The organism is Phenylobacterium sp. (genome assembly GCF_030646615.1).
Classification (GTDB): domain Bacteria; phylum Pseudomonadota; class Alphaproteobacteria; order Caulobacterales; family Caulobacteraceae; genus Phenylobacterium.
The window spans coordinates 1-45,662 of sequence record NZ_JAUSLG010000075.1; the positions used below are offsets into that span (position 1 = coordinate 1).

At 68.9% G+C, this 45,662-nt stretch carries 50 protein-coding genes and 2 pseudogenes; 34 read left to right on the plus strand and 18 right to left on the minus strand.

The genetic code is table 11. From position 1 onward, the window contains the following. Positions 1 to 726: 726 nt before the first annotated feature. Positions 727 to 1,473, minus strand: a complete 747-nt coding sequence (locus Q7S93_RS14020; RefSeq protein ID WP_304714534.1) for a HesA/MoeB/ThiF family protein — start codon at positions 1,471 to 1,473, stop codon at positions 727 to 729. A gap of 41 nt (positions 1,474 to 1,514) precedes the next feature. Between Q7S93_RS14020 and hslV the strand changes: the two genes are divergently transcribed. Then, positions 1,515 to 2,066, plus strand: a complete 552-nt coding sequence (gene hslV, locus Q7S93_RS14025; protein WP_304714535.1) for an ATP-dependent protease subunit HslV — start codon at positions 1,515 to 1,517, stop codon at positions 2,064 to 2,066. 31 nt (positions 2,067 to 2,097) lie between these two features. Further along, positions 2,098 to 3,402 carry an ATP-dependent protease ATPase subunit HslU gene (hslU, locus tag Q7S93_RS14030; RefSeq protein WP_304714536.1) on the plus strand — a complete coding sequence of 435 codons (1,305 nt, stop codon included), beginning with the start codon at positions 2,098 to 2,100 and terminating at the stop codon, positions 3,400 to 3,402. A 3-nt stretch (positions 3,403 to 3,405) separates the two neighbouring features. On the opposite strand, the gene Q7S93_RS14035 is transcribed toward hslU, so the two are convergent. Together Q7S93_RS14035 and epmA are read right to left on the minus strand one after the other, a co-directional pair. After that, entirely contained in the window at positions 3,406 to 4,455 is a 1,050-nt protein-coding gene (locus Q7S93_RS14035) for a lysine-2,3-aminomutase-like protein (RefSeq protein ID WP_304714584.1), read from the minus strand. Between the two features lie 46 nt (positions 4,456 to 4,501). Beyond that, positions 4,502 to 5,548 carry an EF-P lysine aminoacylase EpmA gene (gene epmA, locus Q7S93_RS14040; protein ID WP_304714538.1) on the minus strand — a complete coding sequence of 349 codons (1,047 nt, stop codon included), beginning with the start codon at positions 5,546 to 5,548 and terminating at the stop codon, positions 4,502 to 4,504. A gap of 140 nt (positions 5,549 to 5,688) precedes the next feature. Here epmA and efp point away from each other — a divergent pair, with 140 nt between their 5' ends. Continuing rightward, positions 5,689 to 6,255 (plus strand): elongation factor P, encoded by a 567-nt coding sequence (efp, locus tag Q7S93_RS14045; RefSeq protein ID WP_304714539.1) that lies wholly within the window; start codon positions 5,689 to 5,691, stop codon positions 6,253 to 6,255. Between the two features lie 9 nt (positions 6,256 to 6,264). On the opposite strand, the gene ku is transcribed toward efp, so the two are convergent. Next, positions 6,265 to 7,122, minus strand: a complete 858-nt coding sequence (gene ku, locus Q7S93_RS14050; protein ID WP_304714540.1) for a non-homologous end joining protein Ku — start codon at positions 7,120 to 7,122, stop codon at positions 6,265 to 6,267. Positions 7,123 to 7,327: 205 nt separating this feature from the next. Continuing rightward, positions 7,328 to 8,863, minus strand: coding sequence for a carboxylesterase/lipase family protein (locus tag Q7S93_RS14055; RefSeq protein ID WP_304714541.1), 1,536 nt, complete (start codon positions 8,861 to 8,863; stop codon positions 7,328 to 7,330). A gap of 239 nt (positions 8,864 to 9,102) precedes the next feature. Here Q7S93_RS14055 and Q7S93_RS14060 point away from each other — a divergent pair, with 239 nt between their 5' ends. The 3 genes from Q7S93_RS14060 to Q7S93_RS14070 all read left to right on the plus strand — a co-directional run bounded on the left by Q7S93_RS14060 (position 9,103) and on the right by Q7S93_RS14070 (position 13,580). Further along, on the plus strand, positions 9,103 to 9,930 hold the full coding sequence (locus tag Q7S93_RS14060) for an outer membrane protein (RefSeq protein ID WP_304714543.1): 828 nt from the start codon (positions 9,103 to 9,105) through the stop codon (positions 9,928 to 9,930). A gap of 168 nt (positions 9,931 to 10,098) precedes the next feature. Continuing rightward, positions 10,099 to 12,915 carry a TonB-dependent receptor gene (locus tag Q7S93_RS14065; RefSeq protein WP_304714544.1) on the plus strand — a complete coding sequence of 939 codons (2,817 nt, stop codon included), beginning with the start codon at positions 10,099 to 10,101 and terminating at the stop codon, positions 12,913 to 12,915. Between the two features lie 98 nt (positions 12,916 to 13,013). Next, positions 13,014 to 13,580, plus strand: coding sequence for a shikimate kinase (locus Q7S93_RS14070; RefSeq protein ID WP_304714545.1), 567 nt, complete (start codon positions 13,014 to 13,016; stop codon positions 13,578 to 13,580). A gap of 120 nt (positions 13,581 to 13,700) precedes the next feature. Here the strand turns inward: Q7S93_RS14070 and Q7S93_RS14075 are convergent, their stop codons facing one another. The 3 genes from Q7S93_RS14075 to Q7S93_RS14085 form a co-directional block, all read right to left on the minus strand. After that, on the minus strand, positions 13,701 to 14,348 hold the full coding sequence (locus tag Q7S93_RS14075; protein WP_304714546.1) for a hypothetical protein: 648 nt from the start codon (positions 14,346 to 14,348) through the stop codon (positions 13,701 to 13,703). A 117-nt stretch (positions 14,349 to 14,465) separates the two neighbouring features. Further along, positions 14,466 to 16,292, minus strand: a complete 1,827-nt coding sequence (gene recQ, locus Q7S93_RS14080; RefSeq protein WP_304714547.1) for a DNA helicase RecQ — start codon at positions 16,290 to 16,292, stop codon at positions 14,466 to 14,468. A gap of 76 nt (positions 16,293 to 16,368) precedes the next feature. Continuing rightward, complete coding sequence (locus Q7S93_RS14085) at positions 16,369 to 18,108, minus strand: N-acyl-D-amino-acid deacylase family protein (protein WP_304714548.1); 1,740 nt, start codon at positions 18,106 to 18,108, stop codon at positions 16,369 to 16,371. 153 nt (positions 18,109 to 18,261) lie between these two features. Here Q7S93_RS14085 and modA point away from each other — a divergent pair, with 153 nt between their 5' ends. The 3 genes from modA to Q7S93_RS14100 are packed head-to-tail and all read left to right on the plus strand — an operon-like array spanning position 18,262 to position 20,475. Beyond that, positions 18,262 to 19,071 carry a molybdate ABC transporter substrate-binding protein gene (gene modA, locus Q7S93_RS14090; RefSeq protein WP_304714549.1) on the plus strand — a complete coding sequence of 270 codons (810 nt, stop codon included), beginning with the start codon at positions 18,262 to 18,264 and terminating at the stop codon, positions 19,069 to 19,071. Continuing rightward, entirely contained in the window at positions 19,071 to 19,739 is a 669-nt protein-coding gene (modB, locus tag Q7S93_RS14095) for a molybdate ABC transporter permease subunit (protein ID WP_304714550.1), read from the plus strand. The genes modA and modB overlap by 1 nt, the downstream gene beginning before the upstream one ends. Beyond that, a complete protein-coding gene (locus tag Q7S93_RS14100; protein ID WP_304714551.1) occupies positions 19,732 to 20,475 on the plus strand; it encodes an ABC transporter ATP-binding protein in 744 nt (247 codons plus the stop codon). Before modB ends, Q7S93_RS14100 begins: the two co-directional genes overlap by 8 nt. A 4-nt stretch (positions 20,476 to 20,479) precedes the next feature. On the opposite strand, the gene Q7S93_RS14105 is transcribed toward Q7S93_RS14100, so the two are convergent. Beyond that, a complete protein-coding gene (locus Q7S93_RS14105; protein ID WP_304714552.1) occupies positions 20,480 to 20,827 on the minus strand; it encodes a winged helix-turn-helix domain-containing protein in 348 nt (115 codons plus the stop codon). 152 nt (positions 20,828 to 20,979) lie between these two features. Between Q7S93_RS14105 and Q7S93_RS14110 the strand changes: the two genes are divergently transcribed. Next, complete coding sequence (locus tag Q7S93_RS14110; protein ID WP_304714553.1) at positions 20,980 to 21,111, plus strand: hypothetical protein; 132 nt, start codon at positions 20,980 to 20,982, stop codon at positions 21,109 to 21,111. A 33-nt stretch (positions 21,112 to 21,144) separates the two neighbouring features. Here Q7S93_RS14110 and Q7S93_RS14115 read toward each other — a convergent pair whose 3' ends face one another. Beyond that, positions 21,145 to 21,630 (minus strand): COG3650 family protein, encoded by a 486-nt coding sequence (locus tag Q7S93_RS14115; protein ID WP_304714554.1) that lies wholly within the window; start codon positions 21,628 to 21,630, stop codon positions 21,145 to 21,147. 49 nt (positions 21,631 to 21,679) lie between these two features. Here Q7S93_RS14115 and Q7S93_RS14120 point away from each other — a divergent pair, with 49 nt between their 5' ends. The 4 genes from Q7S93_RS14120 to Q7S93_RS14135 all read left to right on the plus strand — a co-directional run bounded on the left by Q7S93_RS14120 (position 21,680) and on the right by Q7S93_RS14135 (position 24,726). Continuing rightward, the gene (locus Q7S93_RS14120) at positions 21,680 to 22,822 is read left to right on the plus strand and encodes a DNA cytosine methyltransferase (RefSeq protein ID WP_304714555.1); all 1,143 of its coding nucleotides are present in this window, start codon (positions 21,680 to 21,682) and stop codon (positions 22,820 to 22,822) included. Between the two features lie 75 nt (positions 22,823 to 22,897). Continuing rightward, positions 22,898 to 23,887, plus strand: coding sequence for a cysteine synthase A (gene cysK / locus Q7S93_RS14125; RefSeq protein WP_304714556.1), 990 nt, complete (start codon positions 22,898 to 22,900; stop codon positions 23,885 to 23,887). Positions 23,888 to 23,927: 40 nt separating this feature from the next. Continuing rightward, a complete protein-coding gene (locus Q7S93_RS14130; protein ID WP_304714557.1) occupies positions 23,928 to 24,353 on the plus strand; it encodes a very short patch repair endonuclease in 426 nt (141 codons plus the stop codon). An 82-nt stretch (positions 24,354 to 24,435) separates the two neighbouring features. Beyond that, positions 24,436 to 24,726 (plus strand): hypothetical protein, encoded by a 291-nt coding sequence (locus tag Q7S93_RS14135; protein WP_304714558.1) that lies wholly within the window; start codon positions 24,436 to 24,438, stop codon positions 24,724 to 24,726. Here Q7S93_RS14135 and Q7S93_RS14140 read toward each other — a convergent pair. Beyond that, on the minus strand, positions 24,723 to 25,253 hold the full coding sequence (locus Q7S93_RS14140) for a DUF2244 domain-containing protein (RefSeq protein WP_304714559.1): 531 nt from the start codon (positions 25,251 to 25,253) through the stop codon (positions 24,723 to 24,725). The two genes, Q7S93_RS14135 and Q7S93_RS14140, sit on opposite strands and share 4 nt — an antisense overlap. 9 nt (positions 25,254 to 25,262) lie before the next feature. On the opposite strand from Q7S93_RS14140, the gene nth reads away from it, so the two are divergent. From nth to Q7S93_RS14190, 10 genes and pseudogenes are all read left to right on the plus strand, one after another. Next, a complete protein-coding gene (gene nth / locus Q7S93_RS14145; RefSeq protein WP_304714560.1) occupies positions 25,263 to 25,964 on the plus strand; it encodes an endonuclease III in 702 nt (233 codons plus the stop codon). 70 nt (positions 25,965 to 26,034) lie between these two features. Further along, on the plus strand, positions 26,035 to 27,735 hold the full coding sequence (locus tag Q7S93_RS14150) for a lysine--tRNA ligase (protein WP_304714561.1): 1,701 nt from the start codon (positions 26,035 to 26,037) through the stop codon (positions 27,733 to 27,735). Positions 27,736 to 27,780: 45 nt separating this feature from the next. Further along, positions 27,781 to 28,509 (plus strand): heme ABC transporter permease CcmC, encoded by a 729-nt coding sequence (gene ccmC, locus Q7S93_RS14155; protein ID WP_304714562.1) that lies wholly within the window; start codon positions 27,781 to 27,783, stop codon positions 28,507 to 28,509. Between the two features lie 2 nt (positions 28,510 to 28,511). Next, positions 28,512 to 28,727, plus strand: coding sequence for a heme exporter protein CcmD (ccmD, locus tag Q7S93_RS14160; RefSeq protein WP_370652169.1), 216 nt, complete (start codon positions 28,512 to 28,514; stop codon positions 28,725 to 28,727). Further along, the gene (locus Q7S93_RS14165; RefSeq protein WP_304714563.1) at positions 28,724 to 29,239 is read left to right on the plus strand and encodes a DsbE family thiol:disulfide interchange protein; all 516 of its coding nucleotides are present in this window, start codon (positions 28,724 to 28,726) and stop codon (positions 29,237 to 29,239) included. The genes ccmD and Q7S93_RS14165 overlap by 4 nt, the downstream gene beginning before the upstream one ends. A gap of 42 nt (positions 29,240 to 29,281) precedes the next feature. Further along, positions 29,282 to 29,493: pseudogene (locus tag Q7S93_RS14170) on the plus strand (hypothetical protein); the annotation flags it as partial. 206 nt (positions 29,494 to 29,699) lie between these two features. Then, a complete protein-coding gene (locus Q7S93_RS14175; RefSeq protein WP_304714564.1) occupies positions 29,700 to 29,969 on the plus strand; it encodes a hypothetical protein in 270 nt (89 codons plus the stop codon). A 209-nt stretch (positions 29,970 to 30,178) separates the two neighbouring features. Then, positions 30,179 to 30,961 carry a DUF3800 domain-containing protein gene (locus Q7S93_RS14180; RefSeq protein ID WP_304714565.1) on the plus strand — a complete coding sequence of 261 codons (783 nt, stop codon included), beginning with the start codon at positions 30,179 to 30,181 and terminating at the stop codon, positions 30,959 to 30,961. Positions 30,962 to 31,227: 266 nt separating this feature from the next. Continuing rightward, positions 31,228 to 31,617, plus strand: a complete 390-nt coding sequence (locus Q7S93_RS14185) for a hypothetical protein (RefSeq protein WP_304714566.1) — start codon at positions 31,228 to 31,230, stop codon at positions 31,615 to 31,617. Further along, positions 31,614 to 31,814 (plus strand): helix-turn-helix transcriptional regulator, encoded by a 201-nt coding sequence (locus Q7S93_RS14190; protein WP_304714567.1) that lies wholly within the window; start codon positions 31,614 to 31,616, stop codon positions 31,812 to 31,814. The genes Q7S93_RS14185 and Q7S93_RS14190 overlap by 4 nt, the downstream gene beginning before the upstream one ends. An 11-nt stretch (positions 31,815 to 31,825) precedes the next feature. On the opposite strand, the gene Q7S93_RS14195 is transcribed toward Q7S93_RS14190, so the two are convergent. Continuing rightward, a complete protein-coding gene (locus Q7S93_RS14195) occupies positions 31,826 to 32,494 on the minus strand; it encodes a COQ9 family protein (RefSeq protein ID WP_304714568.1) in 669 nt (222 codons plus the stop codon). Between the two features lie 178 nt (positions 32,495 to 32,672). On the opposite strand from Q7S93_RS14195, the gene rpsU reads away from it, so the two are divergent. After that, positions 32,673 to 32,906 carry a 30S ribosomal protein S21 gene (gene rpsU / locus Q7S93_RS14200; protein WP_300574753.1) on the plus strand — a complete coding sequence of 78 codons (234 nt, stop codon included), beginning with the start codon at positions 32,673 to 32,675 and terminating at the stop codon, positions 32,904 to 32,906. 297 nt (positions 32,907 to 33,203) lie between these two features. Continuing rightward, positions 33,204 to 35,087, plus strand: a complete 1,884-nt coding sequence (ftsH, locus tag Q7S93_RS14205) for an ATP-dependent zinc metalloprotease FtsH (protein ID WP_304714569.1) — start codon at positions 33,204 to 33,206, stop codon at positions 35,085 to 35,087. A 24-nt stretch (positions 35,088 to 35,111) separates the two neighbouring features. On the opposite strand, the gene Q7S93_RS14210 is transcribed toward ftsH, so the two are convergent. Continuing rightward, positions 35,112 to 35,306, minus strand: a complete 195-nt coding sequence (locus Q7S93_RS14210) for a hypothetical protein (RefSeq protein ID WP_304714570.1) — start codon at positions 35,304 to 35,306, stop codon at positions 35,112 to 35,114. Positions 35,307 to 35,542: 236 nt separating this feature from the next. Here Q7S93_RS14210 and folP point away from each other — a divergent pair, with 236 nt between their 5' ends. Then, complete coding sequence (gene folP / locus Q7S93_RS14215) at positions 35,543 to 36,337, plus strand: dihydropteroate synthase (protein WP_304714571.1); 795 nt, start codon at positions 35,543 to 35,545, stop codon at positions 36,335 to 36,337. Between the two features lie 12 nt (positions 36,338 to 36,349). On the opposite strand, the gene Q7S93_RS14220 is transcribed toward folP, so the two are convergent. Together Q7S93_RS14220 and Q7S93_RS14225 are read right to left on the minus strand one after the other, a co-directional pair. Next, positions 36,350 to 37,117, minus strand: a complete 768-nt coding sequence (locus Q7S93_RS14220) for a hypothetical protein (RefSeq protein ID WP_304714572.1) — start codon at positions 37,115 to 37,117, stop codon at positions 36,350 to 36,352. Further along, positions 37,110 to 37,862 (minus strand): SDR family oxidoreductase, encoded by a 753-nt coding sequence (locus Q7S93_RS14225; RefSeq protein WP_304714573.1) that lies wholly within the window; start codon positions 37,860 to 37,862, stop codon positions 37,110 to 37,112. The genes Q7S93_RS14220 and Q7S93_RS14225 overlap by 8 nt, the downstream gene beginning before the upstream one ends. An 83-nt stretch (positions 37,863 to 37,945) precedes the next feature. On the opposite strand from Q7S93_RS14225, the gene thiD reads away from it, so the two are divergent. The 3 genes from thiD (at position 37,946) to Q7S93_RS14240 (ending at position 40,224) form a co-directional block, all read left to right on the plus strand. Next, positions 37,946 to 38,755 (plus strand): bifunctional hydroxymethylpyrimidine kinase/phosphomethylpyrimidine kinase, encoded by an 810-nt coding sequence (gene thiD / locus Q7S93_RS14230; protein WP_304714574.1) that lies wholly within the window; start codon positions 37,946 to 37,948, stop codon positions 38,753 to 38,755. Next, positions 38,752 to 39,333, plus strand: coding sequence for a nucleotidyltransferase family protein (locus Q7S93_RS14235; protein WP_304714575.1), 582 nt, complete (start codon positions 38,752 to 38,754; stop codon positions 39,331 to 39,333). The genes thiD and Q7S93_RS14235 overlap by 4 nt, the downstream gene beginning before the upstream one ends. A gap of 78 nt (positions 39,334 to 39,411) precedes the next feature. After that, positions 39,412 to 40,224 carry a PhzF family phenazine biosynthesis protein gene (locus Q7S93_RS14240; RefSeq protein WP_304714576.1) on the plus strand — a complete coding sequence of 271 codons (813 nt, stop codon included), beginning with the start codon at positions 39,412 to 39,414 and terminating at the stop codon, positions 40,222 to 40,224. 123 nt (positions 40,225 to 40,347) lie between these two features. On the opposite strand, the gene Q7S93_RS14245 is transcribed toward Q7S93_RS14240, so the two are convergent. The 3 genes from Q7S93_RS14245 to Q7S93_RS14255 all read right to left on the minus strand — a co-directional run bounded on the left by Q7S93_RS14245 (position 40,348) and on the right by Q7S93_RS14255 (position 42,845). After that, positions 40,348 to 40,788: a hypothetical protein gene (locus Q7S93_RS14245; protein ID WP_304714577.1), complete on the minus strand. Its 441-nt coding sequence runs from the start codon at positions 40,786 to 40,788 to the stop codon at positions 40,348 to 40,350. A 122-nt stretch (positions 40,789 to 40,910) separates the two neighbouring features. Then, positions 40,911 to 41,831: an ATP-binding protein gene (locus Q7S93_RS14250; protein WP_304714578.1), complete on the minus strand. Its 921-nt coding sequence runs from the start codon at positions 41,829 to 41,831 to the stop codon at positions 40,911 to 40,913. Between the two features lie 78 nt (positions 41,832 to 41,909). Next, the gene (locus tag Q7S93_RS14255; RefSeq protein ID WP_304714579.1) at positions 41,910 to 42,845 is read right to left on the minus strand and encodes a histidine kinase dimerization/phospho-acceptor domain-containing protein; all 936 of its coding nucleotides are present in this window, start codon (positions 42,843 to 42,845) and stop codon (positions 41,910 to 41,912) included. A gap of 192 nt (positions 42,846 to 43,037) precedes the next feature. On the opposite strand from Q7S93_RS14255, the gene Q7S93_RS14260 reads away from it, so the two are divergent. The 4 genes and pseudogenes from Q7S93_RS14260 to Q7S93_RS14275 all read left to right on the plus strand — a co-directional run. Then, positions 43,038 to 43,370, plus strand: a complete 333-nt coding sequence (locus tag Q7S93_RS14260) for a hypothetical protein (RefSeq protein ID WP_304714580.1) — start codon at positions 43,038 to 43,040, stop codon at positions 43,368 to 43,370. 51 nt (positions 43,371 to 43,421) lie between these two features. Then, positions 43,422 to 43,907 (plus strand): hypothetical protein, encoded by a 486-nt coding sequence (locus Q7S93_RS14265; RefSeq protein ID WP_304714582.1) that lies wholly within the window; start codon positions 43,422 to 43,424, stop codon positions 43,905 to 43,907. Positions 43,908 to 44,005: 98 nt separating this feature from the next. Further along, positions 44,006 to 45,190, plus strand: coding sequence for a phosphoserine transaminase (locus Q7S93_RS14270; RefSeq protein ID WP_304714583.1), 1,185 nt, complete (start codon positions 44,006 to 44,008; stop codon positions 45,188 to 45,190). Between the two features lie 140 nt (positions 45,191 to 45,330). Next, positions 45,331 to 45,662 (plus strand): annotated as a pseudogene (locus tag Q7S93_RS14275) (phosphoglycerate dehydrogenase); the annotation flags it as partial.

The following is a 45,662-nucleotide window of genomic DNA, read 5'->3' on the forward strand; positions in this document are numbered from 1 at the left end:
CCTGCGGCGGCGCTCCGGACCGGTGATCAAACTGATATGGGCCATGCTGTGCAGCTACGAGCGCTCTGAAGGACGTCCTTACGAGCACAGCATCGCCATCCACCTCATCCCGACAAGGCGGCCCTCACCGGAGGCTCACGAAAAGGATGAATTGAAAAGGCGGACTCGATCTCCCGAAGCACTAGGCTCTTCCCGGAGTTATTCGGCCCGACGATGATCGTGATTCCCCGCGCGGGGAGGGTGAGATCAGCGTTTTCAGTGAACTTGAGGGTGATGCTTTTAAGCATTTTGCCTATTAGGTGAACTTGTCGCAGGGGGAGGGGTGCGTCTGGTTGCCGCTCATCTGATAATTGCATGCTTGCTGCGCCGCAATCCGAGCGCTGACTGCAGCGGGTCGAGAATCACACCCATCGCTGAGATGATCTAGGACTTTGCCGGTCTCGCATAACGATAGACAGGATGCATCAAATCCCACTTCCGATACGAGCCGGCCGAACACGCTACTCTCTTGGCGGCCTTTAGCGCACTAGCAGGACGATCAGAACGCGACGGTGCATTCACTCTCCTAAGCTACGCAGAAGGTCACGCTTCGCTCTTAGGAGGAGCGGATTTTCTGAGCCTGCGGTCGTTTCGCACCTCAGTGAAACAGTATGCGAAGCAGACGTGGCCAAGGTCAGAGCCCTCATCAGACATTTACTGTGTGGGCTTTCAGGGCACCGGCCAGTCTCAGCCGCGCTCCGCCCCACACACCGCACACCCCGGATCAGCCCCAATCCGCACCGTCCGCGTCTCCGCCGCCAGGCCGTCGTAGATCAGCAACCGCCCCTCCAACGCTTCGCCGGCCCCGGTGATCACCTTGATCGCCTCCAGGGCCATCATCGAGCCGATGACGCCGGCGAGGGCGCCGATGACGCCGACGGCGGCGCAGGTCTCGGCGTCGGGGGGGATGTCAGACACGAGGCAGCGGTAGCAGGGCTGGCCTTTGAACACGCCGACCTGGCCGGTCCAGCGACCGATGGCGCCGGAGACCAGGGGCTTGCCGTGCGCCACGCAGGCCGCGTTGACCGCAAAGCGGGTGGCGAAGTCGTCTGTGCCGTCCAGCACCAGGTCGGCGCCGGCCACCAAGTCCCCGGCGTTGGCGCTGTCGACGGCGAGGCGGACGGGGTTGATCTGCACATGGGGATTGAGGGCGGAAAGCTGGGCTGCGGCGGCCTCGACCTTGGGCGCGCCTAAGTCTGAGGGGCGATAGATCACCTGGCGCTGCAGGTTGGAGAGGTCGGCCGCGTCGGGATCAACCAGCGTGATCTGGCCCACGCCGGCGGCGGCCAGATAGAGGCTGGCCGGCGCGCCCAGGCCGCCGGCGCCGATGATCAGCACATGGGCGGCCTTCAACTTCTGCTGGCCCGGCCCGCCCACTTCCCGCAGCACCAGATGGCGGGCGTAGCGTTCGACCTCGGCGTCGGAAAATTCCATGGCGCTTGACCTCACCTGCCCTGGTCGCCACATCCCGGCGGATGTCGCAGACTTCTTCCAACTTCCCCGACTGGCACGGCACGACCATCCTGGCGGTTCGCAAGGACGGCCAGACGGTGATCGCCGGCGATGGTCAGGTGTCCATGGGCCAGACCGTGGTCAAGGGCAACGCCCGCAAGGTCCGCACCCTGGCCGGCGGCCGGGTCCTGGCCGGGTTCGCCGGCGCCACGGCCGACGCCTTCACCCTGATCGAGCGGCTCGAGACCAAGCTCGAACAGTATCCTGAGCACCTGGCCCGGGCCTGCGTGGACCTGGCCAAGGACTGGCGCACCGACCGCTACCTGCGCAAGCTGGAGGCCATGCTGCTGGTGGCCGACAGGTCCGCCATCTACACGGTCACCGGCGTCGGCGACGTGCTGGAGCCGGAAAGCGGCGTGGCGGCCATCGGCTCGGGCGGCAACTATGCCCTGGCTGCGGCCATGGCCCTGATGGACTCAGGCCTCTCGGCCGAAGAGGTGGCCCGCAAGGCCATGGGCATCGCCGCGCGCATCTGCGTCTACACCAATGGCGAGCTGACGGTGGAGCGCCTGTAGGGCGCTGATCGGGCTCAAACCTAGTGAACCCATGACAGACTTCTCCCCCCGCGAGATCGTTTCCGAACTCGACCGCTTCATCGTCGGCCAGAAGGACGCCAAGAAGGCCGTGGCTGTAGCCCTGCGCAACCGCTGGCGCCGCCGTCGGGTGCCCGACGCCCTGCGCGACGAGGTGACGCCCAAGAACATCCTGATGATCGGCCCCACCGGGGTCGGCAAGACCGAGATCGCGCGGCGCCTGGCCAAGCTGGCCAATGCGCCGTTCCTGAAGGTCGAGGCCACCAAGTTCACCGAGGTCGGCTATGTCGGCCGCGACGTGGACCAGATCGTCCGGGACCTGGTGGAGAGCGCCATCGCCATGGTCCGCGACAAGCGCCGCGGCGCCGTCCGCGCCCGGGCCGAGGCGGCCGCTGAGGAGCGGCTGCTGGATGCGCTGACTGGCCCCGGCTCCACCGCCGCCCGCGACAGCTTCCGCAAGAAGCTGCGGGCCGGCGAGCTGGACGACAAGGAGGTCGAGCTGACCCTGGCCGATTCCGGCGGCATGCCCCTGTTCGACGTGCCGGGCCAGCCGGGCGCCTCCATGGGGGTGATGAACATCTCCGACATCATGGGCAAGGCCTTCGGCCAGGGCCGCACCAAGACCCATAAGACCACGGTGGTCGGCGCCTGGGCGCCGCTGATCGCCGAGGAGAGCGACAAGCTGCTGGACCAGGAGGCCCTGACCCAGGAGGCCCTGGAGCTGGCCGAGAACGAGGGCATCGTCTTCCTCGACGAGATCGACAAGGTGGCCAGCCGTTCCGACCGGGCCGGCGCAGACGTTTCCCGCGAAGGGGTGCAGCGCGACCTGCTGCCGCTCATCGAGGGGACCACCGTCGCCACCAAGTACGGGCCGGTGAAGACCGACCACATCCTGTTCATCGCCTCGGGCGCCTTCCATGTGGCCAAGCCCTCGGACCTGCTGCCCGAGCTGCAGGGCCGGCTTCCGATCCGGGTGGAGCTGAAGGCCCTGACCCGGGACGACATGCGCCGCATCCTCACCGAACCCGAGGCCAATCTGATCCGCCAGAACCAGGCGCTCCTGGCCACCGAAGGGGTGACGCTGACCTTCACCGAGGAGGCCATCGACGCGCTCGCCGACTCCGCCGTGGCGGTGAACGGCTCGCTGGAAAATATCGGCGCCCGGCGCCTGCAGACGGTGATGGAAAAGGTGCTGGAGGAGATCAGCTTCACCGCCGCCGACAAGGACGGCGAGACCCTGACCATCGACGCCGACTATGTCCGCCAGCGCCTGGGCGAACTGACCGGCGACACCGACCTGTCGCGCTACATCCTCTAGGGCTCAGCCCTTCGGGGGATAGGGATGGCGGGTCCCTTGCGGGTCCTCCACCTCGTAGGCGCCGTCGCAGCCTTCCACATAGGCCGGGCCGATGGGCGACTTGCCGTGGCCGCCGGGGATGTCGAGCACATAGGTCGGCTGGCAGAGGCCGGAATAGTCGCCGCGAAGCGCGCGCATCAGGGCCTGGCCTTCGCTGATCGGCACCCGCAGATGGCTGGTGCCCGGCGCGAGATCCCCTTGGTGCAGGTAGTAGGGCTTGATGCGGGTCTCGACAAAGGCCCGCATCAGGGCGCCCAGGACGGCCACATCGTCATTGATCCCCCGCAGCAGCACGCTCTGGCTGACCATGGCGATCCCCGCATCGATCATCTTGGCGCAGGCGGCCCGGGCCTGCGGCGTGAGTTCGTCAGGATGGTTGGCGTGCAGGGCCACATAGACCGCCTTGCCGGGCGCCCTGAGCGCGGCGACCAGCTCGTCGGTCACGGCGGCCGGATCGACCACCGGCAGGCGGGTGTGGAACCGGACCACCTTCACATGGTCGATGGCGGAAAGCCCCGCCATCAGCTCCGAAAGCCGGCGCGGCGAGAGCACCAGGGGGTCGCCGCCGGTGACGATGACCTCCCAGATCTCCTTGTGGTCGGCCACATAGGCCAATGCCGCGGCCAGTTCGGCCGGCGTCAGTGCGCCCTCGCCGCCCGGCCCCACCATCTCGCGGCGGAAGCAGAACCGGCAATAGACCGCGCAGACATGGGTGATCTTCAGAAGCGCCCGGTCGCCATAGCGGTGGACGATCCCCTTGACCGGCATGTGGGCGTGATCGCCGATGGGGTCGGCGCGCTCATCGGCCGTGGCGTCCAGCTCGGCGGGATCAGGCAGGTACTGGCGCGCCAGCCCCGGCCCGCCCGCCGCGATCTGCTGGGCGAGATAGGGCGTGATCGCCACGGCGTAGCGGGCGGCCACGGCCTCCAGGGGGGCGATCTCGTCGGCCGCGATCAGCCCGGCCCCGGCCAGGGCCGAGGGCGTGCGCAGGGTCTTGGGCGCCGGGCTCGTCATCGGCGGCATATGGCCGACATGGGACGTCCCTGCAATGCGGCCCCTGTCAGACCTGCGCCACTGGGGTCCAGATCACCTGTTCGATCCGCTGGGCGCCGGACGCCAGCATGACCAGGCGGTCAAAGCCGAGCGCCGCGCCGCTGGCGGCCGGCATGTGGGCCAGCGCGGCCAGGAAGTCCTCGTCCAGCGGATAGCGCTCCCCATAGACCCGGGCCTTTTCGTCCATCTCGGCTTCGAAGCGGCGGCGCTGCTCGGCCGGGTCGGTGAGCTCGCCAAAGGCGTTGGCCAGCTCCACCCCGCAGGCATAGAGCTCGAACCGCTCGGCCACCCGGGGATCGGCGGCCTTGGGCCGGGCCAGCGCGGCCTCGACCGTGGGATATTCACACAGGATGGTCGGCCGGCCGAAGCCGAGGTTCGGCTCCACCTTCTCGACCATGATGCGACTGAAGATGTCGGCCCAGGTGTCGTCGGCCGCCACCCGGACGCCGGCCTCATGCGCGGCGGTCGCCAGGGCGGCGCGGTCGGTGCTCCCGTCGTCGCCCACCGTGGCCAGCAGGTCTATCCGCGCGAACCGCGCATAGGCCTCCGCCACGCTCACCTTCTCCGGCTCGGCGAAGGGGTCGGCGCCGGCGCCCCGCCAGGTGAGCGTCCTGGCGTCCAGGGTCTGGGCTGCGAGCGCCAGCAGGCGGGCGCAGTCCTCCATCAGGGTCTCGTAGGGGGCGTCCGTCCGGTACCATTCCAGCAGGGTGAATTCCGGGTGGTGCAGTGGCCCGCGCTCGCGGTTGCGCCACACCCGGGCCAGGTCGAAGATCTTCGTCTCCCCGGCCGCCAGCAGCTTCTTGGCCGCAAACTCCGGCGAGGTGTGCAGGTGCATCGCCGCGCGCCGCCCATCGGGGCCGATGGCCTGCGTGGAAAAGGCGTGCAGGTGGGCCTCATTGCCGGGCGAGACCTGCAGGGCGGCGGCCTCCACCTCGGTGAAGCCCTGATCCTCGAACCAGCGGCGCACCGCCCTGGTGATGTCGCCGCGGGCGGTGAGGAAGGGACGGCGGTCGCGGTGGGCGTCCTTGTCCCACCAGGGGGTCGTCTGCGACATGAAGCTGTCCGGCCAGGAATGGAAAATCAGCGCCAAAGCTGGCGAAAACGCCTGCGATCCTATAGGTGCGCGGGACCTCTATAGGTTTTTGAGATCAACGGGCCCGCGCCGGCCCGCCCCAGGTTCGAGGAAGACATCACGTGAAGGTCGCCGCCAGCTCGCTCCGCAAGGGTAATGTCGTCGATGTGGACGGCAAGCTCTACGTGGTCCTGACCGTCGAGAACATCCACCCCGGCAAGGGCACGCCCGTGACCCAGCTGAACATGCGCCGCATCTCCGACGGGGTGAAGGTGTCGGAACGCTACCGCACCACCGAGCAGGTGGAGCGGGCCTTCGTCGAGGAGCGGGAGCACACCTTCCTGTACCAGGACGGTGAGGGCTATCACTTCATGAACCCGGAAAACTTCGACCAGCTCGTCGCCCCGGAAGACGTGATCGGCGAGGCCAAGGTCTATCTGCAGGACGGCATGGCCGTGCAGCTCTCGACCCATGAGGGCGTGCCCATCGCCATCTCCCTGCCCTCGCGGGTGACCGTCGAGATCACCGAGACCGAGCCGGCCATGAAGGGTCAGACGGCCTCGTCCTCCTACAAGCCGGCCATGACCGATGCGGGCCTGCGGGTGATGATCCCCCCCTACATCACTGTGGGCACCCGCATCGTCGTCCTCACCGAGGACGGCTCCTATGTGGAACGCGCCAAGGACTAGGCGCTCCGCTTAAGCGCTCTTCTTCCGCTTTGAGCTGGCCGCCCCGCGCCCTGCCGTGGCGCTGGCGCGGCTCGCCGGTTTGCGCCGGGCGCCGCCGGTATCGCCCAGGCTGCGCTTGAGCTGCTCCATCAGGTCGCTGACCTCCAGATCCTTGGGCGGCTCGGGGGCCTCGATGGTGTGGCCCTCTTCCTTTTCGGCGATCAGCGCCCGCAGGGCCTCTTCGTAGCGATCGGCGAACATGGCCGGCTCGAAGTCGCCCTCCTGCTGCTCGATGATCTTGGTGGCGATCTCGACCATCTTCTTGTCGGGCTTGACGTCGGGAATGTCCTCGAAGGCCTCATCGGCGCTGCGCACCTCATCGGTCGAGCGCAGGGTATAGGCCAATATGCCCAGGCCTCGGGGCTCCAGGGCCATGACCCGCTCGCGCTGGTGCATGGCCAACCGCCCCAACGCCACCTTGCCCGAGGCCTCCATGGCCGAGCGGATCACCGTATAGGCCTCCACCGCCATGTCCCCGTCCGGCACCAGGAAGTAGGGGGCGTTCCAGTAGAGCCGGTCGATATCGGCCTCGTCGACGAACCGCTCGATGTCCAGGCTGCGGGTGGTCTCCAGCTTGACGTTGTTGATCTCGTCCTGGGTCAGGACGACATAGCGCCCCTTCTCGATCTCATAGCCCTTGACGATGTCGGCCCGGTCCACCGGCCCGCTGTCGGGGTCGGTGGGGATCATGCGGATACGGTTGTGGGTGTCCTTGTGCAGCATGTTGAAGCTGACATCGCCGGCCCGGCTGGTGGCGGTGTAGAGGGCCACGGGGCAGCTCACGAGGGACAGGCGCAGATAGCCCTGCCAGGTGGGACGGGCGGCCATGGGGTGGTTCTCCGGGCATTTCCTTAAGTCAGCTCAACGCCTTGGCCGGTGATTCGTTCGGAGGGCTGAGATGGCCGCGCGGAGCGCGAAGAAAATCCACCACGAAGGACACAAAGACCACGAAGCGGCCACGCCGCCCTTGGTGAGCTTCGTGCCCTTTGTGGTCGCCTTCTACAGCGCCTGCGGCGCCCAGGGCGCCTGTCGCCTACTGCGCCCGCAGGGCGAGCGTTGGCAGGGCGAACAGCTCGACGGCGTCCAGCTGGCGCTTGGCGAAGCCCTGGCGCACCCCGGTCTCCGCCCCGAACTCCAGGAGCTGGTCCGACGCTGCGTCATAGGCCGGCCAGGCCTGGTCCTCGCAGGCCGGCGCGCCTGAGCGGGCGAAGGCGACCCAGCAGCCGTGCATGAGCCTGGCCATGGCGCGGTCCTCGTCGCTGACCACGCTGTCGGGAGTCCGCCGGCCCCAGTATTCGAACACGTACTGGATCTCGGCCGCATGATGGGCGCGGTCCAGGACCTGGCGATAGCGGTCGCCCACATAGGAGAAGTGATAGAGGAAGACCGGCGCCCCATCGGCGGCCTGGCCGGCGATCCAGCGGGCCGGCGCCCCGAACACCCGGTCGGTGAAGACCGCCCGGCCCAGGGCCTCGTCGCCTTCGGCGGCGGCCTCCTCATAGAAGGCCTGCGCCATGGGCGGCAGGGCGGCGGCGAACCGCGCCCCGCCGCCAGGTCCGCCCAGCAGGCTGTCCTCGCCATTGTTCCAGCCGATGATCATCGGCACGTCGATCTCAGCCCCGGCGGCGAAGGCCTGACTGGCGGTGCGCGGCAGCAGCCGGCCATCCGGGAAGGGCCCGAACTCGCCGTCCACCGTCTCGATCAGGGTCTCGGCCGGCACGGCGCGCAGCTGGGCGACCGTGGCCTTGGCCGACAGGCCGAGCTTCTCGGCCGCCGCGACCCCGGCCTGTTCCCGCGCCTTCAGGCTGTCAGGCTCGAACCAGCCGCCGCCGGACTGGACGATGGCCTTGTGGAACAGGCCCTTGGCCTGGGGCGTGGCCAGCAGGGCCAGCGTGCTCATGCCCCCGGCCGACTCCCCGAACACCGTCACGTTGTTGGGGTCGCCCCCGAAGGCGGCGATATTGCGCTGGACCCATTGGAGCGCCGCGACCTGGTCCATCAGCCCATAGGAGCCCAGGGCCGCCTTGGCGCCCCCCTTCATGCTTGGGGCCGCCCTGGTCAGGGCGGGATGGGCGAAATAGCCCAGCGGCCCCAGGCGATAGTTGATGGCCACCAGCACCACCCCGTCGCGGGCGAAGTTCTGGCCGTCATAGACCCAGCCGGCGCCCGTGCGGTGCGAGCCGCCATGGATCCAGACCATGACCGGGGCGGGCTTGGCGCCCGGCTTGGCCAAGGGCGCGAAGACGTTGAGCTGCAGGCAGTCCTCGCTCATCGGCCCATTGGCGCCCCCGGCGTTGGGGGCGCCGTCCTCGCGCATGGGCTGGGGACAGGAGGGGCCGGCCGCCACCGCCGGTCGCGATCCCGTCCAGGCCTGTGGCGCCTGGGGCGGCGCCCAGCGCAAGGGCCCCACCGGCGGCGCGGCATAGGGGATGTTGCGGAAGATCCGCGCCCGGTCAGTGGCCTCGCCGGCCAGGGTCCCGGACTCCACCCGTAGCGTGGCCGGCGCGGCCAGGACGGTGGTGGCGAACAGGCCGCAGGCTGCGGCCATCAGGCTGATCCAGGGCTTCATGGTCCCCTCCCCCTATTGTCTGCCGAGAGCAGAGGCTAAGGCCCTGGGGGCGGTCAAGCCAAGGTTTGGCGACGGGGCGGGGCCGCCCTCCTGCCCGCACACACCACTGTGACCCAAGGGCAACACATCGTCCGCCATCGGAAGCTCTGCCGGGTTTCGGAGCATCCGCCGGGCCCCGGAGCGCGTTGCTGCTATCCGAGGCCTGAGGGGGCTCTCGCAGTACGACAAGGATTACCAGTATGAAGACTATGCTTTGCGCCGCCGCGGCTATCGGCGCCCTGACCGCGGCGTCGGCCGCCCAGGCCCAGACGGCCAGCGATTGGTCCGGCGGCTATATCGGCGGCGTCGCCGGTTATGGCTGGCAGGCTGAGAACGACGACGAATCCATCGTCTTCGACACCAATCTCGACGGGACCTATGGCGACACCGTGCGCACCGGCTCGGGCGCCGACGCCTTCGCCGCCGGCTTCTGCGACGGCCGCACCTACAACCCGACGCGCGCCAGCGGCTGCGGCGGCGATGAAGGCGGCCCGGAATTCGGCGTCCGCGCCGGCTATGACTGGCAGTTCGGCAATATCGTCGTCGGCGTCCTGGGCGAAGCCGTCCGCACCGATGTGAAGGACAGCATCACCGCCTTCTCCGCCACGCCGGCCTCCTACACCATGGCCCGTGAGCTCGACGGCCTGCTGGCCGCCCGCGCCCGCGTGGGCTATGCGGTCGGCAACACCCTGCCCTATGTCACCGGCGGCTACGCCATGGGCGACATCCAGCACAGCTTCTCCACCACCAATGGGGCCAACACCTTCACCGACGTCTCCGAGGACGACGACAAGGCCCATGGCTGGCAGCTGGGCGGCGGCGTCGAGCACAAGATCACCAATGATGTGAGCCTTGGCCTGGAGTACCTCTACACCCGCCTGGACGACGACAACTACGCCGTGCGCGCCAGCGGCGGCCCGGCCGGCGGCCCCTTCACCTCGGTGAACGGTGCGGGCACGGACTTCCAGCGCACCAGTGACGAGTTCAACATCCACTCGGTGCGGTTCACCGCCGCCTACCGCTTCTGACCTCGCTGGACGCGGGACTCTCCCGCGTCCACGACCGGAACATCGACCCGACGGCCCAGGCTCATCCCTGGGCCGTCATCGATTCGTCACCCTGCCTTGCCGCCAGTGTCACGCTTCTAGGCCAAAGCCCCCGACAACCGACGCAAAGCGTCAACGAAGGGGTGAACCATGCGCGACAAGTTCGGGCGTCGTCTGTGGATGGCGGGGATTTCGGCCCTGGCCCTGGCGGCGGCGAGCCAGGCCTCGGCTGCGGTGCTCAGCGGCACGGTCAGCGACGCCTCCGGCGCGCGGACCCTGCAGAGCGCCCTGGTGACCATTGTCGAGCTGAACCGTTCGGCCAAGACCGGCGCCGACGGCGGCTTCCGCTTCACCGACCTGCCCGCCGGAACCTACACCCTTCGCACCACCTATTCGGGCGGCGAGACCGCCACCACCCGGGTCCAGGTGGCCGAGCCCGGCGCCCAGGCGCAGATCGTCATGAGCCCCGCCGACGGCTCGGTGGCCGAGCTGCTGGTGGTGGGCCAGCGGGGCAACCTCAACTCCTCCCTCGCCCGCCAGCGCCAGGCCGAGGGCGTCGAAAGCGTCCTGACCCGCGACGCCGTGGGCCAGTTCCCCGACCAGAACGTCGCCGAGGCGGTTCGCCGCGCCCCGGGCGTCAATGTGCTGAACGACCAGGGCGAGGGCCGCTTCATCGCCGTCCGCGGCCTCGACCCCAACCTCAACGCCGCCTCGATCAACGGCGCCCGCGTGCCGGCGCCGGAGTCGGATATCCGATCGGTCGCCCTGGACGTGGTGCCCGCCGAGCTGGTGGAATCCATCGAGATCAAGAAGACCCTGACCCCGGACATGGACGGCGACACCATCGGCGCCTCCATCGAGATCACCACCACCAGCGCGCTGGACCGCCTCAAGCCCTTCCTCGGCTTCACCGCCGAGGGCTCCTACAACGACCTCACCGGCAAGTGGTCGCCCAAGGTGGCGGCTGACTTCTCGCGCACCTTCGGCGATCGGCTGGGGATCGCCGGCGGCCTGTCCTTCTATGAGCGCCAGTTCGCCACCGACAATATCGAGGCCGACGACTGGGACGAGTCCGGCGGCGTGGTCTCGGCCAAGACCCTGGAATACCGCGACTATGACGTGAACCGCACCCGCAAGGGCGCCTCGCTCTCGGTCGATTTCCGTCTGACCGACACCACCGACCTCTATGCCCGGGGCCTCTACAGCCAGTTCGAGGACCAGGAATATCGCCGCCGGCTGATCTTCGAGATGGACGGCGACCCCAGCGGCGGCTCGGCGACCACGGCGGAATTCGACTCCGCCGACGGCGAGATCAAGGTCGTCCGCGATTTGAAGGACCGCTTCGAGGCCCAGTCCATCGCCTCCTACACCGTGGGCGGCAAGACGCTCACCGGCCCCTGGACCTTCGACTATTCGGCCTCCTGGTCGAAGGCGCGGGAAAAGGAATCGGGCTCCATCGACCCCGTCGAGTTCAGCCGCGACTTCGACGGCGCCGGCGAGCTGGGCGTGACCTTCGACTACAGCGACATGACCAAGCCCGGCTATGCCATCACCCAGGGCCTGGGCGACTTCCTCGACCCCTCGGAATACGAATTCGACAAGCTGGAGCGCACGGCGCTGAGCCTGGCCGAGGACGAGGAGGTGACGCTGAAGTTCGACATCGCCCGCGCCTTCGTGCTCGACTCAGGCGAGCTGGAGATTCAGGCGGGCGCCAAGAGCCGCCGCCGGGAAAAGACCTATGACCTGCAGCTCGACGTCTATGACGGCTTTTCCAGCGACCTGACCCTGGCCGATTTCCTGGGGCCGCAGGACTACAAGCTGGCGATCATCGATCCGGTCCCAGGCAAGGGCGGCGTCCGCGGCTTCTGGACCAGCCAGCAGGGCGGCTTCGAGCAGAATGACTTCGACTCCGCCCTGGAATCGGCCATCGCCGACTTCGGCGTGGATGAGGATATCGACGCCGGCTACCTGCTGGCCCGCTATCGCAGCGGCCCGGTGCGCCTGGTGGGCGGGGTTCGCGTCGAGCGCACCCAGAACGAGATGCGCGGCAATCTGGTGGAAGAGGTTGAGGAAGGCGGCACGTATAACGGCGTGGTCCTGACCGAGGACACTGTCTTCGTGACGCCCCGCAGCTTCAGCCGCGAATATACCGACTGGCTGCCCTCAGCCACCCTGCGCTGGGACGCCACCAGCGACTTCGTGGTCCGCGCCGGCGCCTTCCGCAGCGTGGTGCGCCCCGGCATCGGCCAGATCGCCCCGCGCTTCATCATTGGCCAGGACGACGCCGGCGAGCGGGAAGGCGAGTTCGGCAATCCGGACCTCGACCCCTACAAGGCCTGGAACCTCGACCTGTCGGCCGAATGGTATTTCGCCCCTGAGGCCGTGCTGTCGGCCGGCGTCTTCCACAAGACGATCAAGGGCTTCATCGTCAACGCCGAGTTCGAGGACGGGTCCTTCCTGGGCGTGGCCTATGACGAGGCGGTGATCCCGATCAACGGCGAAGAGGCCACGGTCACCGGGGCGGAGTTCAACTATCAGCAGGCCCTGCGCTTCCTGCCGGGTCTGTTCGACGGCCTGCTGGTGGGCTTCAACTACACCTATACGGACGCGGAAGGAGAGGTTCTGGGCCGCACCATCCCCCTGCCCGCCTCGGCCAAGCACACCTACAATGCGACGCTCGGCTATGAGAAAGGCCCGGTCAGCCTGCGCCTGGCGGCGGCCTATCGCGACAAGTACCTGGACGAGCTGGGCGGCGACGCCGAGACCGACCGCTATGTGGAAGACCACCTGCAGTACGACATCTCAGCCAAGTACCGGGTCTCGTCCAACTTCCAGATCGTCGCCGAACTGGTGAACCTGGGCGACGAGCCCTACGTCGCCTACCAGAACGGCCCGAACGGCAAGCGCCTGCTGCAGTACGAAGAGTATTCCTGGACCGGGAAGATCGGCGTCCGCGCCAACTTCTGATCCTGCGAACTTGACGTGAGGCGCGGCCGGAACGGGAAACCGCCCCGGCCGTCGTCGTTTTTGGTTAGGCTGCGCTCAGGCGACTAGACGAGGCGCTCATGAAGCTGATCTTCCTCTTCGGCCCAGCGGCCTGCGGCAAGCTGACGGTGGCCAAGGCCTTGGCGGCCCTGACCAACTATCCCCTGTTCCACAACCACCTGGCCCTGGACGCGGTGACCGCGGTCTTCCCGTTCGGCAGCGCGCCCTGCATTCGGCTTCGCAGCCTCTATTGGCTGTCGATGTTCGAAGAAGCCGCCCGCCAGGACCGGCCCCTGATCTTCACCTTCGCCCCGGAACGCACGGTGCCCGACAGCTTCATCGCCGAAACCCGCGCCGCCGTCGAAGGCCACGGCGGCGAAGTCGTCTTCGTCGAGCTCCAGGTCTCGCCCGAGGCGCAGATGCAGCGGGTCGAGAACCCCGACCGCAAGGCGTCCAAGAAGATCCATGCCCGCGAGGTGCTGCAGAAGTTCATCGCCGGCGGCGGTGCGGCCTACCCGCCCATCCCCGCCGACCTGGTCATCGACACCGAGGCCCTTGCGCCGGACGCGGCGGCGCGGCGGATTGTGGAAGCGCTGGCCCTGGAGCCCCTGCCCGAGCCGCACGTGATGTATCCCGATCCGGAGTGAGGCGCTTGCTGCCACGCACGGCCATTAGTCGCTGGATGGCCCGGCAGTGTCCGAACTCGGCGAAGAAGGCAGCTTCCGCTCCCGATCCTTTAGAGACGTCCTGAGGGTCTTCTCCGACTGCTAGTCGGTTGACGACTGATCGGCCGATGTCGCGGCGCATAGAGCGCTTGCTCCCTGCGCTCGGTAGACTGTCGACGACAACGCCGGCGTGCCGCGCCGCGTTACCGGACCCGGCGTCGTGATGCTGGCGACTAATCGTTCCGGGCCGCTCTGCGCGCAGTAGACCGTGCGCATCACGCGCCCGCTGTCTTCCAGCCTGTGGCTCCCGCGGACGAAAGCCTCGGGGCGGGCGAGGATGGTGCGTTCGGCCATGCCTCGAAGCATCTCAGCGTCTCCGCGGTTGACCCGAGTGGTGCACGAACCGTCGGCCCAGTCGATGACGTAGACCGCGGTGGTGATTGGACCAAGCCGGTAGGCCTTATCGTCCCGGCCTGCGCCATACAAGTTTGCAGCCACCGATAGCCCGCCGACGCTGATGGCGAGCTTGCCTATCGATTTTTGCTCAAGGATGGCCGGTAGGCACACGTCGCGGAGGAGCAATTCGCCGGCCTCTAGGGCGTTGAGTCCCAGGGTGGATCGACTTGCGGGCTTCGTATTGTCAGCAGCTTCAGCCGCGACCGACAGAGCACAGAGCGAGAGGCAGAGCGCGCCCAGGATCTTCCGAGTGGAAGAGGCAAGTGTCAGCACACGTGTTCTCACGGTTTTCACTCAGAACTACCGTTATGGATGCAATATAACACAACAACCGGCATGATTGCAGTCGAATCACGTCGGGGACACTGAAGTCCGCATCCCCCCTTCGCCTGATCCTATCGATGTTGGACCTCACCCCTCAAACCCCCGCACCACCGCCAGCACGGCCTCGCCGTAGCGGGCGAGTTTGCCTTCGCCGACGCCGGAGATGGCGCCGAGCGCCCGCTGGGCGGCGGGCCTCGCCTGGGCGATCTCGGCGAGCGTCCGGTCGTGGAAGATGACATAGGGGGGCACGTGCTGGCGGGCGGCCTCCTCGCGGCGCCAGGCGCGCAGGGCTTCGAACAGGCCCTGGTCGGCGGGCGGCAGGGCCAGGTCGCTGGCGCTGGACCGGCGGCGGCCCGGGGCCTTGCGCTCGGCGCCCGGCGCGGCCTTGCGCACCGCGACCCGCCGCTCGCCGCGATAGACGGCGCGGACCCCTTCGGCGTCGCCCAGGCCGATCAGCGGGCGGTTGTCATTGGGGTCTTCCCGCAGCAGGCCCTCGAACAGCAGCTGGTCCACCAGGTCGCGCCAGGCGATCGCGCTGCGGTCCTGGCCAATGCCGAAGGTGGTGAGGCCGGCCTCGAAGTCGGACGGGTCCTTGGTCTTGCCCAGCAGGTGGTCCACCAGCCGGCCGCGACCGAAGCGCCCGCCCATCCGATGGACGGCCGAGAGCGCCTTCTGGGCGGCCTCGGTGGCGTCCTCGGTTTCCGGCGGGGACAGACAGACGTCGCACTGGCCGCAGGGCTCCACGCCTTCCTCGCCGAAATAGCGGCGGACGGCGGCGGCCCGGCACGCAGCGCCCTCCAGCATGGCGTAGAGCTGGCGAACCTTGCGCACCTGCACCTGCTTGACGCTGTCATCCATCTCCCGGCTGTCGATCCGCCGCAGGGCCCAGGCGAGGTCTGAGGCGCCATAGAGGGTGATGCCCTCGGCCGGGTCCCCGTCGCGGCCGGCCCGACCGATCTCCTGCCAATAGGCCTCGATGGAGCCCGGCGGATCGGCGTGGATGACGAAGCGGACGTCGGGCTTGTCCACCCCCATGCCAAAGGCGATGGTCGCCACCATCACCGCATCCTCGGCCTCGAGAAACGCCTCCAGCCGGTTGGCGCGCACATGCTTGTCCAGGCCTGCATGATAGGCCTGGGCGTCGACGCCCGCCTGGCGCAGGGCCTCGGCCAGCCGCTCGGTCCCGTCGCGGGAGCCGGCATAGACCACGCCTGACCTGCCTCGCCGCTCGGCCACCAGCTCCAGCACCCGCTTCTGGGCCGGGCCGGACTTGCGCTCGGCGAACAGGGCGAGCTCGGGCCTTGCGAAGCTGGCGACGAATTCCAGCGCGTCTTCCAGGCGCAGCTCGGCGCGGATGTCGTCGCGGGTCCGGGCGTCGGCCGTGGCGGTCACCGCCAGGCGCGGCACGTCGGGGAACAGGTCGGCCAGCCGGCCGAGCGTGCGATAGTCGGGGCGGAAGTCGTGGCCCCACTGGCTGACGCAGTGGGCCTCGTCGATGGCGATTAGGGCCAGCGGCGTGCGCCGCAGCCGCTCCATCATGTGCGGGGCCATCAGGCCTTCGGGCGACACATAGAGCAGGTCGAGCTCGCCGGCCTCCACGCGGCGCCAGGTCTCGGCCCGTTCGGCCGGCTCGATGGCCGAATCCAGGCGCGCGGCCGCCACCCCCGACTGCTGCAGGGCGGCGACCTGGTCGGTCATCAGCGCGATCAGCGGGGAAACCACCAGGCCGAGGCCCGGCCGCAGCATGCTGGGAATCTGGTAGCAGAGGCTCTTGCCGCCGCCGGTGGGCAGGACGGCGAGCGCGCTGCGCCCGGCCAGGGCCTCTGTGATCACCTCGCCCTGAAGGCCCCGGAAATCTGTGTGTCCGAAGGTGCGGCGCAGGACCTCCCGCGCCTCGGCGAGCGAAGCGGTCATGGCCGCCTTATGGGCTGTATCGGCGGCCGGGTTGAAGGGAAAACTGAGTTCGTCCTCAGCCCCGTCCGACTGACCGCTATTCCGCGGCCATCGCCATGGGACCAGGCTGGGCGCCTCGCAGCAGGCGGCCCGGCAGGGCGCCGGTGGGCTCGCCGTCCCGCTGGGTGACCTGGCCCGCCACCAGGGTGGCCACATAGCCCCGCGCCCGCTGGATCAGGCGGCGACCGCCGGCCGGCAGGTCATAGGCGACCTTGGGCGCCTCCAGCGTCAGGTTGGCATAGTCGATGATATTGAGGTCGGCCCGGTAGCCCGGGGCGATGACGCCGCGGTCATAGAGGCCGACGGCCCGGGCGGTGTCGCGGGTCTGCATCCGCACCATGGCCTCCAGCTCGAACCGCGGCCCGCGGGTCCGGTCCCGGGTCCAGTGGGTGAGGTTGGAGGTGGGAAACGAGCCGTCGCAGATCATGCCCACATGGGCGCCGCCGTCCGACAGGCCCGGCACCGCGTCGGGATGGCCCAGCATCTCGTAGCTGGGCGCCAGCGACCCCTCGGCATAGTTGAGGAAGGGCAGGTAGAGCATGCCCCGCCCGTCGTCGGACAACAGGTGGTCCAGGGCCACCACCTCGGGCGTCACCCCGCGCGCCCGGGCCAGGGCCGCTATGGTCTGGCGGGGGCCCGGCTCATAGTCCGGGATCTCGCCCATCAGGTACATGTTGGCCCAGTTGCGGGGCGTCGACGCCGCAAAGCCCTGCTCGGCGGTGGTGGCCTCGGCCAGCAGGGCCTCACGCACCATGGGATCGCGCAGCCGGGCGACCCGCTCAGGCAAAGGCAGGTGCGCCATGGCCCGGTAGGTCGGGTGATGGGAGAAGGGATTCAGCGTCAACTCGAAGCCGAACAGGATCCCCACCGGCCGGCCGCAGACCTGGGCCTTCATGGGCAGGCCCGCCTCGGTGGCCTCGGTGAGCGCGTCCAGCAGCAGGCGCCAGGCCTGGGGCGCCTTGGGGGCTTGGGTCAGCGAGAAGGAGAGCGGCCGGCCCGAGACCTCGACGATCCGCCGCAGCATGGCGAACTCGGCCTCGGGATCGGCGAAGTCCGACACCACCTGCAGCACGCCCTTGCCGGCCCGGGCCAGACCCATGGCGATGCCGGTCAGTTCGTCCTCGCCCGCCGTCAGGGTCGGCGTCGGCTGGCCGTCGCTGGTGCGGTGATTGAGCGTACGCGAGGTGGAGAAGCCGAGCGCCCCGGCGGCCACCGCCTGCTGCGCCAGGGTCGCCATGGCGGCGATGTCGGCGGCCGTGGCCGGCTCGCGGTTGGCGCCGCGCTCGCCCATGACGAAGACCCGCAGGGCCGCATGGGGCAGCTGGGCGGCGATGTCCACATCGAAGGCCCGCCGCGACAGGGCGTCCAGATAGTCGGGGAAGCTCTCCCAGTTCCAGGCCAGGCCCTTTGTCAGGACGGGAAAGGGAATGTCCTCCACCCCCTCCATCAGCCGGATCAGCCGGTCGTGGTCCTCTGGCCGGCAGGGGGCGAAGCCGACTCCGCAATTGCCCATGACGACGCTCGTCACCCCGTGCCAGGAGGACGGCTGCATGTGCGTGTCCCAGGTGGCCTGGCCGTCATAATGGGTGTGGATGTCGACAAAGCCCGGGGTGACGAGAAGCCCCTTGGCGTCGATCTCCTCGGCGCCGTGGCCGCGGATGTCGCCGACGGCGGCGATCCGCCCGTCCCTGATCGCCACATCGGCCTCGTAGGTGGCCGCGCCCGTGCCGTCAGCCAGGGTCCCGCCGCGCACGACGAGGTCATATGCCCGTTCCAAATTCGCCGCCTCCCTGGCGTGGGCCGGTCTTGATCGCCGGCCCTTGGACCAATTAGCGCCCTGAGGCGGCCCTTGCGTCAAGCGCGCTGTGGACTCGTGACAGGCCCTGCGGCTGCGCTATATCTCGCGGGATATTGCGGATGGAGCCCGGCCTTGCCCCACGGCGTCACACGACTGGAGCTGCTGCGCGGCCTCGCCGCCGCGGTCGGGGCCAGCGCCGTGACGGCCTGCGCCCCGGGCCAGACCCGCGCCGGACCGTCGGTGGCGGCAGCCGCCGACCTGCAGTTCGCCCTGCCCCAGGTCGCCCAGGCGTTCGAAGCCCAGGGCGGGGGCCCCCTGCGGCTGGTGTTCGGCTCGTCCGGCGCCTTCACCAGCCAGATCGAGCAGGGCGCGCCGTTCGAGATCTTCATGTCGGCCGACCGGGCCTATGTGCGGCGCCTGGCCGAGGGCGACCTGACCGAGGGCGAGGGCCAGCCCTATGCCCGCGGGCGCATCGTCCTGTTCGCGCCCCACGGCTCGGCCCTGACGGTCGATCCACAGCTGGCCGATCTGGCCGCCGCCCTGTCCGATGGCCGCGTGAGCCGGTTGGCTATCGCCAATCCCGATCACGCCCCCTATGGCCGCGCCGCCCGCGAGGCCCTGATCCATGCCGGCCTCTGGGACCTCGCCCAACCCCGGCTGGTGCTCGGCGAGAACGCCGCCCAGGCCGCCCAGTTCGCCGCCAGCGGCTCGGCCCAGGGGGGGCTGATCGCCTATTCGCTGGCCCTGGCCCCGGAATTCGCCCGCCGAGGGGCCTTCGCCCTGATCCCGGAGGCCTTTCACCAACCCCTGGACCAGCAGATGGCGCTGCTGAAAGGCGCCAGCGCCCCGGCCCGGGCCTTCTACGACTTCCTTCAAAGCTCCGCCGCCCGTGAAATCCTGGCGCGCCACGGCTTTGTCCTGCCGCAGGCCGTGGCGCCCTGATGGACTGGCCAGCCCTTGTCCTGTCGCTGAAGCTGGCCTCGGCCACGACCCTGGTCCTGCTCCCCATCGGCGTGATCCTCGGGCGGCTGCTGGCCTTCCATACATTCCGCGGCAAGCGCTGGGTGGAGGCGGCCATCACCCTGCCCCTGGTCCTGCCCCCCACCGTGCTCGGCTACTACCTGCTGATCGCGCTCGGCGTCGCCAGCCCGATCGGCCAGGCCTGGCAGGCCCTGACCGGCGAGACCCTGGTGTTCAGCTTTTCGGGCCTGCTGATCGCCTCGGTGGTGTTCAACCTGCCCTTCGCCATCCAGCCCCTGCAGCGGGCCTTCGAGGGCGTGGGCCAGGATCTGCGCCACGCCGCCTGGGTCGGCGGGCTGTCGACCCTCGCCACCTTCCGCAAGGTGGAGCTGCCCCTGGCCTGGCCGGGCCTGCTCAGCGCCCTGGTGCTGACCTTCACCCACACATTGGGCGAGTTCGGCGTGGTGCTGATGGTGGGTGGCGCGATCCCCGGCGAGACCCGCACCATCGCCATCAGCATCTATGACCGGGTGCAGGCCTTCGACACGGCAGCCGCCGGGATCATGTCGGCCTTCCTGCTGCTCTCGGCCTTCCTGGCCATCGCCGTGGTCTATGGGGTCGGCGCCCGGGCGGTGCGCCTCCGTGGCTGAGATCCCCGACACCTCAGGACCCGGCCTGCGCGTGCGCCTGGCCCAGGCCGGGCCGATTCCGCTGGCCGTCGAGCTCGCCTGTCGGCCGGGCGAACTCCACGCCATCGTCGGACCCTCCGGGGCCGGCAAGACCACCCTGCTCAAGGCCATCGCCGGCCTCTATCGGCCGCGGGAGGGCCAGATCACGTCTGGCCCATCGGTCTGGTTCGACGCCGCGGCCGGGACCTGGCTCGCCCCCCAGGCGCGGCGGGTGGGCCTGGTCTTCCAGGCCTATGCCCTGTTCCCGCACATGAGCGCCCAGGCCAATGTGGAGACCAGCCTGGCGACCCAGCCTCGCGCCGAACGCGCCGCCCGGGCGCTGGCCCTGCTGGCCCAGGTCGGCCTGGAGGATAAGGCCCATCGGCGCCCGGCCGACCTGTCCGGCGGCGAGCAGCAGCGGGTGGCCCTGGCCCGCGCCCTGGCGCGGGCCCCCGATGTCCTGCTGCTGGACGAGCCCTTCGCCGCGGTGGACCGGCGCACCCGCCGGCGGCTGCAGCAGGATCTCGTGACCCTGCGCAGGACCCTGCCGATCCCCATCCTGCTGGTCACCCACGACCTGGACGAGGCCCGCGCCCTGGCCGACCAGATGAGCGTGCTGCATGAGGGCAAGGTGCTGCAGACCGGGACGCCCGATGAGGTGATGACCCGGCCCGCCAGCGATCTGGTGGCTGATCTTCTCGACCTCACGCCCCGCTGAGGGGTCAGTCGTCCGGAGTCCGCAGCACGGCCTCGAGGGCGGCCAGGTCCTCGGCGGCCGCCGCGGCGGTCTTGGCCTGCAGGGCGCGATAGCGGCGCACGATGGTCTCGCCGAACGGGGTCAGGGTGGCGGCCCCGCCGCCACGGCCGCCCATCTGGGTCACCACCACCGGCTCGACGAACATGTGGTTGAGCCGATCGATCAGCAGCCAGGCCCGCCGATAGCTCATGCCCATGGCCCGCCCGGCCGCGGCGATGGAGCCGTGCGCGCGCACCTGCTCCAGCAGATCCACCTTGCCCGGCCCCAGGCGCTCGCCATTGGCGAAGTCGAATTTCAGGCTGATCTGGGTCACGGGCGAAGTCCATCCGGCATGGGCGGTCGATGCTCCCTCGACACCGGAGCCGGGGCAAGCCTCGCCCGGACGGGAACGGGTCCGCGCGCTGCGCCGTTTGCCTTGCCCATGACGGGGCGGAAGCCGCCGCAGTCTATTTGGAGCTTACCAACTTGGCCTTGAGAGTCCTCTTCCTCGTGATCGCCATCGGCGCAGCCATCATCGGCTTCGCCCTGCCCACGCCCGGGCAGACCGATCGCGAGCCGACGCCGGCTTCGCAGGTCGCCACCCTGGATCTGAACTGACGGATCTGACCCGGCGCGGCTGAGTCCTGCGCCTCAGCCGCCCTCCCGGGGCATGGCGTCGGCCTTGGCCGCACAGCCCGAAAGGGTCTCGTCGCCCACCTGGACCCGGGCCTGATAGACATAGGTCAGGTCCGACATCCCATCCGAACAGGCCTCCTCCCAGAGCGTCACCATCAGGTCGTCGCCGTCGGGCGTCGGCGTGCGCCAGATGGCCCGTTCGCCGTCCAGGCTTGGCCCGGGATTGGGGCCCTTGGACGAAGGGTGGTCCATTCGCTCCAGGGTGATCTCGGTCTCGGTGATCCGCAGACCCCAGAAGGGCTCGGTCCCCACGGCGCGAATCTCACCCGTGAAGGCCGCCAGCGGGTCGGCCGGGGCGCCCTGCGCATCGGCCGGCGGCGGCGCGGCGGCGCCCCCCGGCGTCCGAGGTTCGCAGGCGGCCAGCCCCAGGATCAGGGCGGGCGCGGCCAGCCAGATCAAGGGGCGATCGGGGCGGCGTCGGCTGGGGACAATGGCGCGCATGGCATGGGTCCTTCCCGTTGGGCCGGGACAGGCTAGACTCATGCCCGTCATGAGTCGAAATCCCCGGCCCACCTTCTATGAGTTCTTCGCCGGCGGCGGCATGGCCAGGCTCGGCCTGGGCGAGGCCTGGGACTGCGCCTTCGCCAACGACTTCGATCCGGTCAAGGCCCGCGCCTATCGGGCCAACTTCCCCGACGCCGAGGCCCACTTCCATGAGGGCGACGTCTGGAAGCTCTCGGCCGCAGACCTTCCGGGTCAGGCCGACCTCGCCTGGGCCTCCTCCCCCTGCCAGGACTTCAGCCTGGCCGGCGCCCGGGCGGGTCTGGCTGGCGGACGCTCCTCGGCCTTCTTCGGCTTCTGGAAGCTGGTCCAGGACCTGAACGCCGAGGGCCGCGCGCCCAGGACCATCGTCATCGAAAATGTGGTCGGCCTCTTGACCTCCCACGGGGGCGCCGACTTCCAGGCGCTCTGCCAGGCGCTCACCGACGAGGGCTATCATTTCGGCGCCCTGGAGATCGACGCCGCCCGCTTCGTGCCCCAGTCGCGGCCACGGATCTTCGTTGTGGCCACCAAGGCTGCGCCGCCCCCGTCGCTGGTCGGCGAGAGCCCCTTCCACAGCCGCGCCCTGGTCGAGGCGCAAGGCCGTCTGCCCGCCGAACTGGCGGCCCGATGGGTCTGGTGGAGGCTGCCCGCGCCGCCGGCCCGCAACACCGAGCTTTCCAGCCTGCTGGAGGACGACGGGGCGGTGGCCTGGCGCACGGCGGCCCAGACGCAACTGCTCCTGGACCAGATGTCGCCCCTGCATCGGCGGCGGTTTGACGCCGAGCGGGCCGCCAAGGGCCGCGCGGTCGGCGCCGCCTATCGGCGCATCCGCACCGAGAACGGCGTTCGGGTGCAGCGGGCCGAGGTGAGGCTGGATGGCCTGGCCGGGTGCCTGCGCACGCCCACCGGCGGCTCCTCCCGCCAGATGCTGCTGATCGCCGACGGGGGCGGCCTGCGCTCTCGTCTGGTGTCGCCGCGGGAATCGGCCCGGCTGATGGGGCTGCCGGAAACCTATGCCCTGCCCGCCTCGGCCCATGGTGCCCTGCATGTGACCGGCGACGGGGTGGCGGTCCCGGTGGTGGCCTGGCTGGCGGAAAACCTGCTTGCCGCCCTGCTTGATGTCGGATCCCGGCCGATCGCCGCCGAATGACCGGCTTACAATTGCGACCTGAACCCCTAAGTTTGCGTTCAAAGGGCAAGACACGCGAATTTTGAAGGCAGGTCCATGGACGCCACTTCCGACAAGACCTACGACGCCGAAGGCCTCCGCCGGGCGGGCCGGGGCCGGGTTTTCGACTCCATCATCGACACCATGGGCGACACCCCCCTGGTGCGCCTGCCGCGGCTGACCGCGGCGCTGCAGCCCAAGGGCGAGGTGCTGGCCAAGCTGGAATTCTTCAACCCGATCGCCTCGGTGAAGGACCGCATCGGCGTGGCCATGATCGAGGCCCTGGAAGCCCAGGGGATTCTCAAGGCCGGCTCCACCATCGTCGAGCCCACCAGCGGCAATACCGGCATCGCTCTGGCCTTCGTGGCTGCGGCCAAGGGCTATCCGCTGACCCTGGTCATGCCCGAGAGCATGTCCATCGAGCGGCGCAAGATGCTGGCCCTGATGGGCGCCAAGCTGGAGCTTACCCCCGCCGAGCGCGGCATGGCCGGCGCGGTGGCCCGGGCTCGCGAGATCGTCGAGGCGACGCCGGGCGCGGTCATGCCCCAGCAGTTCGACAACGGCGCGAACCCCCTGGTCCACCGGGTCTCCACCGCCGAGGAGATTTGGAACGACACCGACGGCAAGGTCGACGCGGTGATCTCCGGCGTCGGCACCGGCGGCACCATCACCGGGGTCGGCCAGGTGCTGAAGGCCCGCAAGGCCACTCTGAAGATGATCGCCGTCGAGCCGGAGGCCTCGCCGGTGCTCTCGGGCGGCCAGCCGGGTCCGCACAAGATCCAGGGCATCGGGGCGGGCTTCGTGCCCTCCATCCTCGACCGCAGCATCATCGACGAGGTGGTGCAGGTCTCCAATGACGACAGCTTCGCCATGGCCCGTCGGGTGGCCCGGGAAGAGGGGATTCCGGTGGGGATTTCGTCGGGCGCGGCCCTGACGGCGGCCTTCCATGTGGCGGCCCGGGACGAGATGGCGGGCAAGACCATCGTCGTCATCATTCCGAGCTTCGCCGAACGCTATCTCTCCACCGCCCTGTTCGAAGGGCTTTAGGGACGCCGGGCGGCCGGCCGGGCCCGGGTCTTGGGACGTCATGACCGACGTCTATGACGCGGACAAGCGCTCGGCCGTCATGCGGCAGGTCAAGGGCTCAGGCACGGGCCCTGAGCGCACCCTGCGCCGCCTGTTGACCAGGCTGGGCGCCCGCTATCGCCTGAACCGCAAGGACCTGCCGGGCTCGCCCGACATCGTCCTGCCCGGGCGGCGGCTGGCCATCTTCGCCCATGGCTGCTTCTGGCACGGTCACGACTGCGCCCGGGGCGCCCGCGTGCCCAAGACCAATCGCGACTACTGGCTGGCCAAGGTCGGCCGCAACCGGACCCGCGACGTGACCACGGCTGAGGCCCTGTCGGCGTCGGGCTGGCGGGTCGAGGTGATCTGGGAATGCGAGATGAAGGACGAGGCCGCCCTGGCCGAGCGCCTCGCCGCCCTGTTGCAGGCCACATCACGGAAGGCCTAGCCTTCAGATGTCGTTAACCATAAATTCAGCGCGAGAGGCCCATTTTGGGGTCGATTTCAGCCCCTGAACCCTGGTTTTCGCCTTGAGCGCGATTCGACCCCCTTTTCCGAACGCCCTGCCGGCGGCCCCCCAAGGGACGCCGCCGCCCCAGCGCAGCGCCGCCCAGAAGGCCTTCTTCGAAGCCGCGCTCGGCCGCGCCGCCCCGGCCCAGGCCCCCGCCCAGACTCAGGTCCCGACCAAGGCCACGGCGCCGGCCGCGGCGATGCAGCCGCACGCCACGCCGGTCCGCGAGGTCCCCCTGAAGGTCCGCGCCGGCGACGAGCCGCCGCAGAAGATCCTGCGTCCCGGCTCGCTGCTGGATATTCGCGTCTAGAAGCGGTTCGATCGGGCCTGCCAGATGGCGGTCTGCAGGGCGCGGGCGAAGTCGGCCCGCTCGCCCGGCGACAGGGCCGCGGCCACCTGGGCGAACTTGCCCGACAGCATCAGCTTCACCCCCACCGTCCGCTCGTCCTCCACCTCCACATCGACGCGGGTGAAGGCCGTGGGCGAGGTCCAGACCAGGGCCTGGGCCTGGGGGGTCTGGCGCAGGACGCGCACCTCGCGGGCGGTGACCTGGACGCGCTCCACCTGCTTTGCGGCCTGGAAGCTGACCAGGAAGGCCAGCGCGACGGCGCCCACATCCATGGCCAGGAAGATCGGCACCAGGGTCGCGCCCATCGACATGAAGACCGCCGCCGAGACGCAGTTCAGGGCCGTGACGATGGATATAAGGATCACGAACCCTCGCTGGGACAGCGAGCGGTTGGGGGTGATGACCGCATCCATGTAATAGGGGCCGTCCATCTTGGGCGCGATATTAGCCGCCCGCGCGGACTTGGCGAGGGGCTTTGCGCAGGGCATCAAGCCCCCATGCCTGCGCCGCCGAAGTCCGCCCCGCGAAAGCCGCCTGCGAAAAAGCCCCCGCGGCGCCTGTCGCCGGCCGAACGGGCCCGCATCGCCACCCTGTTCGAGCGGTTCGAGGACGCCGAGTCCGATCCCCGCACCGAGCTCAACTATGACAGCCCCTATACGCTGGTGACCGCCGTCGCCCTCTCGGCCCAGGCCACCGACGTCTCGGTGAACAAGGCCACCGCCCGCCTGTTCGAGGTCGCCGACACCCCGGAGAAGATGCTGGCGCTCGGCGAGGAAGGCCTGATCCCGTTCATCGCCTCCATCGGCCTGTTCCGCACCAAGGCGAAGAACGTCATCGCCGCGGCCCGCATCCTGATCGAGCAGCACGGCGGCGAGGTGCCCCTGGATCGCGAGGCCCTGCAGGCCCTGCCCGGCGTCGGGCGCAAGACCGCCAGCGTGGTGCTGAACGAGCTGAGGGTCGAGCCGGCCATCGCCGTCGACACCCATGTCTTCCGCGTCGCCCACCGGCTGAAGCTCGCCTTCGGCAAGACGCCCGACCAGGTGGAGGCCGAGCTGATGGCGGTGATCCCAGAGCCCTATCTGGTGCGGGCCCACCACTGGCTGATCCTGCATGGCCGCTATATCTGCGTCGCCCGCAGGCCCCGGTGCGACGAATGCCCCGTCGCCGACCTCTGCCCCTCGCGGGCGCTGTTTGCTTGAAGTGACCCCAGCCGGCCCGTTGGACAAATGCCGCTTGAGGCCGGCGGTCATGCGCGCTACCGCCTGAACCATGCTTCAGGGACTTTCACATTCGGCCCAAGGGGCCAAGAGCTGGCCGTTCGAACAGGCCCGTGGCCTGCTGGCGCGGATCCTGCGCCTGCGGCTGACCGACGCCGAGCGGGATCTGGCCGCCACCCTCATCGCCGCCGGCAAGGCCCGCGAGGCCGTCGCCACCCTGGAGCCCCTTCAGCGGTCGGTCATCTTCGAGACCGGCTATGGTCCATCCGGCCTGCCCCATGTGGGCACCTTCGGCGAGGTGGCGCGGACCACCATGGTGCGCACCGCCTTCCGGGCGCTCACCGACGACGCCATTCCCACCCGGCTGATCGCCTTCTCCGACGACATGGACGGCATGCGCAAGGTCCCGCCCGGCCTGCCCAACCAGGAGATGCTGCAGGAGGATCTGGAAAAGTCGCTCAGCGTGGTCCGCGACCCCTTCGGGACCCATGAGAGCTTTGCGGCCCACAACAACGCCCGGCTGCGCGCCTTCCTGGACGGATTCGGCTTCGACTACGAGTTCATGTCGTCCACCGAGGCCTATCGCTCCGGCCGGTTCGACGCGACCCTGCTGGTCGCCCTGGAGCGGTTCGACGCCATCCAGAAGATCATGCTGCCGACGCTGGGCGAAGAGCGCCGCGCCACCTATTCGCCCTTCCTGCCGGTCAGCCCCAGGACCGGCAAGGTGCTGCAGGTCCCGACCCTGGAGCGCCATGTCGATCGCGGGACCATCGTCTTCGCCGACGAGGATGGCGAACGGGTCGAGGTTCCGGTCACCGGCGGCCATGTGAAGATGCAGTGGAAGCCTGACTGGGCTCTGCGCTGGGTCGCCCTTGGCGTCGACTATGAGATGGCCGGCAAGGACCTGATCGACTCGGTCAAGGTCTCCAGCCAGGTCTGCAAGGTGCTGGGCGGAACCCCGCCCGAGGGCTTCAACTACGAGCTGTTCCTCGATGAGGGCGGCCAGAAGATCTCCAAGACCAAGGGCAACGGCTTCTCGATGGAGGAGTGGCTGCGCTACGCCACGCCCGAAAGCCTGGCCTATTACATGTTCCAGTCGCCCAAGTCGGCCAAGCGGCTGCACTTCGACGTGGCCCCCAAGGCGACCGACGAGTACCTGCAGCAGCTGGACGCCTTCAACCGCAAGAAGGCCGAGGGCGCCAACGAACCGCAGATCGACAACCCAGTCTGGCACGTCCATCGGGGCGATCCGCCGGTCGAAGGCGCGCCGATCTCGTTCGCCCTGATGCTGAACCTCGTCTCGGCGGCCAACGCCTCCACCAAGGAGATCCTCTGGGGCTTCCTCAGCCGCTACATCCCGGGCGCGACGCCCGAGACCTATCCGCTGCTGGACCGGCTCGCGGGCTATGCGCTCAACTATTACGAGGACTTCGTGAAGCCCGCGAAGACCTTCCGCGCCCCCACCGATCAGGAGCGCGCGGCGATCGAGGACCTGGCCGCCCGCCTGCGCGCCCTGCCGGCAAGCGCCGACGCCGAGGCGATCCAGAACGAGGTGTTCGAGGCCGGCAAGGCCGGGGGCTTCGAGCCCCTGCGGGCCTGGTTCACGGCCCTGTATGAAGTCCTGCTCGGCCAGAGCCAGGGGCCGCGCTTCGGCTCCTTCGTGGCCATCTTCGGGGTCGAGCGCACCTTGGAGCTGATCGACAAGGCCCTGGCCGGCGATCTGGCGGCGGTAGATGACGTCGCACCGGCCTAGCGACGCCTTGCGGCGGCTGGGCTCTAGGGGCTAATTGCCCACGCCATGATCCCAGCGCCGGCCTTCCTGTCCAATCCCGAACGGTTCATGGCGTTCTCCCGCTGGGCCGCGCCGATGTTCGGCATGATCGCCGGCGTCCTGGCCCTGGCCGGCCTCTCTCTCGGCTTCGCCGCGCCCGAGGACTATCAGCAGGGCGACACGGTGCGGATCATGTTCATCCATGTGCCCGCCGCATGGATGAGCCTGTTCGTCTATGCCTGTCTCGGGACCGCCAGCTTCCTGTCCCTGGTCTTCCGTCATGCCCTGGCCGATGCCGCAGCCCAGGCCGCAGCGCCCCTCGGCGCCGCCTTCACCGCGCTGGCGCTCGTCACCGGGTCCCTGTGGGGCCGGCCCATGTGGGGCGCCTGGTGGGTGTGGGACGCGCGGATGACCTCGGTGCTGGTGCTGTTCCTGTTCTACGTCGCCTATATGGCGCTCCGCGCCGCCTTGGATGACGAGGCCAAGGCCGCCCGGGCCGGGGCGATCCTGGCCCTGGTGGGCGTGGTCAACCTGCCCATCGTCAAGTTCTCGGTGGACTGGTGGAACAGCCTGCACCAGGGCGCCTCGGTGTTCCGCGCCGACGGCCCCACCGTGGCCGACGTCTTCCTCTATCCCCTGCTGCTGATGGGCCTGGCCTATATGTCGGCCTTCGGGTCGCTCTGGCTGGTGCGCATCCGCGGCGAGGTGTGGCGCCGCCGGGCCGAGGCCCTGGCGCTCCGCGCGGCGAGGGCCTGACCATGTTCGGCATGCTCGATTTCGACGCCAGCCCCTATGGCGCCTATGTGTGGCCAGCCTTCGCCATCACCGCGCTGGTCTTCGCCGGCATGATCGCCACGTCGCTGGCCCATGCCCGCCGCTGGCGCGCCCGCACCGAGATCCTGCGCCAGACCGCAGAAGCCGCCGAGGCTGCGCGCCGCCCGGCCCCCGAAATCCAGGAAGCGCCCGCCCCATGAGCCGCTGGCTGGCCATCCTGCCGCTTGTGGCCCTGGTGGCGCTCGGCCTGCTGTTTGGCCTCTATTCCCTGAACCGCGACCCCCAGGTGCAGCCCGACGCCATGGTCGGCAAGCCCGTCCCGGTCCTGGCCCTGCCCGCCCTGGCCGACGGCCGCCCGACAGCCCTGGCCGAAGCGCTCGGCGGCCAGCCCGTGCTGGTCAACTTCTTCGCCTCCTGGTGCCCGCCGTGCGAGGTGGAGCATCCGGTGCTGATGGAGCTGGAAGCCGCCGGCGTCCCGATCATCGGCATCGCCTACAAGGACGCCCCGCCCAATACCGAAGCCTTCCTGGCCCGCCTGGGCGACCCCTTCGCCACCCACCTGGTGGACCGCGACGGCCGCGCCGGCGTCGAATTCGGCGTCACCGGCGTGCCGGAGACCTACCTGGTCGGCGCCGACGGCGTGATCCTGGCCAAGCACGCGGGACCGCTGAGCGCGGAGGATGCGGCGGCGCTGTGGGGGATGCGGGAGTAGGGGGCTCGGCCGCGCCCGCTTTGTGGTCGCGGACGTCAAGATGGACACCATCAGCACTGCGGTTCGCAGCATCTGCAACGCTACATGGCCGAGTTCGACTTCCGTAATTCCAATCGCTCCGCCCTTGGCGTGACGACACCATCGCTACCGACGAAGCCCTGCGTGGGATTGGCGGCAAGCGCCTGACCTATCGGAAGCCGCGCACGCTTAGGCAAAAGGCGCAGCGAATCCAAAGGCTTAGGAAAAAGCTGTGAGGGCATTGTGGGCGCATCGGCACGTGCCAATCAGCACGCGCGCGAATCACGCCTAGAATGAAGGCGTCGGGCGCTACCAACACCCGACGCCAACTGCAACCTGCCGGGTGGCGGCGGTCGCATCTTCCAAGGGGGGAGACTCCCCCGAAACGCCCGAGTTCGTCAACGCCACCCGGCCACTTTTCTGCCCTGAGGAGGGGCGGGACATGGCCTACTACGTCATCACGTACGACCTGATGAACCAGAAGAACTACGCCAAACTAACGGCGGAGCTTGAGCGGCTTGCGGCCGCCAAGGTGGCGCTTTCCGTCTGGTTGCTGGAACGGTTCCAGACCAATCAATTCGGTCTGCGCGACCACTTGCTCAAGTTCATCGACAATGACGACAAGCTGGTTGTCATTGAGTTTGAGAAGTGCCCAGCGTGGGTGCGCGCCCTTCCAGAGGGCCGGAAATGGATTGAGGCGCGCTTCCCTTAGGCGGCGCGTTCACTTCCGGCGACGCCTTCGGGCCTCGCCCCATTTCACCACCTACCGGACGCCCCCGCTTACGCCCCGGTTCGGGCTTGGAGTGCCCCTTGTGGGGCGTGTTCACCAGGTTGCCGAGGACGCGCTGAAACTCCGCGTCTGCGTCTTCTCGCTTGTCGTCTTCAAGGTCACTATCGGGCATGGGCCGACCACACTTTCGAATGTACATTGATGAATGCGGAACGGATGACGTCGCAAGTTGTCACCTACTGCCGCACCGACACTTGGCTCTGACAGGCGTTGTCGTAGCCGTCGATCATATGCGCGAAAAGGGCGCCCCGTGGCTTCAGCGGCTCAAGGACAAGCACTTCCCGCACGTTGACCCTGACGGGCCACCCATCGTCCTCCACAGAAGCGACTTTGTTGCCGCCAAAAAGGAGTTTCATACGCTGAGCGATGAAGCCCGCATGGCCAGCTTCATCGCAGATCTGATGTTGTACCTCACAGCAGTCGAACACTGCGTCATGACCGTCGTGCTGGACAAAGAGGCGATGCTTCACAAGGCTTATTGGAGCAACAAGGAGCCCTACCACTACTGCGCGGAGGTTCTGGCCGAAAAGTTCGTCCAATACCTCGAAAGGCGCAACGGTGTAGGCGACGTATTTGCGGAGAGCCGCCAGCACCGCAAGAACAACGCCTTGGCGGCAGCCTTCCGAGGCGTCTGCGAGGCGGGAACGCGTTACGTCAGCGATCCAGCCCGTTTTGCAGAGCGCCTAAATACCTTCGAGATCAAGTTCCGAGACAAAAAGGACAACGTCGCCGGCCTTCAGATCGCTGACATATATGCGAAGCCTAGTTTTGACCGCGTGATGTTCGAGCGAGACCGAACCCACGAACGAAAGCCACTCTCCGCAGCTATCGGGGAGTTGCTCTATGAGAAAAAATACGACCGCTCCGCGGGGACGGGAGCCCGCATGGGCTACGGCATGAAGTACCTGCCATAACAAAAGCGGGGCCGAAGCCCCGCTCGATGGATTTTGTACCATCTGTTACCGGCCGCCCGTAGGCACCGGATTACGTTAATCCTATCACGAAACAAACTGAACGCAAGTCCGGATCAGCGATTCACCGATCTGTCAAGCCCGCGCGACGCACCCCTGGAACTCAACCATCCCGGCGACCCCCGCCTGCTCTGTCACGTATATAATGTCAGGTTGACCTTACACCCCCTCTATGTCAGGCTGACCTGACATTCACGGAGGCCGAGCCCATGTCCGCCACCCCTGCCGACCGGCGCTATATCCGGCGCACCGCCGCCTTCATGACCGGCTACGCCGCGATCAACATCGCCGCCATCACCGGGGCCTTTGACGATATCGGGGCGCGGGCGGCCTGGGTGCTGGCCCTGGCGGTGGCGGCGCCGGTGGCCGGGCAGATCTGGGCGGTGCTGGTCTGGATGCGTGACAGCGACGAGTTCGTCCGGGCGCTTGCGGCCAAGCGGTTCGTCATCGCGGCGGGCGCGGCCATGGCCCTGTTCTCCGCCTGGGGGTTCCTGGAGACCTATGCGGGCGCGGCGCATGCGCCGGGCTGGCTGATCTATCCCCTGTTCTGGGCGGCGTTCGGCCTGGTCACCCCCCTGGTGCGGAACAGCCGAGCGTGAAGAACCGCCTGCGCGAGTTGCGCACCGCCCGCGGCTGGACCCAGGCCGAGCTTGGCCAGCGGCTGGGGGTGTCGCGCCAGGCGGTCATCGCCCTGGAGAGCGACCGCCACGACCCCTCCCTGGACCTGGCCTATCGCATCGCCGTCCTGTTCGAGACGTCCGTCGAGGCGGTGTTCGAAAACCCCCACCGGGCTTGAGGGGCGCCCGTTCACCCGTAGCGCATGCGGCCGAGCGTTTGGGCCAGGCCCTTGAGCGCCAGGGACGGGCGGATCCTGGTGGTCGCCTTCCACTTTTCGAAGCTCATCACATTGGCGATGCGGGCGTCGACAAAGGCCATGGACGCCGCGCGGCCCGAATGCAGCCGGAGGGCGAGGGCCGCCGAGAGGATGCCCGAGAGGATGGCGCGCTTGGAATAGTGGTTCTCGTCGGTGGCCGTGTCACCCGCCCAGCGCCAGAGCTGGTCGGCGCTGTCCCACAGCAGGCGCCCGCCCAGCGCCAGGTTCTGCGGCAGGGCCAGGAAGCCGGTCCAGCGGCGCACGGCGGCCTCGTCCTGGCCCGCCGCGTCCAGGCGGGCCTCGACGCCCGCGCGGATGCGCTCGCGGATCTTCAGGCTCGTGGGATCGGTCCCGGCCAGGGCGGCCAGGGCGCGGCGGTCATGGCGGCGGGCCAGCAGGGCGGCCAGGTCGGCGGCGCCATTAGGCAGCAGAAGCTCGGTCTCGCCGGCGCTGAGGCCCACATCGGCGCCGGCGCGGGTCGCCAGGCGCTGGGTCCAGCCCTCGTGAGCGACATGGGCGAGGGCGGCGTCCAGGACTTTGTCCTCGGTCTCGCGGGCCCAGGCGTCGGGATCAGGGGTCGAGGCGGGAGCGGCTTGCGTCATGGCGCCATTCTAACCATGGCGAATGCCGTCGTCTTCCGTGGACATAGGCCAAGCCTTCTGCTATTTCGCCGCCCTCGGCTCCGGAGCGGTCGCTTTCGGGGCTATTTCGTATTTTTGTTTCACCGCCACCGCCATGTGCGCCGGGTGGCGCAACGGCAGGCAGGCAGGAGAGAGTCCCCTGGTTCAGATTTTCGTCCGCGACAACAATGTCGACCAGGCCCTCAAGGCCTTGAAGAAAAAAATGCAGCGCGAAGGCTCGTTCCGCGAGATGAAGCGCCACGTGCATTACGAGAAGCCCTCGGAAAAGCGCGCCCGCCAGAAGGCCGAGGCCGTGCGCCGCGCCCGCAAGCTGGCCCGCAAGCGCGCCCAGCGCGAAGGCCTGATCGCGGCCCCCAAGCCGCGCGCCCGCTAGGACGCCGAACGGGACGGCCCTGCGCCATCCCGGCACGATGAATTGAGATGAGGCCGCGCAGTTCGCTGCGCGGCCTTTCTCATTTGAGCGGCAGGCTTCTCCGCCCCCGCCCTGGCGGCCTGATGTCTTGAGCGCGTTCGGCGCCGATAACCGGTTCCCACTTATCGGAACGCGCTCTAGGGCCAAGCTTCCGTCCGCGGCCAGCCGTCACCCTGGCCCGGCCCTTGCTGGTGAATCCGCTCAGGCCATCCTATCTTAGTCTGAACCTGAGTTTTCCCGAGACGGAACAAGAAGCACATGAACATGCGCAATATGGCGATCTGGGGCGTCATCGTCGTCGTCCTGATTGGCCTCTACAGCATGATGAGCGGCGGTGGTCAGGCGGCCAACGCCCGCGAGATCACCTATTCCCAGTTGCTCGACCGGATCAACGCCGGCCAGGTGGCCTCGGCGGTGATCCGCGGCTCGGCCGTCGAGGTGCGTGACGCCCAGGGCGAGGCCTTCACCGCCGTCACCCCCAACAACCAGGATGACCTGGTCAGCCGGCTGGAGGCCCAGAACGCCGATATCTCGGTCAAGCCGGCCGGCGGCTTCACCCTGGTGGGCTTCCTGCTGCAGAGCCTGCCCATCCTGCTGCTGATCGGGGTGTGGATCTTCTTCATGCGCCAGATGCAGGGCGGCGCCCGCGGGGCCATGGGCTTTGGCAAGTCCAAGGCCAAGATGATGACCGAGAACAAGAACCGGGTGACCTTCGACGACGTGGCCGGCGTCGACGAGGCCAAGGAAGAGCTGACCGAGATCGTCGACTTCCTGAAGGACCCGCAGAAGTTCCAGCGCCTGGGTGGCAAGATCCCCAAGGGCGCCCTGATGGTCGGCCCTCCGGGCACCGGCAAGACCCTGCTGGGCCGCGCCGTGGCCGGCGAGGCCGGCGTGCCCTTCTTCTACATCTCCGGTTCGGACTTCGTGGAAATGTTCGTCGGCGTCGGCGCCAGCCGCGTGCGCGACATGTTCGAGCAGGCCAAGAAGAACGCGCCCTGCATCATCTTCATCGACGAGATCGACGCCGTGGGCCGCCACCGTGGCGCAGGCCTGGGCGGCGGCAATGACGAGCGCGAGCAGACCCTGAACCAGCTGCTGGTGGAGATGGACGGCTTCGATCCGTCCGAGGCCATCATCGTCATCGCCTCGACCAACCGCCCCGACGTGCTGGACCCGGCCCTTCTGCGGCCCGGCCGGTTCGACCGCCAGGTGGTGGTGTCGAACCCCGATATCGGCGGGCGCGAGCGCATCCTGCGCGTCCACATGAAGAACGTGCCCCTGGCCGCCGATGTGGACGTCAAGACCGTGGCCCGCGGCACGCCGGGCTTCTCCGGCGCCGACCTGGCCAATCTGGTCAACGAGGCCGCCCTGATGGCCGCGCGCAAGAACCGCCGCATGGTCACCCAGCGCGATTTCGAGGACGCCAAGGACCGGGTCATGATGGGCGCTGAGCGCAAGTCCATGGCCATGACCGATGATGAGAAGCGTCTGACCGCCTATCACGAAGGCGGCCACGCCCTGCTGGCCCTGAACGTCCCGGCCACCGATCCGGTGCACAAGGCCACCATCATCCCCCGTGGCCGGGCGCTCGGCATGGTGATGCAGCTGCCCGAGCGAGACCAGCTGTCCATGTCCTACGAGCAGATGACCTCGCGCCTGACCATCCTGATGGGCGGCCGCATGGCCGAGGAGCTGATCTTCGGCAAGGACAAGATCACCTCGGGCGCCTCATCCGACATCGACCAGGCCACCCGCCTGGCCCGGGCCATGGTCACCAAGTGGGGCTTTTCCGACAAGCTCGGCGTGGTCTCCTATGGGGAGAACCAGGACGAGGTCTTCCTGGGCCATTCGGTGTCGCGCACCCAGAACGTCTCCGAAGAGACCGCCCGGCTGATCGACCAGGAGGTCAAGGCCCTGGTGCAGAACGCCTTCGACGAGGCCCGTCGCATCCTGACGGAAAAGATCGACGAGCTGCACATCCTGGCCAAGGCGCTGCTGGAGTACGAGACCCTCAGCGGCGACGAGATCATCAATGTGATCAAGGGCGTCGCGCCCAAGCGCGAAGAGGCCGACAGCCCCCGCGTGCTCGGCCCGGCCGTGGCGGTTCCGATCTCGCCCCGTCCGGGCCCTGAGCCCGCCTGATCCCCGGCCGCCTGGGGCGGGGCTTCAGCCCTGCTCCAGGCGCTTGGCGGCCTCGGCCACCACCTGGCGGCCCCAGCTGGTGAGGTCGCGTCGCTCAAGTTTTTCAAGGGCCGCTGAGTGGGCCGCCTCGCCGAAGCGTCGGCGCAGATACGCCGCCTCTTCGGTGGCCTCGTGCTGGAGGCGCTTTCGACGCCTCAGATACCGTATCGGGCCTATCATTTTAAACGCTCTTCCGCTCCCCCAAGCGTCACCGTCTCACCCGTACCCCCCTACACCAGGGTTGTGACATGCACGTCGCGCCCAGAGTGAGCACTTTCAGTATTTCTCCTTCGGCGCCGCAGCGATTGGCGCCAATTTACCTTGGACGGTAAGGGAATAGGCGTTGGAAAAACTACAACCTCAAGAGGCGTGACTTTCCTGTGACGAGAGCCCCGCCCCCCGCACGGCCTCTGGTCATGGGAATTCTCAACCTGACCCCGGACAGCTTTTCCGACGGCGGCCGGCACGGCGATCTGGCCGCCGCCCGGGCGCAGGCCCAGCGCCTGATCGCCCAGGGCGCCGACCTGCTCGACATCGGCGGGGAATCCACCCGGCCCGGCGCCGATCCGGTGAGCGCCGAGGACGAGATCGCCCGAATCCTGCCGCTGATCACAGCCCTGCGCACGGCCGGCGACATCCCCCTGTCGGTCGACACCATGAAGCCGCAGGTGGCCCGGGCGGCGGTGGCGGCGGGCGCGACCATCTGGAACGATGTCGCAGCCCTGCGTTATGCCCCAGACGCCTGCGACGTGGCCGCCGAGCTGGGTTGCCAGGTGGTGCTGATGCACATGCAGGGCGAACCGCGCACCATGCAGGCTGCCCCTCACTACGATGACGTCGTCGCCGAGGTCTGCGCCTTCCTGACCGAGCGCGCACAGGCCGCCATGGCGGCCGGCGTGGCGCGGGACAAGATCTGGATCGACCCCGGCATCGGCTTTGGCAAGAGCCTGGACCATAACCTCGCCCTGTTGGCCCGTCTGGACGCCGTCGTCGCCCTGGGCTTTCCGGTCCTCCTGGGCGCCAGCCGCAAGCGGTTCATCGCCGCCCTGCACCCGGCCGCAGACGCCCCCGACGCCCGGGCGCCGGGTTCGATCGCCGCGGCCCTGGCCGGCGCTCAGGCCGGGGTCGCGGCCGTGCGGGTGCATGATGTGGGAGACACCGCCCAGGCTCTCGATGTCTGGACGGCGATCGCGCGAGCCCGCCTGACCTGACGTTCTGGGCGCTCAGCCGAGACTGAAGTGCGTATAGAAGCGCTCCACCGGCGCCGTGACCCGCAGGGGCCGCAGAGGGAATGCGCGCCAGGGCGCCTGCGGATCGAGACGCTTGAGCGCCGTCATGAAGGCCGCCCGCCTCTCGGGATGGACAGCGCCAGAATGGGTCAGAAACTGGCCCCAGCTGGAGGTTCCGCTCAGGCGGACCTCCCCCGCCTCGGTCGCCGACGCGGTGTAGTCGGTCGGGAAGAGCCGACGGTAGGCCTCCAGATTGTAGAGCCAGGAGGAGCCGACGACGACCTCGGCCTCCGGCGCCGTCCGTCGCAGATGGGCGAACATCCGCGCCAACTCCGAACGTCGTGCCGGGACCTTGGACCGCGCCAGAGGGCCGACGCCATCGATGCTGTCGTGATTGTTGAAGTGGATGCGCACCACGCCGGCCTCTGGCGGGTCATAGCTGAAGCAGCCGAAACGGACCCTGTTCGGTTGCGGCGGTTCGTCCGGGGCGGCGGCCAGCACGCGCATGGTCCAGTCGAGCCGGGCCTGCGCATCCGGCAGCGCTTCCATCGGCCCTGAATAGTCCCGCCACTCTGGATGCGGCGATGAGGTCGAGGCGTCGCCCAGGCCTAGCCGGCGGTGCAGATTGGTGAAGTCACGAACAGCCTCGCCCAGGGGCCGGCCGCTCAGGCGTGAAACTTCCTCGGCGAAGCTCAGCTGCAGCGCGAAGTACTCCCTGAACACTTCGGCCCGAGCGCGCCGGGCGTCGTCGACTTCAACCACGGCCGATAAAGGGCATGTCGGTGGCCATGACGGTCATGAACTGGACATTGGCGTCCAGCGGCAGGCCAGCCATGAAGACCACCGCCTGGGCGACGGCGGCGACATCCATCATCGGCTCGGCCCTGAGGCTTCCATCGGCCTGGGGCACGCCCCTGGCCATGGCGGCGGTCATCTCGGTGGCGGCGTTGCCGATGTCGATCTGACCGCAGGCGATGCCGTAGGCCCGGCCATCCAGGCTGGTGGATTTCGTCAGGCCGGTGACCGCATGCTTGCTGGCCGTATAGGCCACCGATCGCGGCCGGGGCGAATGGGCCGAGATCGAGCCATTGTTGATGATCCGGCCGCCCCGGGGGTCCTGGTCCTTCATCAGCCGGAAGGCGCCCCGGGTGCAGAGGAAGGCGCCGGTGAGATTGACGTCGATGGCCCGCCGCCAGGCCTTCAGCGACAGGTCCTCCAGGGGAACCGGCGGCGCGCCGGTCCCGGCATTGTTGAACAGCACATCCACCCGGCCGAACCTGGCCTTCACCGCAGCGAACAGCCCGTCCACCTGGTCCTCGTCGGTGACGTCGGCGGGGTGGACCAGGACGTCCTCCGCCGCCAGCCCCATGGCCGTGGCCTCCAGGGCCTCGCGGCGACGGCCGGTGAGCGCGAGGCCATAGCCCGCCTCGTGCAGGGCCAGCGCACAGGCCCGCCCGATTCCAGAACCGGCCCCGGTGACCAGGGCGAACTTGGCGCGTGTCGTCATGGCGCCAGCCTCGCGCGATGGGCGTCTGTGGGCAAGGCCGTCTCGCCCCTCGTCAGGGGCCGGCGGATATGGAAAAAGCGGCCATGACCTCCTCCACACCCTCCCTTGGCCGGGTCCTGATCATCGCCGGCTCCGACTCAGGCGGCGGCGCCGGCATCCAGGCCGACCTGAAGACCGTCATGGCCCTGGGGGGCTATGGCGCCACCGCCATCACCGCCGTCACCGTGCAGAACACCCTGGGGGTGAGCGCCGTCCATCCGATCCCGGTGGAGATCGTCCTGGCCCAGGCCAGGGCGGTGCTGGGCGATATCGGCGCCGATGCGATCAAGACCGGCATGCTCGGCGATGTGGCCATGGTCGAGGCCGTCGCGGGCCTGCTGGACGAGGCCGCGGGCCTGCCCGCGGTCATCGATCCCGTCATGATCGCCAAGGGCGGCGCGGCCCTGCTGCCCGATGACGCCATATCTGCGGTGCGCAGCCTGCTGGTCCCCCGCGCCGGCCTGCTGACCCCCAACGCCCCCGAAGCCGAGGCCCTGACCGGCCTTGCGGTGGAGAGCCTGGACGACCAGCGTCGGGCCGGGGCGGCCCTGCTGGAGCTGGGCGCCGGGGCGGTGCTGATGAAGGGTGGCCATGTGGCCGGCGAGCGGGTGGTCGACCTGCTGCTGACGCCCGTCGGCGAGACCGTGTTCGAGACCGACCGCCAGGACACCCGCCATACCCACGGCACCGGCTGCACCCTGGCCTCGGCCTGCGCCACGGGCCTCGCCCAGGGCCTGCCGCTCTCCACCGCCGTAGCCCAGGCCTGGGCCTATGTGCAGGAGGCCATGGCCAGCGCGCCGGGCCTGGGGAAGGGGCACGGGCCCCTGGACCACGGCTGGACTCTGCGCCGATGAGCGCGAGCGAGGCCGAACTGGAACAGCGGCTGACCGACATCCTGCGCGCCGCCCCCAGCCTGATGGGGGTGATGGAGACCGCCCGGGAGCTGGCCCTGCCCGACTGGATGATCTTTTCCGGCGCCATCTACCAGAAGGCGCTGAACCACCTGACCGGCCGCGATCCCGACTATGGGCTGAAGGACTACGACCTGGGCTATTTCGACGCCGCCGACCTCAGCTGGGAGGCCGAGGACCTCGCCATCCGGCGGGCGGCGGCGGCCTATCCCCCGCCCCTGGACGCCCTGGTGGAGGTCCGCAACCAGGCCCGGGTGCATCTGTGGTTCGAAGACCGGTTCGGCGAGCCCTATGCGCCGCTGACCTCCAGCGCCGAGGCCCTGACCCGCTTCACCTCGACCATGTTCGCCGTCGGCGCCCGGCTGGAGCGCGACGGGACCCTGCGCCTCTTCGCCCCCTTCGGGCTGTCGGACCTGTTCGCCCTGCGGCTGGTCCCCAACCCCTTGCGGGAAACGCGAGGCTTTGCCCGGACGGCGGCGGCGGCCCAGGCCCGCTGGCCGGAACTGACCCTCCAGGCCTGAGACGAGGGCAAGCTTTGCCTTGATGGCGGCGCAGACCGGGCATAACTGGGCGGGACAACCCCAGCGGCGAGCCCTTCCATGCGCCAGTGGACCATAGACGCCTTCGCCACCGCCCCCTTCCGGGGCAACCCCGCCTGTGTGGTCGAGCCCTTCGACACCTGGCCGGAGACCGGTTGGATGCAGACCCTGGCGGCGGAGAACAACCAGGCCGAGACCGCCTTCCTGTTGCGGACCGATGATCCAGCGCGCCTTGGCCTGCGCTGGTTCACGCCGGCCCTGGAGGTCCCCCTGTGCGGCCACGCCACCCTGGCCAGCGCCCATATGCTGTTCGCCGAGCTCGGCGTCGCGGCGCAGGCCCTCACCTTCGACACCCTGTCGGGTCCGCTCACCGTGTCGCGGGAGGCCCAGGCCTACGCCATGGATTTTCCCGCAGCCCCCGTCCACCAGATCGAGACGCCAGACGGCCTCGCCAAGGCCTTGGGGGCTGAGCCGCAGGCGGTCTGGGCCGGCCCCTTCCTGGTGGCGATCCTGGAAGACGAGGCGGAGGTGCGCAGCCTCAGCCCCGATCTGGCCGCCCTCCAGGCTATTTCCAGCGCCGCCACCCAGGGCCGCGGCAATGTCGGGGTGAGCGCCCTGGCCGGCGCGGCGGCCCCCTATGAGGTGGTCAGCCGCTTCTTCGCGCCGGGGTCGGGGATTCCTGAGGACCCGGCCACCGGCTCCCTGCACTGCATGCTGAGCCCGATCTTCGCCGCGCAGCTCGGCCGGCCGCGCCTGGCCTTCCATCAGGCCTATCCCGGCCGGGGCGGCGATCTGGACTGCGAGCTGGCCGGCGACCGGGTGATCCTGCGCGGCCAGGCGGTGACCGTCATCGAGAGCCGACTGCGGCTGTAGCCCCACACAAAGACGAGCCGGAGCTTGCGCCCCGGCTCGTCCGCCGTTTCATCCGCCGGTCTTAGAGCGCGTTCCGACAATGGGAACCGGTTATCGGAACCAAACGCGCTCAGGACTTGGAGTTTAGCGGCGATGGCCCTGACCATAGCCCTGGCCGTAGCGACGATCAGCGTCGCGGCGCTCCACATAGATCCGGGCGCTCAGCTCATCCATCCGGCGATCCAGGTCGGCCATCTCCCAGCGGGTCAGGCCGCCCTGGCGATAGCGATGCTCCAGGCGCTGGAGGTTGTTGAACTCCGCCCGGAGGCGCACGGCCTCGCTGCGGGTGATGGCGCCGTTGCGCTGACCCATGTCGATCCGGCGCTCCAGATTGGCCTTGCGCTGGGCGATGGGGATCCAGGCCGGAGCCCGGGCGGGCTGAGCCTGCGGACCACGGTGTTGCGTGGCGCCATGGGCCGGGGCGGGACCCTGGTAGCCATAGCCGCCGGGGGCGGCCGACGCGGCGGTGGCGAGGCCCGCCGTCAGGGCGGCGCCGGCGGTGAGGGCGATCAGCAGGGACTTCATGTGCAAACTCCGCGTTGCAGGTCAGCCGCGATCCGCGGCGTCACAGGGAGAAGAGCACTGGCGCGGTGACGCCGGTCTGAGTGCGGCGTTGTCCGCCGTTCACCGGATGCCGAGGCGGCCGATCAGGCGACCTGACTGTGGGCCTCGGCGTCGCCCCGCCGGTCCATGACCGTGCAGATGGTGTCGTAGAGCTTGGCGATCTCAATGGGCTTGGCGACATGATCGTCCATGCCGGCGGCCAGGTAGTCGGCGACCTGGTGGGCCAGGGCGTTGGCGGTCAGCGCCACGATCGGGATGCGGCCGCGCCCGGATCCGGCCTCGAGGCGGCGGATTTCACGGGCCGCCCCAATGCCGTCCAGGACGGGCATCTGGATGTCCATCAGGATCAGGTCGTAGTCGCCATGGGCCCAGGCGTCCACCGCCGCGGCGCCGTCTCCGACGATCTCGACCTCGACGCCCAGGGACGCCATGACCGCGGCCAGGACCTGCTGGTTGGTGAGATTGTCCTCCGCCGCCAGCAGGCGCAGGGGCCGGCCGGCCTCGTCCGCGTCAGGCTGGGCGGCCCTGTCGGACCGGGGCGCCTCCGAGGACGACGCCAGGCCCTGCGCCTTTTCGGCCATCGGGGCCGGAGCCTGACCCCGAGCCAGGGGCAGGCGGACGAGGAAGACCGAGCCTTCGCCCTCGCGGCTTTCGGCGGTGATCTGACCGCCCATCATCTGGGCCAGCTCGCGGCAGATCGCCAGGCCTAGGCCTGTGCCGCCGAACCGCCGCGTGGCGGTGCTGTCGGCCTGGGCGAACTTCTCGAACAGCTGGGGCAACTTGCCGGCCGGCACGCCGACGCCCGTGTCGCTGACCTCCAGCACCAGGCCTCCCTGCGGGTCGACCGTGAAGCGGGCCGCCACGGCGCCGGTCAGGGTGAACTTGACGGCGTTGGACAACAGGTTGCCCAGGATCTGGCGGATGCGGTTGGCGTCGCCGCGCCAGGCGCCCTCGGCGGCCGGGTCGATCTCGACGGCGAAGTCCAGCCCCCGGGCCTGGGCCATGACGCCATAGCTGGCCCGGGCGCTGGCCGCCAGCGTCTCCAGATCGAAGTCCTCCTCGACCAGGGTCAGCTTGCCAGCCTAGTTCTTGGAGATGTCGAGCACGTCGTTGATGACGGTCAGCAGCAGGCCGCCGGACTGGCGGATCACGTCGAGCCGCCCCCGCTGCTTGGTCGGCAGCCGGTCCATGGCCATGACGTCGGCCATGGCCAGGACGCCATTGAGAGGCGTGCGGATCTCGTGGCTCAGATGGGCCAGGAACTGCGACTTCAGCACATTGGCCGCATTGGCCGCATCCCGGGCCTCGACCAGCTCATCAAGGGTGCGGTTGAGGTCCCGCTCCCGGGCGTCGAGGCGCCTCAGCAGGTGATTGAAGCTCAGGGCCAGACTGCCGAACAGGTCGTCGCGGGCCTCCAGGGGGACCGGCGCGAAGCGGCCGCTGGCCGCCACCTGGCGCATGGCCTCCGACAGGTTCTGCACCGGCGCGATCACCTGATGGGCGAGGCCTCGGGAGAGGAAGAGCGCAACGCCCACCCCGCCAAAGAACAGCGCGCCTGTCAGGGCGGCGAATTGCGGAAGCATGCCGAGCAGGCGGGGTGGTGTGGACTCCACCCGAAGTTCGCCAATGGTCCGCCCCTGCCAGATCAGGTGATGGGCGACGCTGAGGCCGCGTGCGTCGGCGGCCCCCTCGGCGACGAACTCGGCCAGCACAGCGCCCTTGGCGTCGGTCAAGCGGACCCGCTCGACCAGCGGCACGCGGCTGAGGGACTCCACCGCCATGGCCGCCCGCGCCATGTCGCCCACGGCGACGGCCGGCGCCGCGAGATCGGCGGTGACATCGGCAAGGGCTGAAAAATGGCTCCGGGATTGCTCGCGGGCGACCGCCCATTGCTGAAGCATGAAGGTCGCGCAGGCCGCCAGCAGGACCACCACCGTCGTGACAAGCGCCACCCCGGCCACCTTCGCATGGAAGGTCGCTTCATGTCGGGCGCCGGCGGAATCGGGGGGGCGGTCCATGGCGAAAGGGGGCGGTCTCTCGGGGAGGCTAGCGGCCCCTCATAGGGCAATAGTCCTAACCATTCGCTTCCCCACTCGCCTGCCAGGCGAACGCAACTTGTGCGTGAACTTGTCACAGTTGCAAGGACGGACGGGCGTTAACTTTTGGTTTAGCTTGGTTAGCATTCCGTTAACCCCCAGGAGGGACTCCCCATGGAAAAGGCGTTTGTAGCCCAGCGTGTCGCCAACAAGCTGTTCGCCACCGAAGAGTCGGTTGACGCGGCCCTGATCGAAGCCACCGAGCTGATGACCGAGATGCTCAAGGCCCGTAAGGACGTGGGTGTCTCCACCGTGTTCGGCGATGACGCCGCCGCCAAGCTGGTGGAAGCCATCAAGGCCCTGGGCGAGGCCCGCACCGCCATGGTCGGCGTGCACGGCGAGCTGAACGAGGCCAAGCTGCGCCTGGGCGTGCGCACCAAGCTGGTGGGTCCCGACAAGCCCTTCGAGCCGGCGCGCAACGTCCCGGCCATGCGCGACGTGGGCTAATTGCAATAGTTTAACTGTGTTGCGCCTCTAATCACGGTTAGAGGCGCAACCATGTCGGCTGGCACCACCTATATTCTGACCTGGGTTCTCCTATGGGCCCTGCTGGTCTCGGTCTGCGTGTTCGCATTCCGCCGCGGCGGCGCGCCTGAGCGCCTGGGCGCCGGCCTGATCCTCGGACTCGCCCTGGTCACGGCGGCGGGCGACCTCTTCGCCTACGCCAATGGACTTCGACAGCATCAGGCCTTCCTGGTGGGGCGCCTGATGCTCGAGGGCGCCCTGGCCATGGGCTTCCTGCTGCTCGCCGTGCGCTATGCCAGTCTCTGGCTGGGGGGCGCGATGCTGTTTCAGGCGATTCAGTTTTCGCTGCAGGCCTTCTACTTCGTCACCGGCCGCGCACACGACACGCTGTACGTCACCGTCAACAATATCGACTTCTTCGGCATCCTGGCCTGTCTCACCGCCGGGACCCTGGCCGCCAGCCGCCGTCGGCGCGCCGCCGAGACGCAGGTGAATTCGCCCCTGCCGGGGACGATCTGACAGGGTTTTCGGCAAAAAACCGCTTGTCCTGACGCGCAAATGGGCGTTTGTGCGCGGCGGGCCACGCCCTCCCAACGGGGCGCTGCTCATCTGCAAGGATGGGAGACATCGCAGTGACTGACCACACCAAGCCCGCCATGCGGCCGGCTCGCGCCGAATTTTCGTCCGGCCCTTGCGCCAAGCGCCCCGGATGGACCCCTGAAAATCTCACCAACGCCGTCCTCGGACGCTCGCATCGCTCCAAGCTGGGCAAGGCGCGGCTCAAGGACGCCATCGACCGCACCCGCCAGGTTCTGCAGGTTCCGGACGACTACCTGATCGGCATCGTGCCCGGCTCCGACACCGGCGCGGTGGAGATGGCCATGTGGTCCATGCTGGGCGCGCGGCCCGTGCAGCTGCTGGCCTTCGAGAGCTTCGGCAAGGACTGGGTCACCGACGTGACCAAGCAGCTGAAGATCGAGGCCGAGGTGCTGTCGGCCCCCTATGGCCAGCTGCCGGACCTGAGCAAGGTGCGCAAGGACGCCGACCTGGTCTTCACCTGGAACGGCACCACCTCGGGCGTCCGCGTGCCGAACGGCGACTTCATCGCCGACGACCGCGAGGGCGTCACCATCTGCGACGCCACCAGCGCGGCGTTTGCGCAGGACCTGCCCTGGGCCAAGCTCGATGTGGTCACCTTCTCCTGGCAGAAGGCCCTGGGCGGCGAGGCCGCGCATGGCGTCCTGATCCTGTCGCCCCGCGCCGTGGCCCGGCTGGAAAGCTACGCCCCGGCCTGGCCGATGCCCAAGCTGTTCCGCATGACCAAGGGCGGCAAGGTCAATCTCGAGATCTTCGAGGGCGCCACCATCAACACGCCGTCCATGCTCTGCGTGGAAGACGCCATCGACGCCCTGAAATGGGCCGAGCGCATCGGGGGCCTCACCGAGATGCGCCGCCGGGCCGACGCCAATCTCGACGTCCTGGCCCGCTGGGTCGAAAAGACCCCCTGGGTCGAGTTCCTGGCCGCCGATCCGGCCGCCCGCTCCAACACCTCGGTCTGCCTGAAGGTGGTGGACCCCAGGATCACGGCCCTGGACGAGGCGGCCCAGGCCGACTTCGCCAAGAAGATGGCCGCGGCCCTGGAAAAGGAAGCCGTGGCCCTGGACATCGGCGGCTATCGCGACGCCCCTCCGGGCCTGCGCATCTGGTGCGGCGCTACGGTGGAGACCTCCGACCTGGAGGCGCTGACCCCCTGGCTGGACTGGGCCTTCGAGTCCCTGTCGGAAAACCTCCAGGCCGCCTGAGCCCCTAATGCCCTCCCCCGTGCGGGGGAGGGTTGGGAGGGGGGTGAAACTCCGCCTCTCCTTCATGATCGCAATCCGCCAACACCCCCACCCCAACCCCTCCCCGCAAGGGGGAGGGGCTCTGATGAAGAGAACCGCCCATGCCCCGCGTCCTCATCGCCGACAAGCTGAGCCCCGCCGCCATCGAGATCTTCAAGCAACGCGGCGTCGACGCCGATGTGAAGACCGGCCTGTCGAAAGACGAACTGCTGAAGATCATCGCCGACTATGACGGCCTGGCCGTCCGCTCGGCCACCAAGGCCGACAAGGACGTCATCGCCGCGGCCAAGAACATGAAGGTCATCGGCCGGGCCGGCATCGGGGTCGACAATGTCGACATCCCCGCCGCCACCGCCGCCGGCATCGTGGTGATGAACACCCCCTTCGGCAACTCGATCACCACGGCCGAACACGCCATCGCCATGATGTTCGC

Excerpts from the sequence above, each read along its gene's own strand:
- Q7S93_RS14255 (WP_304714579.1), bottom strand. The coding sequence starts at position 42,845 with ATGGACCGCCCCCCCGATTCCGCCGGCGCCCGACATGAAGCGACCTTC.
- Q7S93_RS14240 (WP_304714576.1), top strand. The coding sequence starts at position 39,412 with ATGCGCCAGTGGACCATAGACGCCTTCGCCACCGCCCCCTTCCGGGGC.
- hslU (WP_304714536.1), top strand. The coding sequence starts at position 2,098 with ATGACAGACTTCTCCCCCCGCGAGATCGTTTCCGAACTCGACCGCTTC.
- Q7S93_RS14260 (WP_304714580.1), top strand. The coding sequence starts at position 43,038 with ATGGAAAAGGCGTTTGTAGCCCAGCGTGTCGCCAACAAGCTGTTCGCC.
- Q7S93_RS14250 (WP_304714578.1), bottom strand. The coding sequence starts at position 41,831 with ATGGCCCAGGCCCGGGGGCTGGACTTCGCCGTCGAGATCGACCCGGCC.
- Q7S93_RS14180 (WP_304714565.1), top strand. The coding sequence starts at position 30,179 with ATGTACATTGATGAATGCGGAACGGATGACGTCGCAAGTTGTCACCTA.
- ku (WP_304714540.1), bottom strand. The coding sequence starts at position 7,122 with ATGGCCGCCCGTCCCACCTGGCAGGGCTATCTGCGCCTGTCCCTCGTG.
- Q7S93_RS14150 (WP_304714561.1), top strand. The coding sequence starts at position 26,035 with ATGCTTCAGGGACTTTCACATTCGGCCCAAGGGGCCAAGAGCTGGCCG.
- cysK (WP_304714556.1), top strand. The coding sequence starts at position 22,898 with ATGGACGCCACTTCCGACAAGACCTACGACGCCGAAGGCCTCCGCCGG.
- Q7S93_RS14060 (WP_304714543.1), top strand. The coding sequence starts at position 9,103 with ATGAAGACTATGCTTTGCGCCGCCGCGGCTATCGGCGCCCTGACCGCG.
- Q7S93_RS14195 (WP_304714568.1), bottom strand. The coding sequence starts at position 32,494 with ATGACGCAAGCCGCTCCCGCCTCGACCCCTGATCCCGACGCCTGGGCC.
- Q7S93_RS14185 (WP_304714566.1), top strand. The coding sequence starts at position 31,228 with ATGTCCGCCACCCCTGCCGACCGGCGCTATATCCGGCGCACCGCCGCC.
- Q7S93_RS14270 (WP_304714583.1), top strand. The coding sequence starts at position 44,006 with ATGGGAGACATCGCAGTGACTGACCACACCAAGCCCGCCATGCGGCCG.
- Q7S93_RS14165 (WP_304714563.1), top strand. The coding sequence starts at position 28,724 with ATGAGCCGCTGGCTGGCCATCCTGCCGCTTGTGGCCCTGGTGGCGCTC.
- nth (WP_304714560.1), top strand. The coding sequence starts at position 25,263 with ATGCCTGCGCCGCCGAAGTCCGCCCCGCGAAAGCCGCCTGCGAAAAAG.
- epmA (WP_304714538.1), bottom strand. The coding sequence starts at position 5,548 with ATGTCGCAGACGACCCCCTGGTGGGACAAGGACGCCCACCGCGACCGC.
- Q7S93_RS14130 (WP_304714557.1), top strand. The coding sequence starts at position 23,928 with ATGACCGACGTCTATGACGCGGACAAGCGCTCGGCCGTCATGCGGCAG.
- Q7S93_RS14140 (WP_304714559.1), bottom strand. The coding sequence starts at position 25,253 with ATGCCCTGCGCAAAGCCCCTCGCCAAGTCCGCGCGGGCGGCTAATATC.
- Q7S93_RS14235 (WP_304714575.1), top strand. The coding sequence starts at position 38,752 with ATGAGCGCGAGCGAGGCCGAACTGGAACAGCGGCTGACCGACATCCTG.
- Q7S93_RS14020 (WP_304714534.1), bottom strand. The coding sequence starts at position 1,473 with ATGGAATTTTCCGACGCCGAGGTCGAACGCTACGCCCGCCATCTGGTG.
- Q7S93_RS14210 (WP_304714570.1), bottom strand. The coding sequence starts at position 35,306 with ATGATAGGCCCGATACGGTATCTGAGGCGTCGAAAGCGCCTCCAGCAC.
- hslV (WP_304714535.1), top strand. The coding sequence starts at position 1,515 with ATGTCGCAGACTTCTTCCAACTTCCCCGACTGGCACGGCACGACCATC.
- folP (WP_304714571.1), top strand. The coding sequence starts at position 35,543 with ATGGGAATTCTCAACCTGACCCCGGACAGCTTTTCCGACGGCGGCCGG.
- ccmD (WP_370652169.1), top strand. The coding sequence starts at position 28,512 with ATGTTCGGCATGCTCGATTTCGACGCCAGCCCCTATGGCGCCTATGTG.
- ftsH (WP_304714569.1), top strand. The coding sequence starts at position 33,204 with ATGAACATGCGCAATATGGCGATCTGGGGCGTCATCGTCGTCGTCCTG.
- Q7S93_RS14175 (WP_304714564.1), top strand. The coding sequence starts at position 29,700 with ATGGCCTACTACGTCATCACGTACGACCTGATGAACCAGAAGAACTAC.
- ccmC (WP_304714562.1), top strand. The coding sequence starts at position 27,781 with ATGATCCCAGCGCCGGCCTTCCTGTCCAATCCCGAACGGTTCATGGCG.
- modB (WP_304714550.1), top strand. The coding sequence starts at position 19,071 with ATGGACTGGCCAGCCCTTGTCCTGTCGCTGAAGCTGGCCTCGGCCACG.
- Q7S93_RS14120 (WP_304714555.1), top strand. The coding sequence starts at position 21,680 with ATGAGTCGAAATCCCCGGCCCACCTTCTATGAGTTCTTCGCCGGCGGC.
- Q7S93_RS14070 (WP_304714545.1), top strand. The coding sequence starts at position 13,014 with ATGAAGCTGATCTTCCTCTTCGGCCCAGCGGCCTGCGGCAAGCTGACG.
- Q7S93_RS14065 (WP_304714544.1), top strand. The coding sequence starts at position 10,099 with ATGCGCGACAAGTTCGGGCGTCGTCTGTGGATGGCGGGGATTTCGGCC.
- Q7S93_RS14035 (WP_304714584.1), bottom strand. The coding sequence starts at position 4,455 with ATGACGAGCCCGGCGCCCAAGACCCTGCGCACGCCCTCGGCCCTGGCC.
- Q7S93_RS14225 (WP_304714573.1), bottom strand. The coding sequence starts at position 37,862 with ATGACGACACGCGCCAAGTTCGCCCTGGTCACCGGGGCCGGTTCTGGA.
- Q7S93_RS14265 (WP_304714582.1), top strand. The coding sequence starts at position 43,422 with ATGTCGGCTGGCACCACCTATATTCTGACCTGGGTTCTCCTATGGGCC.
- recQ (WP_304714547.1), bottom strand. The coding sequence starts at position 16,292 with ATGACCGCTTCGCTCGCCGAGGCGCGGGAGGTCCTGCGCCGCACCTTC.
- Q7S93_RS14055 (WP_304714541.1), bottom strand. The coding sequence starts at position 8,863 with ATGAAGCCCTGGATCAGCCTGATGGCCGCAGCCTGCGGCCTGTTCGCC.
- Q7S93_RS14115 (WP_304714554.1), bottom strand. The coding sequence starts at position 21,630 with ATGCGCGCCATTGTCCCCAGCCGACGCCGCCCCGATCGCCCCTTGATC.
- Q7S93_RS14245 (WP_304714577.1), bottom strand. The coding sequence starts at position 40,788 with ATGAAGTCCCTGCTGATCGCCCTCACCGCCGGCGCCGCCCTGACGGCG.
- thiD (WP_304714574.1), top strand. The coding sequence starts at position 37,946 with ATGACCTCCTCCACACCCTCCCTTGGCCGGGTCCTGATCATCGCCGGC.